This window comes from Chitinophagaceae bacterium, from assembly GCA_016713085.1.
Lineage (GTDB): Bacteria > Bacteroidota > Bacteroidia > Chitinophagales > Chitinophagaceae > Lacibacter.
This window is the reverse complement of the sequence record JADJPV010000002.1, coordinates 288,358-346,028: the sequence shown is the minus strand read 5'-3', so window position 1 is coordinate 346,028 and position 57,671 is coordinate 288,358. Positions and strand designations below refer to the sequence as shown.

Below are 57,671 nucleotides of genomic sequence, written 5' to 3'. Positions count from 1 at the left end.
ACAAATCATGAAAAAAGAAATTTTACTTTCAGTATTAATGATCTTAGCAATCAGCGGAACCTATGCACAGACCGTGAACAGGCCCGGAAAACTCAAAGAAGCAGTATTGCGGCCAATCAAAAATGCTCCGGTCAAAAACACAGCTCCTGCACAATTTCCCGATCTTGTAATTGTTTCTTTTGATGCCAACTATTTAGGTCCCCAAGTGGTGGACGGTGTTACCAAAAATCTTGTCCAAATAACATATACCATAAAAAACGAGGGTACTGCAGGTGTGATGGCAAACTTAGTTGGCTGGCAAGGTTGGGTTGGATATGATTCTGGCAATCCAAAACTCATTCCCGGCGGCGGATCAGCTGTTTCTGTATCTCCAACAGATGTTATTAATCCTGGCGAGACCCGTCAGCGTTCGTTTAGGGTTACTGTAGCGTTTGATAAAAACAACCACCCGCTATATACAATGTATTTAGATGACTTAAATACGGTGAAAGAATCGAATGAACAAAATAATATAATGCAAAAGGCAATTTTATTTTAAAAATAAATATAACTACGTTCATTACCGTTTATATCATCTTTGATTTTGTACGGAAATAAACTTACTGCCAATGAAGTTTCGCTTCCCAAAAACACCAAAACAAATCCTTTAAATCTTGGTGGTTTTGCAGCACCTCCATTTCCAAAATCAGTTTACGATTGTATTGCTATGGAACCTGTAAAGTCAGTTTACGGCCAGCAATTAAAAGAACAGGTTGTCACTTTGGGTGGCAGGTTGAAAGCAGTGGCAGCCAAATTACATTTGAATCAACCCTATTTCTTAACTGAGCAATACGACATATCCTGTTTTTCAGGGATTGTAACCAGCTTAAAATAGAATCATTTTTACCTCAGCATTTAAACTCAAAAAACAACACATGAAAAAGAAATTATTCTTTGCAACATTTTTATTGTTTGCAATTGCTGCAGCACATGCGCAAATCATAACCAAGCCTGAAAAAAAACCGGTAAGAAAAGTATTGACGCCGGCTCCGCCCCCTGCTCCCCCTCCACCATCTACTAATAAAAGCACTACTACCGGCACTCAGAATGCAAGTGTTTATTCTTTAACATCTGTACGGGTGTTGATCAAAACAGGCAGTGATAATAAGGAATTCCCGTCCAAAGTTTATGTAACACTTATGGCAAAAAGCACTCCTGCAAACTGGCGCAATTATCTCCAGTTCAGTTTGGGTAATGAAATGAAAATAAATTCGACTACTGAGTTTGGTCTCGATCTGGAAGGGCGCCCACCTACACCCCTGGAAGACTATCAAAAATCCGGACTGAAGTTGTCAATATCTTATGATCCCAATTTTTTTGCTGATGCATGGAAAATAGAGTCTGTTAGTCTTGTTTTAGAATTTAAAGACCAATTTGGCAGCCTCCATCCAACGCTTGGAAGTAAAACAATAACATTCAGTAATGCATATGGCTTTCTAAATAATGAATATCGTTACATGGAATGTTTTACTGATGCGTCTTTCGCACCTCTTACTTCAGTTATACGTAAATAAACTACCTGAGAAAAGCATTAAAAAGAAGATAATTTTAAAAGCAAAAAAAATCATGAAGAAGCTATTGCAAATTCTGCCACTCATTTTATTTACCATTACCGTAAATGCCCAGCAAACTGAAGACGATATTTATGTTGGCAAAAGCAGAACCTTTGGAAATTACAGGGGAGCTGATATCAAAACGGCTAAACCAATGAAAGGTCAATCAATTATAACGGGCATAGTGTTAAAAGTTGACTGGTGCGAAGAAGACTGCTTCACAGTTTGGGTAAAAAAGGATGATGGAACTACAGTAGCAGTTGGAACAAAAGACTACGGATTTACTGTTCCAAAAAAAATTGTTGGCAAACGGATCATTATCGAAGGAGTAGAACCATCCAAACTCATACCTGAAAAAAAGGCAGTAAAAAAAGAGTATCAGAAAGGTGTTCAGGTTGCAGCAACCGGCATACGAATCTTTACTAACTGACGATGAAAAAGAAGATCCTTCTCCTGTTCATAGCATGGGTAAGTACTGTTTCCGTTGGCTTTTCCCAAACCGACAGCTTTGATATTTTCACCTACCAGACGCCGGAGTTTTTTACAAAAAGTGAATTGCAATCGAGAGTTCAGTTTCAGTTAACCAATAAAGACGGGAGCTTTTGTACAATTACGTTGTACAAAAGCCTTCCTGCGAAAGAGGATCTTTTAAAAGTTGCAATGAGCCAATGGAATGAACAGGTGGTAAAGAGATTAGCTAAAGCAGATAAAAAACCGTCACAAACACTTACAGGCAAGGATTGGGATGGCTGGCCATCTGCCTTATCAATCGGCAACTTCTATCAGAATAAAAAGAAATGCGTAGTGATGTTATATACGTTCAGCAATAGTAAAACATCAGCATGTGCTGTATATGCATTCAGTAACAAAAGTTTCAAAGCGGTTATAGAACTTTTCTCCAAAAATCTTCACCTGAGCTCCCAATAAAACTGCTATCACTTTTCAGGTATTGCTTTATTACATTATTCCGTCTAATTTACAATAGAATCAACTTTACTGCTAAACTGTCAGCAAAGGCAATATCCTGTTTTTAAGGGATAGGTAACCCTGCTGTTTGCCGTTACTTTTAATCTGAAAAATAAATTCACCATGAAAAAGTGTTTCCTTCTTTTCAGCACAATTTCTTTGCTGGCTTTTACAACAAACAGTCTTGCGCAGGTAAAGCCCAAACCAAAGCCAAAAGAAAAGCCTCAAACAGAAATGGAGAAGATGATGAAAGAGGCACAAATGGAAATGGACAATATGGATCCGGAAACATTGCGGATGATGGACAGCATGGGTATCAAGAGGCCATCGTTTAAAAATGTGCCGAAGGTGAGTGATCAGCAACTGAAAGAAGCAACAGAAAATGAAAACAGAATTGTTCCTAAAAAAGATGTGGATAGAATAGCAGCCATACCCAAAACTGTAACCGATGGCCGTATGGGTGCATATATTACTTCCATTCAAAATAAAGCGGCCACACTGCTGAAACCGGAAGTAAAAAACATGGCAGATAAAATTTACACTTATATCAAATCAAAAAGTAAAAACAGTGCTGAAGCAGGCAACATGGCCACAGGATTATGGATAGCCGGCAAGCCCGAAATTGCTTATTATACATTGGGAAAAATTTGTGCAGATGACCCCACTAATACAGATAACCTCAGCAATTATGGTTCCATGCTGTCCATGTTAGGTGTACAACAATTAGCTATTCCCATTCTTAATAATCTCAATACAAAATTTCCCCAAAACAGTACCTTACTCAACAACCTCGGGCAGGCCTGGTTTGGCCTGGGTGACATTGCAAAAGCAGAAAAATATTTAGACAGCGCAATCCGGATATACGCTTATCATCCACAGGCTACTTATACAAAATCATTTATTGAAGAAAGCAAGGGCAATAAAACGGAAGCAGTTACTCTTGTAAAAAAATCAATTCTTCATTCTTATTCTAAAGAGAAAGAAGACCGTTTACGCAAGATGGGACATAAACTTACTGACAAAGAAGTTTCGCTTCCCAAAAACACGAAAGCAGACCCTTTAAATCTTGGTGGTTTTGCAGCGCCTCCTTTTCCAAAATCAGTTGACGAATGTATTGCTATGGAATCTGTATGGGCAGCTTACCGCCAGCAATTAAAAGAACAGGCAGCCGCTTTAAAAACCAGGTTGAAAGCTGCGTGGCAACTGGCGATGGATATGCAGCAGAAAAGATCAAACGAAAATATTGCTATGGTAAAAGCATCTGTAAATGCAGGCAGCCCACAGGGTGTACTTACATTAGTGCCAATGCATGCCAGCGCAGCATATCTTAAACAAAATGAAGTAAAGGATGAATACACACGCAGAATGGCCAGGTTTGTGGAAAAAACAACTGCATTTTTCACCGGAACAGCCGTGCTGTTAAAGAGAGAGTATGATGCTACTATGGAAAAACTGAGGGAAGAAGACCTGGAACAAACCGGTGAAGGTTTACCCAACAAAGATTTTTGTCCCCGGTATAAAGAAACCAGCGATAAATACCTGAGTGCTTATAATGGAACAGTAGAAACCTTCCTCAAAGAATATCTCGAAATACAAAAAAAGTACCTGAATGAAACAACACACTGGCAAATGTATTCTGAGTGGCCTGAAAAATTTGAAGCCCATAAACTGGAAGCTAAAATTGCCTGGTTGGGTGCACTTACTGCCGAATCTCCATTTTCATTTGAATCAATAACTAAATACAAATGCGCAAAGCCGCCAGTGGGAAAAACAGGCAAGCTTTCAAAGTTTGATGATGTGGCATGCCAGTACAATGATACCATGGATTTAAAAATAATAAAGTTTACAAACAACTGCAGCCGCATGACCAGTGAATTTGATTTTTTGTTTCTAAGCTATGTAAGAAAAGATGATTTTGAACGTGCAGAGGGTGATACCTATATCAGCAGCACTTACAAAATAAGCGCCGAAGCTGGAAAAGATTTAAAAGCAGGCCCGTTGAAAGTGGAAGCCAAAGTTGGTGGAGGGATTGAATTTGAATTTGGGCCGCAAGGCATAGAGGATGTAGTGCTAATTGGAGAAGCTAAGGTGGGTGCAGGTACAGGCATAATGGATGAGGACGATAAGTCGGGTTCACCAGGAATTGGTATAGGAGGGAAAGATGCTTTTCCCACTACTGTTGAAGCAGGTGTGGAAGGCCGAATCAGCATCATTAGCGGAAAGGGTTCTGTGAAGGGAAATATTGGCACTTTGAAAGGCATTAAAATAACTGAATGGTAAAACTTCTTTTAAAACAGGTGAAAGTGCATCAGGCAAATTCCTGTGCAAGAGGCAGGTGATTAGTAAAATCAAAAAACAAACGAAGTAAATTTTGATAAAACCGACTAAAATGAATAAAATAATTTTCCTTGCACTCATTGCAGTTGCCGTCACTTCACAGGCACAGCCGGTATATGTTGACCGCATTGGTTTCAAACTCGAAAGTATTGCCGATATAGATATTGGCTGGATGGAAATTCGGAAACATACAACAGCGCCAAAAGGTAAACAACTTGGCGATAGAGTTTACAGTGCCAAACAAATTGGCTACTGCCAGCAATTTGTAGAATGGATGCAGCAATCTTATGTGCCAAGAGGCTGCCTGGGTAATGCGACTTATTATCAAAATGCTATACCCAAATTCAGCGGCACAAACAGTCTGATGGGCAATGCAATTAACATGCATGCACAAGCCCTGCCACTTATGTATGGTGCGCAGACAAAAGTCCACATGTTTTTGAAAAAGATGCAAATGGAAAATTTATACCCCAAACCGGGCATGGAGAATATTGGCAAATTGAGGTCAATCAACTCCAATACATCAGCGAACCGGTATCTTTTATTTCAACTACCAACGAATACTATTTTATTATAACAGATTTTAAGAATCATTCAAAAGGATATAATCCGGATGACAAAATCAAAAGTAATTTATTGGGTTTCGACAACCACAAAAACATTAAAGCATACAGGCATTTTTTAATACCGCCACAATCTGGTATCGAATATCCTCAGTTCGTAGTTATTATGACAAAGGACAAAGAACTGCCTTTTGAAAAAATAACGATTGGTGAGTTTTTTACAGAAGCTGAAAGGCAATTCCCTTTTTGGCAAAACATTGAAAAGGTAACAGCAGAAAATTATTTAAAAGCCCAAAACAACCTTGCCAGGCTGAAAGAAAAGTATAAAAATAAATGGAATGACATTGCTGAATTGAAACTGGGCAAAAACCAAATGAACCTTTATGATTTTATAAATGCAACAGCAGGTTATGTTGATCTGTTCGATAAAAATGAAACACAAACCACCTTTCCCATTTTAAAATTAAAAAGTCAACCAGGGAGCTTTGCAAAACCGACCAGCCACAATGGATTGTTATCAGGTGGAGTTGGGGAATGGAAAACCAATCTTTTCACCTACACTTACACGAATCAATACTGAACAATTTCAATTTTGAATATGTCTATAACTATTTCTTTAACCCGGAAAAAGTAAAGGGGCAAACTTATAAACCACTCCGTTCGCCATTATACAAAGAAGCCGCAGCAGTTACTGAAGCATCGGAAGCAGTTAAAAAAAATAGGGCGGACAAAAACATTCATTTCTTTGAAGATTTTTCAACAACTGCGCCCGGCAAAAAACCAATTGGCTGGCAGGCGAAATTTGCCAATTCGGGAACTACAGCTATTGTAACCAACCCGGTTGGATTAGATGGAAACTGGGTTGAGCTAAGAGGTCATTACATTAACGCTGATTTATTAAAAAAACCATTACCTCAAAATTTCACATTGACTTATGACATTGCTGTACCGCAAAACTTTACGTGGGGCGCAAAGGGATTAACCATGCAACTGTCAAAAGAAACATCACCCGGCAATGCCGAATCATATATTAAGTTAAAACTTCGTCCCGGCTTTGACGGCAGGGATGGTGAAGCAACGCTGGAAACAAAATTTCCTTCACCTCCGGGTTATTCAAATAGTTCCAAATGGTATACAGCACCTGACTTTTCCAATAACAAAAAAAATAACCGCATTACAGTAACCATTAAGAAAACTGATGAAACCCTGCAGGTATTTATCAATAGTAATAAAATTGCTGAGTATGAAAAAGCAATACCACTGATGCATTTATTTAATGCCCTGTCATTTGATTGCGCAGGTAATTCATCAGAGAATGATAAATTTTATATCAGCAATATTAAAATTACAAAAGAGTAAATATTTATTATCTATGAAGTGGGTATTACTATTTGCAGCTTTCTTTTCTTAGTTGGTAATATATCAGCGCAGCTAACACCCGAGCAACGAATACAGGACAGTGTAATTGGATGGTGGAGCAATAATAAATTCGATCACCTGAAACCGCAAACAGACGCAATTGGCAAAAAAAGAGAAGTACATGTAAATAAAATGCTGGAGTGGATGAAGAAAAGCTACACACCGGTGGGCGGCCTCGGAACATCCAGCCGTTATATTGATAAACTGGGTTACGGTGTGCTCTGTTATGTATGGAATGTAAGCCATGATAACCAGTGGACAGAACCTAACGGGAACTTCAGACCAATACCTGAAGAAAATACACCTTTCTGGATTGCAGCAAACAGGATATTTGGCAGTTATACAATTCCTTACCTGCAAAAACCAAATGAGTATTACTTTACCATGCAACCCAACGGCTATGCAGCCAATTCGCAGTTTATGGAGTATGGTAAAAAGGCTGATCCGAGAATTCATCCGAACGCTTATAAATACATTACCTGGATCAACGACTGGCAAAGCGTTTATTTAACTCCCAACAATAAACTTCCATTTATTGCAGTAACCAAAGGGGAACTGTTACAACAGGCAGAGGAGGCACTTGATAAACAATGGACTTATGAAATGAAAGATGTACAGGAAAAATGGCCTGGAAATAAAAAAACGCAGGATGAAGTATTGGTTATCCGCAAAAAAACGATTGAAAAATACAGGAACAATATTCAAAAATTAAGAGAGCGGCATCAAAGCAGTTTGAATGAACCGGCAGTAATAAGAGCCATGCAACCTACCATGTACAGCTTTGAATTGGATCCCGACATTTTCAAAATTGATAAAGCGGAAAAAGCCTTGAACCAGGGCTTCAATGTGTACAGAGTTGACCCTGCCTTATATGCAAAATTACAAAGCGATACACCTCAATGGATTGCTGTAGCCTTCCCTTTTCAAACAAAAGAAAAAGGCAACCAGTTATATGAAATGTACACTGCATTATCTCAGAATTTTAATTACGAATATGCGTACAATTATTTCTTTGATCCTGAAAAAGTAAAAGGCATCCCTTATAAACCGGCGAATGAAGACCAGTTAATTGCAAGATTGAATGGTTACCGTAAAAAAAACACCTCGTCTGTTCATCCTGCAACAAAACCTGTTGGGTTACCGGCGAATACTTTTTTCTTTGATGATTTTTCATCTGGCAGTGAAGGTGCTGATCCGGCCAACTGGTTTTTCAACAAGTATGGTAAACATTCCATTATTACCTCAGTAAAAAATCAACCTGGGATGTGGCTGCAATTGGGTTACAATAATTCTGTAACTCCTTCCCTGCTGAAAAAACCGATCCCTGAAAATTTCACACTTGAATATGATATTCTTACCGATGGCGAATTTTCTTCACGTACAGGTGGTGCGGCCACCCTCGTCTTAAATTCAAGAGTTGCCAATACAAACGGTAATGAATCGAATGGCGGTAATGGCACAAGGGTAAGTATCGATGTTATTTCCGGCAACGAAGCAGCTTACAACAGCAATAACTATATGGGTATATTAAGGATAAATATCAGTTCAGTTCCTACAAACAATAAACAAAATTTTTCTGAAGGCATTTTCTTTGAATACCCGTTGACTGAATTCTCAAATAAGAAAACAAAAGTGCATGTATCAATAAAAGTAACATCAGGAGTACTTGCCGTTTTAATCAACAATAAACAGGTGGCCATTTCAACAGATTTCAAATTAGCTTATGGCGGCAAATGTGTTACCTGCGGATTACCGGAAGGAACAAAATTCAATACCATTTTCTGGAAAAACAGTACCAGTGACGCTGATAATATTAAAATATACATGGGAAATGTAAAAATTGTAAAGAATTAATAGGATACCCGAAAAAATCCCTGTTTTACAGGATTACCGGAGGCAGAAATCAGGATTAGTTTTACTGAATATCAAAAGGCATGAAAAAACTATTTCTTCTTAGCTTCCTGTGCATATGTACTTTGGCATCTTTTGCACAAAAAGAAACCTTTGATCTTGTTACTTACTCTCCGCCCAAAGGCTGGAGCAGGGATGCAACAGAGACTATCATAAGCTTTACTGTCATAAATAAAAAGAATAACAGTTGGTGTCGGATTAACGTTGTAAAAAGTACCGTAAGCAAAGGAAGTATTGAGCAGGACTTTAAAAGTGAATGGCAGAATTTGATTGTAAAAAATTACAACCCTTCCGTAGCACCCCAGCTGAATGAAATACAGGAGGTAAATGGATGGAAGATAAAAAATGGTGCGGCAGAATTCACCTTTAATAACAGTACTGCAACAGCTTTACTTACAACCATGAGTGGATTTGAGCGATGCATGAGTATTGTTGTTACAACCAACAGCCAGGATTATATAAGGGATATTGAAGCTTTCCTGGCATCCGCCACTTTAATAAAACCGGAAGTCGTTCCGCAACAAACATATGGGCCACAGGGAATACTACACACAGAAATACAAAAAGAACCGGCAAAGCAAAAAGTTACCCAGCCCACTCCTTCTGTTACAAATTCCGGCTTTGCTTTTTCTACCACCAACTTTGATGATGGTTGGACAAGTACCGTACAGGAAGACTGGGTGGAAGTAACAAAAGGAACTATGAAAGTATTACTGCATTATCCTAAAGACGGGACAATATTTCCTGCTGACCCGGAACCACTGACGAATGCAGCATGGAATATTTTAGTAGCTCCACGTTACAAAAACCTGACTAACTATAAAACCGCATACATCAGTACATACAACAGGCCTTACCTTGGCATGGGCAATGCAACTGAAAATGCTACAGGAAAAAACGTCTCTATTGTTTTCTTTCGTCAGGATCAGGTTTGGATAGAGTTTATTTCTCCTGACAAGAACACCTTTATCCAGCAATATAAATTTGATCCTGAAACAATACGATGGGACAGTAATTCTGACTTGATGATTCCATTGGCAAACATGACCGTTTACAACAAATTTGCACTAGCAACTTCCGATTTCAAAGGAAAATGGACAAGTGATTTTACCGGCATACAGCAAATGTATAATGTGTATACAGGGCAATATGCAGGCATGAACATGAACCAGTCAAATGAAGAATTTATTTTTAAAGATTGGAGTACTTATAGTTGGAAATTACTGGTAGTTAATGGGATGGTGGGCAATGCAAAGTTTAACGAAGTAAAATCGAACGGCAAACTTACTGTGCCTAATAACTGGCAGGTTCATTTTTCAATGATTGAAACAAGACCAAGAACTTATCATGCATTTTGGTCTTGCATAAAAGGGGCAAGAATATTAAACCTGTTGGATGCTGATTACCCCGGTTCGGGGATATATACAAAATATGGATTAGCTAAATAAAATTAAACGTAATAAAATGCTTAAAAATATTTTCTTCTTATTATTCTTTTTTTTAGTAACAAATTCATTTGCGCAAAAAAAAATGACCCCCATCAGTCAATCATCATTAACAGGTATCAGTTTACCAAACGGAAGTAAACAGGATAGCCGCATGTTAAGTGTGGCCGGAGCAAAGATCTTACTGGAAATGGAAAGTAAGAAAGCCAATGTCTCATTATCTTCTCCTGAAGTGCTGCTGTTACCTCCCGCTGCTGCCGGTGGATTTAATGCAGATTCACTGGTAAAGAATCTTTCTGACCAGGGATGGGCTGTTTCAGTCATAGAAGGAGATAACAAGTATGCCTGGCTGCAAAAAGATAACCGCAATCTCATTATGTATTTCTCAATGAATGCAAAAGAGACAGGGTTGTATTTTGCTGAAGCTGCTTCTGCTCCTGTTCAAAACGGAGGCGGAAACACTACAGGCACAATTCAAACTGCACCAACAGAAACAAATCAAACACAGCAAACAACAAACACAGTTGTTCAAACCAACCAGCCGGAAGTTGTTCAGACTAACCAAACTGAAGTTGTGCAACAGCCAACAACACCCGTTACAAATTCCGGCTTTGCATTTAACACTACCAACTTTGATGATGGATGGACAGCTACAGTACAGGAAAATTGGGTGGAAGTAACAAAAGGAACAACAAGGGTTTTAATTCATTATCCAAACAAACAGGCTGATGCATATAACTCTGTTTTGATGGATGGATTAAAAAATGCCTGGAATATTTTAGTAGCTCCCGGTACAGCAGTGCCTCAAATTTTGAGTTTAAGCCACTTACCGGATGGCAGTCCATTGAATTTGCAGAAGCTGATTTGACAGAAAATGGGACCAGCAGAACGGTGCATGTTGTGTTATTCAAAATGAATTACTCCAATGGAAGTGGAAGATACCTGGAATTTATTACACCTGATAAAAATTCGTTTGAACAGGAATTCGGGGCCTATCATCAAACAACCTATGGCTGGGAGAAGATGGAGAACATGGCATTTCGTAACAGGTTTGCCATTGCAGCTTCTGACCTTACAGGTAAATGGACAAATAATTTCAGCGGATCCGTTCAGTATGTAAATGTCAATACAGGTTTTGATGCAGGTACGGCAACACATGCATCTGCAGAAAATTTTCTGTTTACAGCGGGTAATACATATAAATGGGATTTGGGTGTTGCCAGTGGCATGGTTGGTAATATTAAATTTCAAAGTGTAAAATCAAATGGAAGATTCTCGTTACCCAGTAACTGGCAGATTTCATTTTCTGATATGGAAGGAAAGCCAAGAACATTCAATGCCTATTTCTCCTCTATAAAAGGTTTCCGGATTTTATGGCTTGATGACAAAGCTTATGGAAAGATTGAGTGATAGAAACCAAACCGATTCGCTTTAAAATGAAATGTAACTGAGCAGATGTAAATGTTTAAACTGAAAAAATGAAATACGGCCTTCTACTCTTAATGGTTTTTGCTGCATTCAGTACTGCTGCACAGAATTGCACCGAAGCATCCCTGCTCGAAAAACCGGGTGTATGGAAAGAAAGCAGTGGTGGCTCTTCAGGAATAACCGCAGCTGATTTTGCAAGGGAGAAAAAAAATGTAGCTGCCATACATGCAATGATCAAATCAACATATTCGCCCATGGGTGTGCATGCCAATTTTAATGGCGGCTATAACAGGGCTGAACCATACATGCCCTGTAACAGCTATATCTACAGTATCATCCCATTAAACTATTACTGCGATGGAAACACGATTAAAACAGAGCATGAAACATCCACATATTTTTCCATCAATTCCAACATCTTCGATTCTGAAATATATGATACGGCCCAGGGCGACAGATTATTGATGGAAGGATTTAATGTGATGTATAACATGCCGGTTGAAAAAGATGGATACTGGTATTTTAAAGAAGCAGATGCCCCACTTGGCTTTGGCATGACGGGTAAACGCATTATGTGGCTCATTACCTATGATGGAAAACTTCCTTACACATATGTCACCAAAAAAGAGTTCCTGAAAAAAAGAAGGCTGGCGCTATTCGCTCAGATGAATATAGCTTCAGAAGGATTTAAAGACAATCTTAAGAACATTGAGATTGAAAAAAAGTATAAAGAACAAGAGTATAAAAACGATCCAGCCAAATTAAATAAGTACATGAAAATGGATTACCTGCAGATTAAAGCCAGGTATGAAAAATTGCTGGCAGAAAATGAAAAAAGTTTCAGGCCTGCATTTGATAAAATTGATGCTCAGCTTAAAATGTCTGCTGAGGAATTGAGCCAGCATGCGATTGTAAAGGATGACCCTCAAGATCACTTGTCTTATCTCTTTACAACTGCTGAAGACCCTTTCAGAAAAATACTGATCAAACCAAACCCAGACTATTTCAATAAAAAACTGGCAAGGTCAACAGCACAGTTTTTCTGGGTATATATAAGATGGAACGATCAGAATCCGATTGCAACAAAATTCAGGAATGACATTATAAAAGCCGTTGATTTTACTACGTTGAAAAATATGACAGGGAAAGATGTTGTACAACCAGTAAAAAAATAAATATAGACATGCAAATAGCTTTTATCAAAAAAAATCACAAACAACACTAATAAAACAAATCAACACTTATGCGTACAATTATCTTCCTCCTTTTCTTAATCCCTTTTTTTGCAACTGCTCAAAAACAGGATGTGTACATCAGACTTACTGATGCAAATGGCAAACAGGTTAATGGCGATGCGGTAACAAAAGGTTTTGAAAAATGGATGCAGGGCCTTTCTACAAGTTCAGGAGGTAAAAGCAACACACAGTTTAGTTTCACCATGAACATTACAGGTGCATCCGCCGATTTAAAAAGAGCATTGGCGAATGGGGAGTTTCTGATGAACGGACAGGTAAATGTAATGCAGACGATCAATGGAGCTTATACTCCACAACCTGTATACTTTATTAAAATGGAAAAAATCAGGGTACTGTCCTGTGCAGAAGCAATGGGCTGTAATGGTGTAATGACAACTACTGTAAGTCTGCAGGCAACAAGAATCGGGTGGACTTACTATCAAACAGGTAAAACAGGTGCTCCAAGCGTTTCAAACAAGTTTGGCTATGATGCAGAAACCGGCGGCTCGTGGACAAATTTTTAATCACACAATTAATACTCATCTCATCATTAATAATTCCTCACATGAAAAAAGTAATTGCATTATTCAGTTCCCTGTTAATTTTTGCTGGCGTAAAAGCACAAACCACTCCAACAGTAAAGAAGGAAACAACTGCGCCAACAACACAAACCATAAAACCGGTTGTACAGAATGTGCCTATTAAAGACCCGGGAACAGCAACCATTAAAAAAACAGACAAAATTACCAAGATCGGTTCCATCAAAAAAACGAATGTGGTTCCTTTAAAAGAAACCTCTGTAACAAAACCCGACAAACATTAATGTCAGTCTTTTTCAGGAAGAAAGAAATTTCTCTACCCGATGGTATTGAAATAAAGCAAAGCACCCTGCATCAGCGGGGAGTATTTGCTTCTAAAGCATTTAAGACAGGAACTGTTATAGAAACTGCTCCTGTTATCTTACTAAAAAAAACAGACAAAGAGTTTCTTTACTCCACCTCCCTGTTTCATTATTACTTTCTTGTAAAGGATGAGCAGTCTCCCGTTGTATTAGGATTGGGTTACACTTCTCTTTATAATCATTCATACAAAGCAAATGCAGTGTACAGCATTTCATTAAAAGATGCTACTTTAAAAATTACTGCCTGTAAACCCATTCAGTCAGGTGATGAAATTACCTTGAATTATAATGGCAACCCTGATGATGAAACTCCTGTCTATTTTCCACCTGCATCAACTGTATGAAAAAGCAACTATTCATAAAAGAAATAAAAGGCAAAGACAGGGGTGTTTTTTGCAAACAACTCATCCCGAAAGATGAAGAGTTTGAAATCAGGCCAGTACTTGTGCTTCCTGCAGAAGACTATGATACTGTAAGAGCTTCTCAACTGGTTGACTATTTCTTCAGCTTCAACAAAGAAGAAAATACGCTGGCACTTGCCCTTGGTTTTGGATCATTATATAATCATGCAGTTTATTCCAATGCCACTTATGTACTGGACAGGGAAGCAAAAACAATTACATTTTCTGCATTGGAAGACATTAAACCCGGCACTGAAATCTGCATCAATTATGCTGGCGAACGGGGGCAGGAATTTAAGGAATGGTTTGAATCGAGAAATATTGAGCTGAAACAGTGAACTCATTACTGTAAATCTTGTCAGCAACTGCTTTTACCCGGAAGCAGAGCTTCCTGATTTATTTCGTATTTTTATTGCTGCAAACAGCTTTAATACTACATGACCGACCAATCAACTGTCAATACACTACTCGAACAATATATTCCGGCCCCAAGTTCCTACAACGAATTATTTTCTGATGGAAAAAATATCAGGCCCGACTGGCAAACTTTTTTTCTTCCTTAGGCCAGTTAGGATATAACGAATTGCAAAACCGGAATGCGGATATTCTGCGCCTGCTGAAAGAAAATGGTGTAGCCTATAATATTTACAATGATCCATCAGGTGAAAGTCGCCCCTGGGAACTGGATCCTATTCCACAATTAATTACTGCCAAAGAATGGGAAACAATCAATGCAGGATTAATACAAAGGGCTGAATTATTTAACCTGTTGCTGAAAGATATTTATGGCCCACAAACATTAATAAAAAAAGGAATTATACCGCAGGAATTAATTTACATGCATCCCGGTTTTATCCGTTCCTGTGTAAATGTTCAGTTACCCGGTCTTCAGCACCTTGTTTTATATGCAGCTGATATGGCCCGTGGCAATGACGGACGACTCTGGATCATCAGTGACCGTACACAGGCACCCTCAGGTTCAGGTTATGCACTGGAAAACAGGTTTGCCATGTCAAGTGTGTTGCCTGAACTATTTGCTGATTTGCAGGTAAGAAGATTATCACCCTACTTTGATTCACTGCAGCAGGCATTGAAAGCCATTGCTCCACATAATACCAGCAATCCACGTATTGTTATTCTTACACCCGGCCCGGATAATGAAACGTATTTTGAACATTCCTATCTCGCTGCCTATCTCGGTCTTACATTGGTGCAGGGAAACGACCTGATGGTAAAAGATAATTGTGTATGGGTAAAAACAATCGAGGGTTTAGAAAAAGTAGATGTCATATTACGCAGATTAGATGATGCTTATTGTGATCCGCTGGAATTAAAAAGCGATTCTCTTCTTGGTATACCCGGTTTAATGCAGGCAGTACGAAAAGGAAATGTTGCTATTGCCAATCCACTTGGCAGCAGCATTGTTGAAAATGCCGGGCTTGTTCCTTTTTTACCTGCCATAGCCAAACATTTTTTTGGAAAGGAATTGATCATGCCTACCATTGCTACCTGGTGGTGCGGACAACCCAAAGAAATGGAGTATGTAATTGCCAATTTAAAAAAACTGGTTGTACGGAAAATATTTAGAAATGTGGCAGGCACCCGTTCTGCCATTGATGGGGCTTCTCTGTCGGCAATACAGGCAGAAGAATTGATAAAGCAAATAAAAGCAAATCCCTTTTTGTATGTTGGCCAGGAAAAAATTAATTTTTCATCAGCACCTTCTTTGGTTGATGGAAAGATCGTAGCTGGTCATTCACTCTTCAGAAGTTTTTTAGTGAGCCATAACAACAGTTATGTTGCTATGCCCGGAGGATTGACACGCAACAGCACAGTAGAAAACAGTTTTATTATCTCCAACCAGTTGGGCGGCATCAGTAAAGACACTTGGGTGCTTTCAGCCGAAGACGAACAGGAACAACCTGTATTTCTGCAGCTCAATACTGATATACGTGAAACAAAACAATTAAAACGATCGCTTCCAAGTCATACAGCTGAAAATCTTTTTTGGGTTGGTCGTTATACCGAACGGGTAATTTATAATGCAAGATTACAGCGAACAGTGATGCAGCAGATGCTGAAAAGCAATAAGCCGTTTATTAAGGAAGACAGCAATACAACTGAAACACTTCTGTTACAAACATTAACCCAGTGTACGTTTACTTTCCCGGGTTTCTTTGATGAAGAAAATGACCCCTATAGCAATCCATGGGGCGAGTTAACAGATGTTTTGTACAATGAAAAAAGAAATGGAAGTCTCAGTCAGAATATTTCCATGTTAAAAAGATCGGTGTACAGTGTGCGTAATTTCTGGGCGCTGGATACATGGCGTGTACTGCTGCAAATGGAAGAGGAATGGAACAAAGCAAAAACAGACAAACAGGCAGATCATCTGCGGATGATCCACACCATTGATGCATTAAACACTTCGATGTTTGCTTTTTTAGGAATGAACAGGGAAAGTGTAAGGCGTGAACAGGGATGGAACATACTTGATCTTGGACGAAAAATTGAGCAATCGCTTTACACCATCACTTTATTAAAAGCCTTATTTCAAAAGAAACAGGAAGAACAGGTTGAATACGATTTACTGGAGTCGGTAATGATTGCAAGTCAAAGCCTCATTACTTACCGTTATACGTACAGGGATCATTTGCAACTTCCATTGGCACTTGAATTACTGATGCTCGACAACAACTATCCAAAATCATTAGCCTATCTCGTTAAAAAAATAAAACGGTATGTATCACTCTTACCAAATGAAATAAGAGATATTCAGCTGAGTGAAAAAAAACGAAATATGCAGGAAGCCGACTCTTTATTACAACTGGCCGATGTTGCAACTTTAGTACAATATGATCCATACAGCAAAGAATTTAATGAGCTGAATAAATTCTTAGATAAATTGTATGAACTGATCTCTGACACATCTGTTTTGATTTCTAAGACTTATTTCAGGCACAGCCAGGCGCAAAAACAATTATTTACAACGAACCTTATTTAACAGATCCGCTCACATGCTTTATTCGGTAGAACATACGACAAAATACAAATACAATGAGCAGGTGAGCCTATGTCATAATATTGCTGCATTATCTCCTCGCAGTACGGGTCAGCAAATCTGCAAGTCATCGAACATGATCATATCTCCATTGCCGGATATACTGGAAGAGCACACAGATTTCTTTGGTAATAAATTATTTTATTTTGTAGTAGAGCAGGAACATGAAGAATTAACTGTAACGGTAAAATCGCAGATTGAAAAAATCATTAATGCTGATACAGAACCCGCCATTTCAAATCAAAGCTGGGAAAGTGTAAGAGATATTCTGCATACTTCGACAGGAGAATACATCGATGAAAAACAATTCACTCTTCCTGCAGCAATAACAGCTCCTACTGATGAAATAAAAAACTATGCAGCATTGTCATTCACAACAGGAAAACCATTGTATGAAGCAGTGTATCATTTAATCAACCGCATTTATACCGACTTTCGTTTTACACCCGGCTTTACTACCATCTCCACTCCCTCTTTCTGTTGTAATGAAAGAACGCAAAGGTGTATGCCAGGACTTTGCACACCTTGCTATTTCCTGTGTTCAATCATTAGGATTATCAGCAAGATATGTAAGCGGTTACCTTGAAACACATGCGCCGGAAGGAAAAGAAAAACTCACCGGTGTTGATGCTTCACATGCATGGTTTGCCGTATTTATTCCCGGTATGGGTTGGGTTGATTTTGATCCTACCAATAATCAATTAGCCAAAGAACAATATATCACCATCGGCTGGGGCCGTGATTATTTTGATGTTATTCCATTGAAAGGCGTAATCATGAGCAGCAGCTCGCATGAACTAATGGTGTCGGTAGATGTAAAAAGAATAGAGGGCAATTGATTAGTTTAATGCTGCTTTCATCTATCTGTTTTTTAACTTATTCAACTCCCTTCTTTAACCTCAAATCAAGTGTACACGGAAACTCATTATTAATTTCCGGTGCCGGTGCATCGTACACAAAAGAACCACGGTTATTTTCAATATAATGCTGCGTTACTGAAGACAGCACAGTTATAAAACGTTGTTCCTGTGTATGACTGGTATTTCCAAAGCGGCTGATGCGGCGACTCTCGGCTTCAAAACTATTAACAGGAAAAGTATCATAACTTCTGCCGCCGGGGTGTGATACATAATACGTGCAGCCGCCAACAGAACGACCGTTCCATGTATCAACAATATCAAAAGTGAGCGGTGTGTCAACACCAATAGTAGGATGTAATGCACTCGGTGGTTGCCATGCACGGTAACGGATGCCGCAAACATACTCGCCTTTTACACTTGTTGACGTAAGCGGTACACGAACACCGCCGCAGAGTAAAATGTATCGATTGTCGTTAATGCCGGAAAGTTTTACCTGTACTCTTTCTAATGAACTGTCTACAAAACGTGCAGTACCTGAGCTGCTCATTTCTTCGCCCAGTACATGCCAGGGTTCAATACCCATTCGCAGTTCCATTTTAATATCTTTTACTGTAACCGAACCGTAATGCGGAAAACGGAATTCGAAGAAGGGCTTAAACCAGTTAATATCAAACGCATACCCTGCCAGGTTTAAATATTCAACAACATCAGCGATATCCTGCTGCACATAATGCGGCAGCAAATATTTATCATAGAGACTTGTACCCCATCGTACCAGTTTATGTTTGTAAGGCTTTTTCCAGAATGCGGCTATCAATGCCCGTATGAGCAGCATTTGCAATAAACTCATTTGCTTATGCGGCGGCATATCAAATGCACGGAATTCTAATATGCCTAATCTTCCCGAAGAAGAATCGGGAGAATATAATTTATCAATACAAAATTCGGAGCGGTGAGTATTGCCTGTAATATCAGTTAGTAAATGCCGGAATATTCTGTCGGTTATCCAAAAGGGAATGAATCCTTTTTCAGGCACCTGGCTAAAAGCAATTTCCATTTCATACAGGCGGTCTTCAAAGCCTTCATCAAATCGGGGAGCCTGACTGGTAGGACCAATAAAACTTCCCGAAAATAAATACGATAAACCGGGATGATGCTGCCAGAATGTGATTAAACTCCGTAATAAATCGGGGCGGCGTAATAACGGACTGTCAGCAGGTTTTGCAGCTCCAATGGTAATATGGTTGCCACCGCCGGTTCCTGTATGCCTTCCATCGAGCATAAATTTTTCAGTACCAAGCCGTGATAATCTTGCCTGTTCGTATAATGTATCTGTATTACCTAAAAGTTCTTTCCAGTTTTTTGCGGGATGAATATTTACTTCTATCACGCCGGGATCGGGTGATATAACCATACGCTCAACCCTGGTATCCCTTGGTGGTTCGTAACCTTCAATGCGCACCTGCATTTTTAATTTGGCCGCTGTACTTTCAATAGAAGCCACCATGTCGAAGTAGTGTTCAACATAATCCATCGGCGGCAGAAAAATATAGATCACGCCATCCCTTACTTCCACACTTAATGCCATGCGGATGGTTTCAATTTCATGAGTAATTTCTGCCTCTGGTTCTTTTTCTTCAACTTTCTTTTTTTCTCCAGCTTTTCTATTCTCAAATTTTTCTTTATTCTCCCCTGCTAGTTTTGCTATAGGTTCAGTATTGGTAAATACTTTACCATAACGCCATAATATGGCTTTATGAAAATCTTCCAGCTCGGGCAGTTCTTCAAACAAACTGCGTTCTACTTTATGCGGCACACGGGCTGTGGGTATTACCGGCAGCGACTCTAACGGTAAGCGTAAACCGACAGGAGAATTACCGGGTATTAAAAACAAATGTTCCCTGTTAAACACCCATTTACAGCTCAACCATTTATCATCCCAGTAATTCCAGCGCAGCGGTATTACATAGCCAACAGGTTCATCAAGTCCCTGGTTAAGCAGTTGTGCTAAAGTGCGCCGCTCTAATGGATCTTTTAAATTTGCTTTTAACGGATCAACATTAGCCGGAGTTTTCCCTTCCGTCCATAAAAAATAAAATACATCTTCGTAAGCCGGACTGATATTATCCAAACTTACTGCTAAGTGCCGGGCCAGTTCCTGTGTAAATGCTTCGGCATCTTTGATGGTATATTTCTTTTTGTTTTTTCATGAGCAATCAAATCAAGATTTTTCCAAACTGGAAAACCATCTTTGCGCCAGAACAATCCGTATTGCCATCTTGGTAATGGTTCGCCGGGATACCATTTGCCCTGACCGTAATGAATCAATCCACCCGGGCCAAATTTTTCTCTTAATCTGAAAATAAGATCATGTGATAATTCTCTTTTCTCTTTTCCATCGGCAGCCGTATTCCATTGTGCCGATTCCATATCATCAATAGAAACAAAAGTAGGCTCACCACCCATCGTCATGCGCACATCACCAGCTGTTAAATCTTCATCCACCTGTTCGCCAATTGCATTTATCTGCAGCCACTGCTGTTCAGTAAATGGTTTGGTTACTCTTGGATCTTCATAAATTCTTGTTACTGAATTTTCAAATTCAAAACTTACTTCGCATTTATCAGTAGCGCCAACAACAGGTGCAGCACTTGCATAATCGGGTGTGCATGCCAGTGGTATATGTCCTTCACCGGCAAACAATCCGGAGGTTGCATCCAACCCAATCCATCCAGCACCGGGAATATATACTTCTACCCATGCATGTAAATCGGTAAAATCATTTTCGGGGCCTGATGGACCATCCAGTGATTTTTCATCGGCAGATAGCTGCACCAAATAACCTGATACAAAACGGGATGCCAATCCTAAATGGCGAAGCAGCTGTACAAACAGCCATGCTGTATCACGACAGGAGCCTAATTTTTTTTCTAGGGTTTCTTCGCAGGTTTGCACACCTACTTCCATGCGAATGGAATAGTTAATGAGTTTATTTAATTTTTGATTGAGGTACACCAAAAAATCATTGATGGTCTTTTTGCTTGTATCAATTTCGCTTAACAACTGCATCAGCCTCGGGCCACGCTCTTTTATTTCTAAATAAGGAATAAGTTCTTTAGGCAATTCGCCCTGGTAAGTAAACGGAAAATTTTCTGCATACTCTTCTACAAAAAAATCGAAAGGGTTGATGCTTACCATATTGGCAATTACTTCAACTTCAATTTTTAGCTGGGTAGCTTTTTCAGGAAATACCACACGTGCCTGGTAATTACCAAAGGGATCCTGCTGCCAGTTAATAAAATGATCTTTGGGTTCTACCTTAAAAGAATAAGATTCAATAGGAGTTCTGGAATGTACTGCAGGCCGCAGACGAAATACATGCGGTGACAAAGCAACTAACCTGTCGTAAGAATAAATTGTCTTGTGCCGTATTGCTACCCTTATAGCCATGCTGGTTATTTAGTTTAAATGGTCAGGGCGAGCAATCGTTTGTTTTGTTTCATGGGGTTTGAGCGAAGATAAATTTTATTTGGCAGCTGTGGTTATCAAAGATTTCATGCTAATCATGGCATATTCTCAGCATTTCTTTGCGGCTTTGCATGAAAACTAACTCTTATCAGCCTGTTTACTACCTTCGCAGCAATGGAAAAGAATCAATCGCTGCGGATAATATTTATGGGAACTCCTGAGTTTGCTGTTGCCTCTTTGGATGCTTTGGTGAAAGCAGGTTATAACATCGTTGGAGTTGTAACAGCACCGGATAAACCGGCCGGCCGTGGTATGAAGATGAATGAAAGTGCCGTTAAGAAATATGCCGTTGAACACAAACTGCATATTCTTCAACCGGAGAAATTAAAGAATCCTGAGTTTATAGCAGAATTAAAATCACTAAAAGCCGATCTGCAAATTGTTGTTGCTTTCCGTATGTTACCTGAAGCTGTTTGGAATATGCCCCCGCTTGGAACAGTGAACGTGCATGGAAGCCTGTTGCCGCAGTACCGTGGTGCAGCACCAATTAACTGGGCAGTGATCAATGGAGAAAAAGAAACAGGTGTTACCACGTTCAAACTAAAACACGAAATTGACACGGGTGATATTCTGTTGCAGGAATCATTTCCCATTGGTGAAGATGATACAACCGGTGAAGTACACGACCATATGAAAGAAGTGGGAGCAAAGCTGCTGGTAAAAACAGTTGAAGGTTTGATGAATAAAACACTTGTTGAGAAAATACAATCGTCAGTCGTGAGTAGTGAGTCGGCAGTATTAAAACATGCACCGAAAATATTCACAGAAACTTGCAAAATTGATTTCAGCAAAACAGTGGAGGAAGTACATAATCTTATCCGTGGCCTCTCTCCTTTTCCCGGGGCATTTACGACATTGCATGATAAGATGCTGAAGATCTACAGAAGTAAAAAAGAGATCACCACACAAAGGCTCCCTGCTGAATTTGTAACGGATGGAAAAACATTTTTAAAATTCGCCTGCAGTGATGGCTATGTGCATCTGCTCGAAATTCAACTCGAAGGAAAAAAGAAAATGCTGATTGAAGATTTTTTGAGAGGGTATCGGTTTAGTTAAAAGTAAATTTTATCGAACTCCCGGCTATACTACCTGATTAATTTTAAATCGTTTTCAAATCCTGCAATAACTAATTTCTTTACAATCCTATCGACAACGATTGTTAAACCAAAAAGCAGCAAGCAAATTAGTGGGCTTTTAATATCTGTAATTTTACTTACAGTAAAAATTGTAATAAAAAAGAGTCCGCTCAATATGAATAGAGTGGCTATAAAAGAAAAGTTGGTTTTTGTTGATACCGTAATCCTCGTTTTATTCCCATCCTTATGGAGAGTTGTGATTAGCTTAGTTGAAGCTACTTCTGGAAGCAAAGGCCGCCCAATTGAAAACCACTTTGTCATTAATATAAACTGCGGTGGGTCACTAGAAGAGAAATTTCCAAACATTAAAAACTTGGAATTATTGAAAGGTGCTGAGATTACTTCATCGAAGTGAGAAAAGGTTTCTTCAATAGTTTTATCGACAATATAGTCCTTGCTAAAGTTTAAAGTTTTCTGCATTAATCAACGGTAAAATTGCGAACAAGTCTTTTATCTCTTTACACTTCTTTGAACTCTTAGCTCCTATTTCCCCCAAGCCAACTCTGCATTAAACTTCTCGGCACTGATCCCTAATTGCGAAGCAGCTGCATTACTGATCCTGAACAGCAATCCACTGCCGGGACTTGTTTCTTCCACACCACCCAATACTTTAGCATAGATAGCTTTTCCGTTAGAAGGGTTTTTGATCAGCACAATTGTTCCCTTCTCCACATTGTCCATCAGGATATAATATTTTCCATCGCTCCAGCCACTGGTACTTTTGAAAACTGAACCGGCACCACTGTTGGCACTTACACGTTTTCCATTATTTGTCTGTTTATTGAATTCATCTCTGAAAAACCCATTGCCTGAATAATTCACAGTTGATACTTCCATCTTTGGTTCTTCTCTCTTTACTTCAACAACAGGTTTTTGCACAACCGGTGGTTCAACCTTTGACCCTTCCTTTTTAATCACAGGTTCAGGTTTCACTTCTTCCTTCTTTACAACAGGTTCCTGTTTTTTCGGTTCCTGCTTAACAATGTTTGGTTCGCTGCGTACATTCATTCCCTGCGCTGCAAGTGGTGATAATGTTTTATCTACTTTCAAAAACCCGATGATCACTTTACTTCCAACACTTACTGCATCACTGCCTAAATTATTCCATGATTTTACAGAAGCATTATCAGTTTTAAACAGCTGGCTAATCTTAGTCAATGATTCGCCTTGTTTCACTACATGATAAACAGGAACAACCGTTTCATTTTCTTTTCTTGTTCCGTTTTGCCAGAAATTAATTTCATTCAACGGAATTTTTATCCGCTGCCCGATACTCATCGGCACTGTTAATTCCAATCCATTATAAGGCGCATAAACTCTTGGGCTGATATTGTAGATACGTCCGATGCTGTAATAATTTTCTTTGGCTCCAACGGTATGTGTGAGGTACGGCGTGTTATTATCCAGTTGCACCAGCAAAGGGGTTGTTTGGGCAAATGCACTGAAACAGGTAAATAAAGCAAAAAATAAATAAAAGGCTCTCTTCATGACGAATGTAATTTACTGCGCAAAGATGCATAATTCTCAGAAAGAATCGTACCAAAGAAAACCTTAACGATTCTTTTACTAACATTGCAGCCTCATGAGTAAGGTAAAACCTAAATACTACGTTGTCTGGAAAGGGAAAGAGCCGGGTATTTATACCAGCTGGAACGATTGTAAGCAGCAGGTGGAAGGCTTTGCCGGTGCAGCTTACAAGTCATTTTCCAGTATGATGGAAGCTGAGCTTGCTTATAAAGAACATTTTGCCAAACATATTTACAAAAAAGACAAAGAGGTTTCTGTAAAAGATCATTCTGCTGTTGGTTCGCCTATTCACGACAGCATTATTGTAGATGCAGCCTGGAACAGTGTGCAGAAAGACATGGAGTACCAGGGCATCATGTACAAAACCAATTCACGCATTTTTCATATGGGGCCGCTGGCACATGGCACCAATAATATCGGCGAGTTCTTAGCTATTGTACATGCACTGGGCTATTGCAAAAAACACGCAATGGATACCATGCCCATTTACAGCGACAGCAGAAATGCAATTGGCTGGGTGAAGGCAAAAAAATGTAAAACAAACCTCGAAGAATCTCCAAAGACCAAACACATTTTCGATCTCATCCACCGTGCAGAAAATTGGCTGCAGGAAAATAAATACAAAAACAAAATACTCAAGTGGGAAACAAAAGCATGGGGATGACAGTTGATAAAGCCAGTGCATGTTCAGGAATCAAATCGTTCTTGGCAATAGTACCCAGCTCTACTCCTGCATAGCGCACTTTCAGTTCCTGCATCAGGTATTGAATAGTCTCATTCCATTGAGCGGGAACGACTGCAATATTTTGCCCCTGTAAGATGAATGATAAATCTTCTGTTGACTGTAGCCAGTTGGATGCAATGGCCATATCATTTTTGGATGGCGTCTGTGTTGTTTTGATTTTTATTCTTACCGTATCAGCATCTTCCTTCTTTCTGAATGCAGCAATAAAAAACCTTCGCCTTTTACTTTGTATGGCCAGAAGCGATAACCATAAGCTCCCTGTGATGATTGCGTTTCATCAATACTCCAGCCTTCATCAACGTTCAATCGTAAACTTTCAACATTAAACTCTTTGCTTAACCAATCCAGTATCTCCTCATCTTCTTCTGAGGAATATGAGCAGGTGGAATAGATCAATACCCCATCTTCTTTTAAACAATCCCATACATCTGCAATGATCCTTTGCTGCCGCTGACTGCAGAGCTGCACATTATCTTCGCTCCATTCCTTGATGGCTTCCGGATCACGGCGAAACAAACCACTGCCACTGCAGGGTGCATCAATTACTGCCACATCAAACAAACCTTTCAGTTTTGAAAACTCTTTGGGGTCATTGTTGGTTACAACTACATTGCTGCTACCCCACTTGATTAGATTTTCTTTAAGAATATTTACCCTTGAATGAATCACTTCATTACTCACCAGTAAACTTTCTTTGCTGATGATGGATTGCAGCAAAGTTGATTTACCACCGGGAGCTGCACAAAGATCAAGTACCAGCAATGGCTGCGAAAGATCAACGGATTGTTTCATCGCCTGCTCCAAAAAATACTGCTTGCTTCCTGCACGTAATAAGTGCCTGCATGAAATAATGGATCAAGTGTAAAGGATGGGCGTTCGCTGAGATAAATACCATTTGATGACCAGGGAACCCTGAGCGAACCTGTCCCGATGATAGCGGGAGTCGAAGGGTGTTCCTGTGATACATCGAGCGAAGTCGAGATGTATTGCTTCAACGGATTTTTGCGTACAGAAGTTACCTGTTCACCGCTTGCATGCACTTCTTCAAATGCAGCTTGATCAAAACCCTTTGTATGTTTGATAGAATGTAGTAATGATAAGGGAAGCTGCATGCTGTAAAATTACAAACTATAAACTCTTTATCTCTGTAATTAAATCCTGCAAAACTTTTTTAGCATCACCAAAGAGCATAGAAGTTTTTGGCCTGAAGAATAAATCATTTTCAATACCTGCATAGCCCGGCTTCATACTCCGTTTGTTTACAATCACGGTTTTCGCCAGTTCCACATCCAGTATCGGCATACCATAGATGGGTGAAGCAGGATCGCTTTTTGCGGCGGGGTTAACCACATCATTCGCCCCTAATATCAATACAACATCTGTTGATGAAAATTCTTCATTGGCCTGTTCCATTTCAAGCAGTTTTTCATAAGGAACATCTGCTTCTGCCAACAGCACATTCATATGACCAGGCATACGTCCGGCAACAGGATGAATAGCATATTTTACTTCCACACCTTTGCTTTCAAGAATTTTTTCAAGCTCATGACATACATGCTGTGCCTGTGCAACAGCCAGTCCGTAACCGGGAACAATAAATACTTTACCGGCATAACTCATCACAACCGCCGTATCACTCAATGAAATTTCTTTGTAACTGCCCTGTGATGTTTTACCTGCTGCTGCAGTTTTTCCACCACCGCCAAATGATCCGATCAATACATTGGCAAGAGAACGGTTCATTGCCTTGCACATTAAAATAGTCAGTAATGTACCCGCTGCACCAACAAGAATACCGCCTGTGAGCATTGCTTTATTATCATAGAGGAAACCGCCACATGCTGCGGCAACACCGGTGAATGAGTTCAGCAAAGAAATCACCACTGGCATATCGGCCCCGCCAATGGGAAGTACAAAAGAACTCCGTATATAAATGCAAACAATCCAATTAAAAGAAAGGGGACAAAAATATTTTCAATATCTGAACGGTAAGCAATCACTGCTGATGCCAGAACTAAAACCAGCACGATCATATTAACAATATGCTGTCCCTTAAATGAAAAATCTTTTACCCGTCCATTTAATTTACCCCATGCAATGATACTTCCTGTATAAGAAACCGTACCAATGATTGCGCCTGCCACTATGGTAATGTAAAAACCAACAGGCACAATTTCTGAAAAAGGAGTTGCGCCTGCTTCTTTATGCAGTAAATAACTATGATAAAATTCTGCTGCTGAAATTAATGCTGCTGATGCACCACCCATACCATTGAACAGACTCACCATTTCCGGCATGGCTGTCATCTTTACTTTTTTGCCGCCATTGTACCTACCACAGCACCAATAAGGATACCACTGAAAATCCAGATGTAGTTATGCAGTTTGTTTCCTGTTTCATCGGTATAAAGAAAAATGGTACCGATAATGGCGATGGTCATACCTGCTGCAGCAACAAGATTTCCCGTTCTTGCTTTCGCAGGGTTGGAAAGCATCTTCAGTCCAAGAATAAATGTTACTGATGCAATGAGATAACAAAGCGTAAGTATATTAAGTTCCATAAATTTCATGTGTATTACTTTTTCTTCTTCTTAAACATTTCAAGCATTCTGTCGGTCACAACAAAGCCGCCCACCACATTCAGCGTTCCCAGTATCACGGCAAGGAAACCCAAACTAAGTGCCAGGTAATTATCACTTTCAGCCTTTCCCATAACGATGATTGCTCCAATGATCACCACTCCATGTATGGCATTGGCACCACTCATCAGCGGTGTGTGCAATACGCTGGGCACATGACCAATTACTTCAATGCCCACAAAAATCATGAGGACAACGATATAAATGATTTGCTGATTTTCTGTAATCCAGTTTAAAAATGACTCCATAATATTATTTTAAACGTTCGTTTACAATTTCGTTGTTATGTGTAATGCAGCTTCCTTTCACCAGGTCATCTTCCCAGTTCAAATTCAACTGACCTTCTTTGCTGATGATGAGCTGTAAAAAATTGAGTACGTTCTTTCCATATAATTTACTTGCATCTGAAGGCATGGTTGCCTGCAGGTTTGAATTACCGATTATACTTACTCCATTCATTACAACTGTTTCATTGTTTTTTGTAAAGGGTGTGTTGCCACCGGTAGCAGCAGCAAGATCTATGATGATTGAACCTGCCTGCATCAACTGAAGCATTTCTTCTGTAATCAGGATAGGTGCTTTTTTACCTGGAATCTGTGCAGTTGTAATAATGATATCAGCTTTTGCAACACTCTCTGAAATTCTTTGCTGTTGCTTTTGTTTGTATTCTTCTGTTTGTTCAACCGCATAGCCTCCTGCTTTACTGGCATCTGCAGCGCCTTCCACTTCAACAAATTTTGCACCGAGGCTCATCACTTCTTCTTTCACCGCAGGTCTTGTATCAAATACTTCCACAACAGCACCCAAACGTTTGGCTGTAGCAATGGCCTGCAATCCTGCAACACCTGCACCAAGGATCAAAACCTTTGCAGGTTTAATACTTCCTGCAGCAGTCATAAACATGGGGAAATATCTAGCATAAGAATTCGCAGCCATCAGTACTGCTTTATAGCCCGCAATATTTGCCTGCGAACTCAGTACATCCATTGCCTGTGCACGGGTTGTGCGTGGTAGCATATCCAATGAAAAAGAAGTAACCCCTTTGGCTGCCCAGTCTTTCATTACGTCTGCATAAATCAACGGTTGATAAACACCGATGAGGATTTTCGATGAGATCTGTTCAATTTCTGAAGGAGTTGGTGCATGGATGGTTAAAAGAATATCCGCACTATTGATCACTTCCTGCCGTGTTTTGATTTGTGCACCGGCCTGTTCATAGGCAGCATTACTGCAGAAAGCCTGCTCCCCCGCTCCGCTTTCAATAACCAGGGTGATTCCTTTTTTTGTAAGAGCCGCTACTGATTCTGCAATAAGCGACACTCTTGTTTCATGGGCCGGTTCCTTTAAAACACCAATCGTCATAATAAATCAGGATTAAGAAAAAAAATGATTTGTAATTGCATGAAGATATTGATTTTTTGCAAAGGGCTGATAAGGGGAGTAGTGATTCTCTTCAGTTTTTGGGCTGTTATTCATCAGGTTTAGGACTGATCTGCAAATTCGTTAAGGAAACCGGTAGATTGATCTGTTAGCAAGGGTTTTCTTGACGAATTTGAGCTTTTTACAACTGTAAGAATAAAAAAAATGAAAGCAATTATAAATACGAAACAGAGATGAAATTAATGAGAAAGGGTAAAACAATTACTTTGCCAATTCTGATGGTGTCAGACTCCAGTACCGTTTGGAGTACTAATTTGAAAAACCGGAGAAAGAAAAGGAATTATTATCAAAGAAGTAAAAGTAAGCCAGATGTGAATCCTGGAATACAAAACATTAATATAACGGCGTCGTAAAATAAAATAGATAATCAACGTAACCATTGTAATGAATGTACAAATTAAAATAGCCTTTGTTTGAACAGTAAAGATAAATGGCCTGATTATCTTTTCAGGAATAACTTTCTAAACGCTCTGATCCTGATCCAGGTATAAAAACAAAACAATCCTTATAAAAGGATAATTAAAAACTATAACGCCCAGTTTAATTAAACTTTTTCTATACTTCATTTCAAGATATTAAAATCTTATTACAAAATGCTCTTTCTCCAACTGTTCCTTCCTGAAAAAAACCAGTCCGATAAAAAACAGATCAATGGTTAATGTTACGGAGGAATGTTGCTTGATTACTTCCCATGCTTCTTCCATTTCCTTGCTCCAGTGAATATCATCGAAAACAAATACAGTTGACTCGGTTGATTTTCCAAGCAGTTGCTGAAAATAATTCAGCGTTGGTTCTTTGCGGTGATTGCCGTCAACAAATACAAAGTTGACCGCTGGCAGTTGGTTGATGGCAGACTTTAGTGTATCATCAAAATTACCGGTAACAATCTTTATGTTGTTTAATTGCAGATCCTGGAAATTATTCTGCTGTGAACGTAATCGCAGCGGAGCCCTCCATCGTTATTACCCCGGCATCTTTATTTGCAGAAGCCAAATAAGCAGTGGTGATTCCCAGTGAAGTACCCAGTTCAAGAATTTGCTGTGGTTGAAAGTATTTTACCAGCCGGTATAACAGTTGGGCATATTTTGGTTTCTTTAAGGAACTTTCTGCAATTTGCTGTACAGTTCTTTGTTTGCTTAAACCCTTTGTTGATCCTGCTCCGAAATCTTCAATCCGGAGAACAGTTTTATTCTGCAGTAATTTTTTCCTGAGTAATTCTATTGGTTCGTAATCTGCATATTGATTTTTATCATTCAGCACTTTAGTTACCAGCTCAAATACAAATGGCGAATGAATACCATGCCCTTTCCCGTTGGATGCGGTGAAATAATACCTGAAGTATTTTGTGGCAAGCTGATAAGGAGAATACATTGAAATGAAAAATTAGAAATAAAGAATTAGAAATAAGGAAGTGATGGTAGGGTTCAACTTTTCCATTTTACATTTTCTATTCATCATTTCTCTACTATCTTATCCCATTGCTGAATTGAAAATGAATACGCATGTTTTTCATCAGCAAAATCGTTATTCTGTGTAAGCTTCCATTCTTCCACATTAAATTCAGGGAAAAAGCATCTGCTTCAATATGAGCATGTACCCTTGTTAAATAAATACGGTTGGCAATTGCCATTGCCTGCTGATATATCTGCGAACCTCCTGCAATAAATATTTCTTTCGTCTCTAACTTCTTTGCCTGCTCAACAGCATCTTCCAGTGAAACGGCAAACCATACATTATCATGTTCAGATTTTAAATCAGCCTGTCTTGATACAATAATATTTGTCCGCCCGGTCAATGGTTTGCCACCAACAGATTCAAATGTTTTTCTTCCCATGATCACCGGCATGGCCCAGGTGGTATTTTTAAAAAATTTCAGATCAATGGGCAAATGCCAGAGCAGTTGGTTATTTCTGCCGATGGCGTTGTTGGAGGAAGCTGCTACTATGAGAGATATAATGGCCATAATTAAAAATAAGAAATCAAAAATGAAGAATGAATAAGTGGCTCAGCTGTTTCACTTCCTTCTTCTTTCATCATTTTGCTGAGCTGTTTCAATGCTTTTCAGGAAAATAGCCATCAGCTGATTTACTTCTGTAAATGCAATGTCAACCTTTTCATGAACTAAAACCGGCTTTCTCATGATTATTTTAAGATTGATCCTGGTCTCCTTTATTTCCTTTAAACACATTTTCATTTTATGCAAAAAGTCAGCTCTTGATTCAGCTCCCTGCGCTTCTCCGTAAATAAGGGCTGATGCTGTTCCGCTTTTTGACAACTGATGTTCCAGGTTTTGTCCTGTCCTTGAGCTTGGTAACAAGTCACAAACATTCAGACACATACAGGCAAAATCAACTAGCCTGTCTTCAAGATCAAATTTGTTTTGACTATCCATATGAAGTGTTTTTAGGTTTAGCAGAGTGCTGTCTTTCACTTCTTCATTCCTTATTCTTCATTTTTCATTTGTGATTTCTCACACCGCAACCGGTGCTTTAATTCCCGGATGGCTCTGGTAATTCTCCAACGTGAAATCTTCAAACTTAAATTCAAAAATATCTTTAACAGCAGGATTGATTTTCATTGTTGCCAGCGGAAAGAAATCTCTGCTCAATTGCAGCTTCACCTGTTCCATATGATTGCTGTAAATATGTACATCACCAAACGTATGTACAAAATCACCTAACTGTAAATCACAAACCTGCGCAATCATCATCGTCAGCAATGCATAAGAAGCGATATTAAACGGAACGCCAAGAAATACATCTGCACTGCGCTGGTACAACTGACAACTTAGTTTTCCATCAGCAACATAAAACTGAAAAATTGTATGACAGGGCATCAACGCCATCTTTGGAAGATCGGCTACATTCCATGCACTGATGATTAAACGACGGCTGTCGGGATTCTTTTTGATCTGCTCAATCAAATCTTTCACCTGGTCAACCACAACGCCATTAGCTCCTTCCCAGCTTCTCCATTGTTTACCATACACCGGACCGAGTTCACCATTTTCATCGGCCCATTCGTCCCAAATGCTGACACCATTTTCTTTGAGATAAGCAATATTGGTTTCACCTTTCAGAAACCAGAGCACTTCATGAAGAATACTTGAGATGTACTTTCTTGGTGGTAACCATGGGGAATCCTTTGCTGAGATCAAACCGCATCTGGTAACCAAACACACTTTTTGTACCGGTTCCTGTACGGTCGGTTTTTTCAACGCCTGTATCTAAAATATGCTGAAGTAAAGTATGGTATTGCTGCATGGCTGCAAGTCTTATACATTCGAATATTTCACCAATGAACAAGTGACTGTTTTTAGGGATGCTGTGAGCAAGATGTGGAAGATTACACCCCTAGTTGAGCTTCTCGCTATCTCTTTTTTAATCAACGCCAGCTCCCTTCCCATTTGTCCGTTCATTGAGCTGTTCTCTTCAGCTCTCCGCATCAAATAAGGCACCACATCTTTCATGGGGCCAAACGGAAGATATTTACTCACTGAATAACCATCTTTTGCGAGATTGAAAGTAATATGATCGCTCATGCCATATAGCTGGCTGAAGTGAACATGTTTGTGATTATGCGGCAATCCTTTTGTGTGCAGCAGTTCCGCACCCAGCGCATTGCTCTGTTCGTTATGCGATGCAACAATACATGCAACACGGTCGATATGTTCAATACAGAATTCAACGGAACGGTCATAATCACTGTCGGTGCTCTCCTTATCGGGTTGAATAGGTGATGGATAACCTCTTTCAGCTGCACGTGCCCTTTCCCTTTCCATGTATGCACCACGAACCAGTTTTATACCGAAGATAAAACCACGCTGTTCAGCGGCCTGGTAACAGTCATGAATAAACTGCAAACGGTCGTGCCGGTAAAGCTGGGCGGTATTGTAAATAATCGGTTCTGTTTTATTGTACTGATCCATCATTAAAGTGATCAGCGCATCAATGGGGTCCTGGATATAAGTTTCTTCCGCATCAACCGTAACACTTACTTTTTTTGCAGCAGCAAGTGAACAGATGCGTTCCATACGGTTGCAGATACGCTGCCATTCCTGTCGCTCTTCTGTGCTCAACTTTTCAAGAGTTTGTTCGTAGCGTTTCACTAAAGTGCCTTCCGCTTTTTGCATCAGCTCATCCATTTTTTCCAGCAAAGCAAAACGGGCAATACCGGTTACTTTAATACTGATGAAGGGGATATTCGGCTGTGTGGCTGCATACTCCACCACTTTTATAAACTGATCGCAGGAGCGGTCTTTTTCATCTTCACCATAATCACCACCTTCCACACCATAATCAAGAATTACCTGTACATTTAACTTTGCCAGTTTATTTACTGCTGCAGATGTTTCTTCCAGCGTTTCGCCGCCGATAAACTGTTCAAAAATGGTTTTGCGGATCAATCCTTTTACAGGAAGCCCGGCCCTGATGGCCCATGGAGTAATTTTTGTGCCTATATGAACCAGCCAGCTGTAACCCATCGAGGTGAAAAGGAAATTGGCTTTTTTAACTGCTTATTGTCTTTGTACTCAAACGCATTTGCGGTATTCTCAAACGAAGTCATAGGAATTGGGTTTAAACGATCGTTAGTAAACCGGGCAAAGGTAGTAGAAAATGTGTCCCGTTGTCGCTACTCTTTCCGGTTAAATAATACAAGGGAACTGCTTGCAAAGCCAGGTTGTATTGGTATAGGCATTCAATTCTCCTGGTAAATAATTTCCATTTGAATATTCAGCTTTGGCTGAACCATGGATGCACTCACCACAAGCAAATCATTTGTTCCAGGACCCAATTCCTTTAACCGTAAGCGGAGTGGCTTCCTTGCCAGGTCATGCACTTCAGCAATAAAATTTCCGTTGATATAAACGGAAATGGAATCATGCATGCTGGAGTCAATGGTTGAAAACTCAACAATTACATCCGAACTGTCAACCGGGAGTTCAAGTATTTTTTTGGGGAGACGGTCTTCAACTGCAAGTAAAACTCCCGACGACTCATACTCTTCATACAGGTCATTCACATAACCGGAAATTTCATCCTGGGCCATATCCGAAATTGCATAGCTTACTTTTGTGTCATGGTGGTTTTCACATCGCCTCTTATAATCAGGGTTCCTTCCCAAACGCCCTCAATTTTCTGGGCATGGAGTTGAAGTGAAAACAGCAGTGCAAGAAAGAGTACAGTTTTTTGCAACTTGTTTTTGTTTGAAGATACAACTGCTGTTGTTTAGCAGTTGTTAATTTCTGCGTCTTAATCCAATCCGAATATGCCTTTGTTCAGCACCTGCAATGTTTGTGTTTTGTACGATGCAGGAACCAGTAAGGAAACGTTATGCGGACTGCCGCCATAACTCACCATCCGTACCGGAATATCAGCAATGCTCTCAAATAATTTTTGGAGTATATGTTCTGTCTGTCCGATTTCATTTCCCACAATACTTACAATGGCCTGGTTCTTATCCAGCTCAACAGTGCCAAATGGTTCCAGTTCTTTAATAATGTCCGGTAACGATGAATCATTATCAATCGTTAATGAAACAGCCACTTCAGAAGTTGTGATCATATAAATCGAAGTGCGGTACTTTTCAAACACTTCAAACACTTTGCGCAGGAAACCATAAGCAAGTAACATGCGGCTGCTTTTTATTTTAATAGCAGTGATGCCGTCTTTTGCTGCCACAGCTTTTACACCAACACTTCCTGCCTCTTCGGTGATCAATGTTCCCTTTGCTTCGGGCTGCATGGTATTTAATAAGCGCACAGGAATTTTATACATCTGTGCCGGCCAGATAGAAGCAGGATGCAGAATTTTTGCACCGAAGTAAGCCAGCTCAGCTGCTTCATCAAAACTCAATTGCTCAATGGCAACTGTCTTTTTTACAATACGTGGATCATTGTTGTGCATGCCGTCAATATCTGTCCATATTTCACAAACAGTTGCGTTGATAGCAGCAGCAATCAGTGAAGCACTGTAATCACTTCCGCCACGTTTTAAATTATCAACCTCACCTCTTGCATTGCGGCTGATGTATCCCTGTGTAATAAAGATCTTTTTGTCTTTATGCTGATTCAATATCTGGCTCAGCTTTACTTTAATACTGCCAATCTGCGGTTCTTCATAACTGTCAATGGTCATGAAATCAAGAGCAGGTAATAACAAATGATCAATTCCTTTTTCTTCCAGGTAACAGCTGAACATTTTGGTGCTCATCAGTTCGCCCTGTGCAAGAATATCTTTATTCAATGCTTCATTGAAAGAAATTTTCAGAATGATATTTAAGAATTCAAAATGCTCGGCAATAATGGCACGGCATTTATCCTGCGCTTCCTGTGTACTCAGCAGGTTGCTGATGAAGTGTTGATAATGTGCATTCAGTTTATCAATATGTTCCTTGGCAGAAGCCTTTTACCCATTCGCCAATGCAGAACCAATTTCAACCAGTGTATTGGTTGTTCCGCTCAGTGCACTTAACACAACAATCTTTGCCTCTTCATCACGTGTAACCAATGCTGCCACATCATGCATTCTTTCAGGCTTACCTACCGAGGTGCCGCCAAACTTCATCACTTTCATCTCTTTCTGTTTTTTTTTTGTTATCAACTTACTAATAAATTTTATTGCCACCAAGACACGAAGGCTCTAAGTAACTCTAAAGACTTTGCGTCCTTTCTGTCTTTGAGTCTTTGTGGCAAATCTTATTTACATAGTTGTACAGACGAATCTCCTTCATCTTCCCCCCAGCCATCTTGCATTGTGTAATCGCTGTTTGTCCGTCTCAAAACAAACAGGCTTCATCATTGCTGCAGATACGCAACTGTAAACAGGTCCATCGCAACCGGACGGCGAAATTAAAGATTGAGATTGAATTTCCGTCCAACTTCTGTCAAATCTTGAACAACCGTTTGCAATAAAGGAATTCCTTCCTTCATCCTTATTGCTTCAAACTCCCGTTCAGGGTCGCCGGGGATCAATACTTTTTCATAACCTTCAATCGTCTTTGCAGCCCTGAATCGCTGGATCCATTGATCCATATCTTTCTTAAAATCTTCTGATTTCCGGAACGCATCAATCCGCATGGCTCCTAAAAAATGTCCCAATCCTTTACCCGGCTGATTCTCCGGCATGGGCACATAAGCAGGAAACGGCGGCACCCACGGACCGTAATTGGCACCACTCAACACAGCAGAAAAAATATCTACAATCGAACCCAATGCATATCCTTTATGACTTCCATGTTCTTTATCACTTCCCAAAGGCAGCAAGGCACCTTTGTTTTTTAAAGCATGTGCATCTGTTGTTGAATGACCATCTGCATCCTGGATCCATCCTTCCGGTGCTTTCATATTTTTCCGTTGCAGAATTTCCAGTTTACCATTGGCTGCAGTAGTTGTTGCCATGTCTGCAACAAAAGCAGGTTCAGTTCCTGCAGGCACTGCAACTGCAATAGGGTTTGTTCCCAGCATGCGTTCGTTTGAAAATGTGGGAGCAACCAATGCCGATGCATTCGTCATCGCCATACCAATCATATCATGCTGTAAAGCCATCATAGCATGATAACCGGCAATACCAAAATGATTACTGTTCTGTACACTCACCCATCCGCTGCCAACATTCTTTGCTTTACCAATAGCAACATGCATGGCAAAGGGAGCAACTACCAAACCCAAACCTTTGTCACCATCAACCACGGCAGTTGAAGGCGTTTCATGAATGATATGAATATGCGGTTTTGTATTGATGCGACCTGCCTCCCACAAACGTACATAACCACTGAGTCTTGCAACTCCATGGGAATCTATTCCACGCACATCAGCAGAAAGCAAAGCCTTCGTTGCTGTTTCAGCATCTGTTTCACTGCAACCCATCGCAAGAAATACATTCTGTGTAAACGAAACTAAATGCTGATAAGAAAATACCTGGTCCATTGATTGATGAATTGAATTTTGTACAGAAAGGCAATCAGAGTCTTGAAAGTGCAAACTCTATCTTACTTCTACCTCCTACTTCTTCTTCCTCCTCTAAGCCTGCGCAGTCGGCCCGCCAAAACTCATGGGAATCTGAATATCTTCCAGGTCACGGATAGGGCCATTGGCCTGTTCAAACCGCTGGATATTTTCAGTGAGCGCTTTCATAAAAACGCTTGGCATGCTGCGGCGTAAAAATGATTCTTGATTTTACTTTGCTCTTGGGAGTGCCGGGCATTACGTTTACAAAATCAATTACAAACTCTGCATGACTGTGTGTAATAATGGCCAGGTTGGCGTATGATCCTTCAGCTACTTCTTCTGTTATTTCAATATTGAGCTGGTTGGGGTTTGCCTGTTGCTGTTCGTCCATAAAATTAATTTGAGTAACAAATATACAATCTATGACATTGAAATGGAGAGTAAAGGTTGTTTCTCAGCAACGTCTCCGCCTCGGGACGTTGCGTATTACGAAGCTAAGAATTAACTTCATACCCAATGCCCGTAAAGCAAAACATACCGTTTAGTGATGGAATCTTCTCCATTACTTTCACCTGTACCAATTGGTTACCGCTGATTGAAAAGGTAAACGGATTTGATATTGTATATAACTGGTTTAATCATTTAAAATCAAAAGGACATTATATCACCGGCTATGTAATTATGCCAAACCATGTGCATGCTGTTATTGGTTTTAGAAAGACGTTTCAATCCATTAATACAATCATCGGTAACGGCAAACGTTTCATGGCCTATGAAATTATCCGGAGACTGGAAGAAAGAAATGAAACAGATTTGCTTGATCAACTGAGCAACTCGGTTGAAACAGAACGAAAGAAGAGAAACAAAAAGCATGATGTTTGGGAACTGTCGTTTGACTGGAAGATTTGTGAAACAGCTAAGTTTATTACACAGAAACTTGATTATATTCCTGCTAATCCATGCAAAGGGAAATGGAACTTGTGTGAAACCCCTGCTGATTATGTACACAGTTCTGCAAAGTTTTACTTAGACTGTGAGCAGGGTGTTTATGAAGTAACAGACTATACTGAAGTATTGAACATGGATTTAACGGTAATGATGGGAGATGGTGCTGATGATGACGCAACGTCCCGAGGCGGAGACGTTGCTCAGAAATAGACTCGATATACCAGGACTAGAGATTTAGGAAGCCAGACCCCGAGGCAACAGAAAACTCGCCTTTTGTTTTACTGATAAAACCTAGATGCTTCTTTTATATCATCACTAAGTAAAGGTGATACAGACCATACTGCTTCATTGTTTGTACTAAAATATGCGACCTTGAATAAGGTGTTATTGTATCGAATAGATAGAATTCCTTCTTTGCCTCTCTTGATCTTGTATTTATAAGGTATAGACCCGACCTTGACAGGGAGAACTCTAATAGTATCTCGTACAAAAACAGATCGATTTTCATTGACATATTCGTAATCGATTATATATTTTTTAGCAATTTGATAAAGAACATTTTCTTCTTTCTCAAATTCAACAAGGTAACCTGCTCTTTTAAATTTGGACTTGAAAAGATCATTCTTATCAATCTCTTTTTTGGGAATAAATATTTTTTGTCGGTTAAAAAAAACTAAATATCCCTCCCTTGTATTGTAGACCCTGTCTTTGCTTACCATAAATTTGTAGTTACACGAGCTAAAGACCAGGCACATTAAAACACTAATATTAATATATCGATACATAAGAAAAAAATTATTTCACAGCAAGTCTACACCTTTTTTTCCCAATGTCTCCACCTTGGGACCTTGCGTATTACGAAGCTAAGAATTAACTTCATACCCATGCCGGTTAAGCAATCGTTCGCACTGAAAAAAAATGGTTCTACCGCAGACTTTCTATATTTACAAACGAAACAAACAGCCTGCCGGGCTTCGCCATTAATTCCTCAGTTTATAACCAACCAATAAATACATTTTACAAATGACAGCTAATGAAAGAAAAGTAGCCATCGTTACAGGTGGTGGTTCAGGCCTGGGCTATGCCATCGCTGAAAAATTTCTGCAGAATGGCATTATAACAATCATTGCAGGAAGAGATAAAGAAAAACTGAACAAAGCCAAAGAACAGCTGGGCGAAAACTGCCATGCTGTTACCTGCGATGTAAGTAATTTATCATCCATTCCTGCTTTTGTTGACAGTGTTTTAAAACAGTTTGGCCGGATTGATATCTTGGTAAACAATGCAGGCATCAATCAGAAAAAAAGAATTTACAGAAGTAACCGATGATGAGTTTCAGAATATCATTACTACCAATGTAACAGCTGTATTTTCCATGAGCCGTGAAGTGGTAAAGCATATGCTGGTAAGAGGTTCGGGCAATATCATCAACATCAGTTCAATGGCCGCACAATACGGCCTGCCAAAAGTAATTGCGTACAGTGCAAGCAAAACTGCCATTGATGGAATGACAAGAGCAATGGCGGTTGAATTATCGCCTAAAGGAATTCGTGTAAATGCAATTGCTCCGGGCTTTATTTATTCAGCCATGACAGAAAAAGCGTTAGACAGTGATCCCGAACGTAAAGCAAAAGTGTTTGGAAGAACACCAATGGGACACATGGGGCAGCCGGTTGATATTGGAGAAGCCGCTTTGTTTTTAGCTAGTGATGCTGCCAAATATATTACAGGGGTAATACTACCTGTTGACGGTGGCAACAGCATTGGTTTTTAATGTTCCATTGCTGCTAAGAATTGATGAAGTTTAAATATTGACGATTGAACGAATGTAAAGGCTCTTTATTGAAGAGCCTTTAATATGGCTAAACTTACAGGCACCTGTATGTTTACATCGTTGCTTTCATCTTCAATATAATAATACTGAATAGCTGAATATTTTATTGCCGTTTTTATCACCGCCGCAATATCAATTTGCCCTGATCCTAATGCTACATCATTGTACACAGGAGTACCACCTGTAAAATCATGGGCCACTCCTTTACGTAAATCTTTTACATGCATCAGTTTAAAACGGGTGGGATATTTTTTCAGCAGCTCCACCGGATCTTTCCCCGGATGAAATACCCATAAAATATCCATCTCAAAACTTACATAGTCAGGATTGGTATTTGCCACGATATAATCAAAATAAGTTCCGTTTTCATAAGGCTGAAATTCATAGCCATGATTATGATAGCAGAACGTAAGTCCATACTTCTCTTTTAAGAATTTACCGGCTGTATTAAAATCATCAACTGCTTTTTTAGCAATATCAAGTGTAAAGGGAACTTTATCATGCGGTATCCAGGCCACTCTTACAAAAGAAGCGCCCAGTGTTTTTGCATTTTCAGCAACCTTCTCTGTGTTGCTCATCAAATCAGGATAGCTTACACCAAAAGAAGTGCAGCGCATTCCCCTTGCATCGAGCAGTTGTTTTATTTCGGCTGCTGTTCTTCCAAACAGGTTGGAAAATTCAACATTCACCATGCCCATTGATTTAATACTGTCGAGTGTTGCAGCAACATCTTTTGAAAAACTGTTTCTGAATGTATAGGATACAACACCGGGTATTTCTTTCAGCAATTTTCCGTTGCGAGTATCGGGTACAAACTTTGTTTCTTTGATTTTCACATTTTTAAAAAATACTTTATTGCCATGATCCTGCAACAGAATGCGTCCTTTGGCATTTAAACCAAAGCCGGGTATAGTTGCATACTTGCTGCCTGACACCAATGCTTTGAATGCTTCGCTGCCACGTTCGTATGTAAGAACCATTACACCATTCAGCCAATGCTCAACATGATTTCCGTTTGAAACAATTTTTGCTGTGTTGCATTCACCAATTTCTTTGGAAGGTTTGCTGCTGATGGCTGGAATCAAATCATACAGTGAAGAAATGGTACGGTTACCGTTTTTTCCAAGCTTGGCATCAGGATGTCTAACATCATCCAGTATCTGAAATTCTAACCCAAAAGCAGAACGTGGGCTTGTGGGAGTTGCCTGCTTTGCATCAACAAAATATTTGATGCCGCTGTTGGCACCTGCTGTTAATTTAAAATCAACAGTTAATTCAAAATTATCATACTCCTTCAGTGTTACAATATCTCCACCGTTGGTCGACTCTCCGCCATTGGATGGCTCAACCATTAAAACGCCATCTTCAATTTTCCATCCTTTTGCAGGAAAGTCATTAATGAATGCTCCTTTCCATCCGGCAGTTGTTTTTCCATCAAACAATAATTGCCAGCCTTCTTTCTTTTCTTTTTTTGTTAATTGATTGTCCTGTGCATACACAGTTGTAAAAAGGATACTGAAACTGAAACTGAAGATGAATGCAAAAGCGGTGATGTTACGGAATTTCATACACGTTATTTTAAATATGGAAGAACGATGTTAAATACAATCTTAAAAAAAGCAACAGGCAAATACAACATAGCCGGCCCGGCTGATTTTTAAACGGCACAATTTACTGCATCCGGCTTTACCATTTGCATAAACACGGAGTTGATTTTTTGCGCCATTGATCTGGCTGTGGCAGGTATGCCATACTTATAGCAGAATGATGAAATTGAGAAACGTTTTAATTTGAGAAAAAACCTTTACTATTACCGCAACTGTCTCCGCTCCCTTGTTAATGCCTGGTTGTTTTTATCAAACACTTTTAATTCATGCGGCACCCTGTCGGTATTGATAAAAATGTTTGCTTCGAGATCTTCACCGTATGCTTCTAAGAGAGTTGACCTGTAAGCAGAATAGGCACGGCGGTCGCCGTTTTCTTCAATTTGCTTTTGTTGCTCAGCAGATAACTGTTCAAGGCTGAAATATTCGCCATTGATGATGTAGATATTCTTCAGATTTGTTCCTGGTAAGCCGGTCATGTTAAGGTATTGAGGTTAATGCATGTAAATTAAAGAAAGCAGCAGATTTATAAAACCCGAACTATCCACATTGTATTCAGACTCTTTTGTGCGTAAAAAAAGCCATGCAGCTTTTTCCAAAATTCTTCCACAGGTTTTTGAAAACTTTACTGCCTGTCTTTCATAGATTTGCGCTATGTCAAAACCTGTTGTTTGTATCGGTGCTGCTTTAATAGATGAACTTTTTCACGCTTCGGGGGAAATGCTCCTTGCCACTACCAATGAAGCCAATGTTACCAAAACTGCCGGAGGAGTGGCAAGAAACATTGCACATCAGCTGGCCCTGCTCGATGTTCCTGTTCAACTAATCAGCGTATTTGGCAACGACAGTGATGGCGACTGGCTAAAGCAGGTTTGCACTAATGCAGGTGTGCAGTTAGATGCTTCCATTACAAAAGAAGGTCTTTCGGGAAAATACACCGGCATATTAAGTGTTGACGGATCTTTGTTTTCTGCCTTCTTAACCAACTCTGCCATTCACTTAATTACTCCCGCTCATCTTGAACAGCATAAAAATTTATTAAGCACGGCATCTTATTTACTGGCTGATGCGAATATTAATATCGATACAGTTGAGTGGTTGCTTTCATTCAGCAATGAAACAGGAATTCCATTTGTAATTGAACCGGTTTCTGTTCCTCCTGCAAGAAAATTAAACGGAATCAATTTAAAAGGGCTTCATCTCATTACTCCCAATGAAGATGAATTACCTGTACTCTGTTCTGAAGCTGCAACCTTTGTTGATAAGCAGATAGAAGAGCTGATGCAGAAAGGTGTAGAAAATGTATGGCTGCACAATGGCAAACACGGTTCAGTATTAAATACAAAAGAACACCGCTTACACCTGCATGCACCATCCATTGAAGTAGTTGATTGTACCGGTGCAGGTGATGGTTCATTATCAGGTTACCTGCTGGGTAAACATTTGGGCAAAGATGATATTGAATGTTTAAAACTGGCACATACACTTTCAGCTGAAATATTACAGGTGAATGGTTCAATTGTTACACACCGTACACAGCAGGAAATTTTACAACTCGTTTCGAAATACTATCCTTCTTAAATGAATGCTTTACTGAACATACAGCCCGAAGTGGCAGATGCAATACAGAAAGGATTGCCCATTGTTGCATTGGAATCAACCATTATTTCACATGGCATGCCTTATCCCAAAAATGTGGAAACGGCATTGGCTGTTGAGGAGGCTGTAAGAAAAGAAGGAGCAGTACCTGCAACCATTGCTATTAAAGATGGGAAATGTTGTGTGGGTCTTTCAGCAGATCAACTTCAGTTTTTTGGTAAAGAAAAAATGTATGGAAAGTGAGTCTGCGTGACATGCCTTTTGTACTCAGTAAAAACTTACCCGGTGCAACAACTGTCGCATCAACCATGCGGATTGCATCCATGGCCGGTATCAGCATCTTTGCAACAGGAGGAACAGGTGGTGTACATCGTGGCGCAGAAAACAGCATGGATATTTCAGCGGACTTAACGGAAATGACACAAACCAATGTGGCCGTTGTATCAGCAGGAGTAAAATCAATTTTAGATATTGCCTTAACGCTGGAGTATATGGAAACAAAAGGAATTCCTGTCATTACATATGGCCAGGATGAATTCCCCAGTTTTTATTCACGTAATAGTGGAGTATGTTCACCTCTTCGTTTAGATACAGCCAAAGAAATTGCAGAACTGCTGAAAACAAAATGGCTAGCAGGTTTAAACGGATCTGTGTTGATTGCAAACCCCATCCCTGCTTCAGATGAGGTACCTGCCGATATTATGGAAGTACATATTCAGAAAGCATTGGCTGCAGCTGAACAACAAAAGATCACCGGTAAAGAAGTTACACCGTTCTTATTAAAATACATCGCTGATCATACACATGGCGAAAGTCTCGAAGCAAATATTGCGCTGGTGATTAATAATGCAAGACTGGCAGCGAAGATTGCAGTGGAGATGAAATAGAGCTCTTCTGTTTAACTGAACAAAGTTTTGAAAAAATTATTCTGAAAAAACATTGCGCAGAAATAGGATCTAAAACAAAAAAGCTCCGAATTTCTTCGAAGCCTTTTGCGGACCGGACGGGACTTTCCCATCCACTCTTATTACTTAAAACACAATATGTTATCTTTCACTTTTCGCCTTGCTAACCGAATTGCTCCCTTTCCCCACAGTTTCTTAGCGTTTAAATTCAAATAGCGAAGATGCAGCTATAAATTTACTCGTTTTGCAAATGCTTTACAAGCAGATAGTGCAGTTTATTTTCCTTCACAACTCTCTTTTCATAACCCCTTTCAGATGATCTTCAAATTTTTCAATTGCAAGCCATCTCCCCATCAATGCATCAAACAAACTGCTGTCCTTGCTGCTCGTATGCCTGGTAAACCATTGTGCATTTGCGTACGCATGCTGTTCCTGTACGTACTCATAAAATTCAGGATGCTCTTTCCGCAATTTCTCCTTTCGTTGCAATTGGCGTTTGTAAAAACTCTCAAGCTCAATTTTATCTGCTTCAATTTCTTTTGTCTTAAACAAAATCAGATGATAGTAGTACGTATAAAATTTCACATTTACTGTAAACAGTGGTTTCACTTTCGTAAAGAAAAAGATCTCATCACATTTGCTTGCAAAGGCATAATAACGTACCGCTGTATTAAGTTTTTCCTTATAAACACCGGCAACCTCAAAACAAACCTGTATGCGTTCTTCCTCACTCAGCTTTTCTTTCTTGCAGATTTCAATTTTTTACAAGCATGTCTTAATACAGTTGAATACAATCACCTAAAAAGGTTCGGCTGCGGGTTGTTTTGGTATGTTCTTCATAAACGCTGGTTTGGGTTATTGAATTAAACTACGCACCATTCGTTACCAGTATCGGATATCAACTATCGACCCACCAGTCACCTTAATAGTAATTATTAATAAATGCACCACTTAGATGCATAAGCATATCCTTTGTCATAGCTTTTAAATTGTATGCCGGTTTCCAGCCCCAATCTCTAGTCGCATAATAGTCATCCATGTTTGCCGGCCAGCTATCTGCTATTTGCTGTCGGTAGTCGGGCGCATATTGCATTGTAAACTCTTCAATATTTTCTTTGATTGAAGAAGCGATTTCACCAGGCGTAAAATCCATTGCACTTAAATTATAAGAAGTACGAATGCTCAACTTTGCCGCATCAGCTTCCATTAATTCAAGCGTTGCACGTATCGCATCATCCATATACATCATAGGCAACCTTGTGTTTTCTTTCAGATAGCAGGTATATTTTTTTCAATAACAGCTTTATAATAAATATGAGCAGCATAATCAGTAGTTCCACCACCAGGTAATGTTTTGTAAGAGATCAGCCCGGGGTAACGGATGCTCCTTACATCAACAGCATACTTTTCAAAATAATAATTACACCATAACTCACCAGCACTCTTGCTAATGCCATCAACAGTGGAAGGATGTTGTATATCAAATTGTCCGCACTTTACCTTTTTTGAGCCCTTGCCAAAAACAGCAATGGAGGAAGGCCAGAACACACGCTCTAGGTGTTCTTCTCTTGCTACGTCCAAAACATTCAACAGTGATTGCATATTCAGATCCCAACTGCCAACTGGATATTTTTCATCCGTTGCACTTAAAATCTCACTCAGGTGATAAATACGATTGGCTTTAAAGCCCCTCACCAGCTTTACCAATTTAGCTCTATCCAATGCATCAAGAATTTCAAAAGGCCCATCCAGCACCAAAGCAGCATCCGCAGGCTCTCTGATATCAGTTGCCAGTACATTGTTACTTCCATATTTTGTTCGCAAAGAAATCGTCAATTCAGCACCTATCTGTCCCGCCGCACCAGTAATTAAAATCTTTGTCATTTAATTGTTAGTTTATATTACAAGGTTGATATATTAGTGCAACAATTATTATATTTTCTCTTGCTGACCCTTCAGTATTAAGGTGGTGAGCTTGCCAGTAAAGGCATTACTATCAAAAAAATATACATTCGACGTTTATCAGATTTTTCCTATGGAAAAACCTGTTGAATAAAATATGGCATTCTAAAATCAAATACCACAAAAAAGGCTATTTACCTCCTGTAACTTCCTGTATCAAGTCGAGATTCCTATTGACTTTAGATGAATTAACAGCTAAATACCTTTCTGCATCCAATGCGGCCATACAACCACTTCCTGCAGCAGTTACTGCCTGTCGATAAATTTTATCCTGCACATCTCCACCCGCAAATACAGCTTCCACATTTGTTTTAGATGTACCGGAATAGTTTTAATGTAGCCAGCCTCATCCATATCAATAAAATCTTTGAAGATGGCTGAATTGGGTTCGTGACCAATGGCCACAAAAAAACCTTGAACAGGAATTACTGACTCCTCATTTGTTTTATTGTTCAATACTTTCATACCATCTACTTTGTTATCGCCAAGTATTTCGATGGTTTCAGTGTTCCAGTAAACTTTAATATTTGGCGTATTCATTACACGATCCTGCATTACTTTACTTGCACGCATGGCATCTTTACGAATGAGCATATGCACGGTAGAACAAAGTTTGCTGAGGTATAATGCTTCTTCAGCTGCAGTATCACCTGCACCAACAATGGCAACTTCTTTCCCACGGAAAAAGAAACCATCACACACAGCACATGCACTTACACCGTAACCGTTGAGACGTTGCTCGCTTTCCAATCCAAGCCATTTTGCACTTGCGCCTGTGCAAATGATTACACTATCTGCTTCATGGCTCTTGATGCATAAATAGCGGCGGTGTAACCTGCCGGGCCCGATCCAATAATCAAACAATGTACTTTTTCAATTTGATTTTTACTCATAATCAATTCATGTTGTGTAACAATGTGCCTGATGCACTAAGAAACAAAGTAAGATGCCTATTTGTTGAAAAGGAGGAAGAAGGTAGACACCTTCCTCCGGGTATAATCAACATGAGAAAACTTATCAATTAAACCAAAATCATAAACGATCAATTGCTTTATAATCCATCAGCTCCACACCGGGAGATAGATAACTATTTTTTACAGGTTCTTCTTTCATCAGATCGGTGCTCAGGTATTTTTTGTTACTGTCACTGAATACCGTCACCACTACTTTATCAGCCCCCATTTCATTTTGTAGTTGAATGGCACCTAAGAAATTTGCACCGGAAGAAATGCCGACTGCTAATCCTAATTGCTTTGCCAGCTTTTGTGCCATAATGATAGAATCACCATCAGATGCTTTTACTACTTTATCGAGTTTATCGAGTTTTACAATAGCCGGGATAAATTCATCCGAAATGCCTTGTATGCGATGCGAACCAACTTTGTAACCGGTAGAGAGTAAGTTGGTGATTCTGCAGGTTCCAGTGGATGTATTTTTATGTTTGGATTGCGTTTGCGTAAATATTGTCCCATACCCATCACTGTACCACCAGGTGCCTACACCTGAAATAAATGCATCGGGCGTAATATCTACAGATTGCAACTGCATCCATATCTCTTTAGCAGTTGTTTTTTCATGCGCATCAGCATTGTAAAGATTATCAAATTGCTGTGGTAAAAAAACACTTGCATCTTCTGCCGCCATTTTTTCGCTTAATGCAATACTTCCCAAAAAGCCGCCTTCTTCTTTGCTGATGAGCAATACATCAGCACCTAAACTTTTAATAATGTCAATGCGTTCCTTGCTCAACCAGTTGGGCATAATGATCTTTACTTGATGTCCTAACGCTTTGCCGATTGCACTAAAAGCAATACCGGTGTTACCACTGGTTGCTTCAACAATTATATCGCTTGGTTTGATTTTATTCTGATGATAAGCTTGTTGTAAAATGTATAAGGCCATGCGATCTTTAATGCTGCCGGTGAGATTATAGTTCTCACACTTCACATAGATCTTTCTGCATTCGTCTTTGTATTTGTAAGCGATCTCCAGCATAGGTGTGTTGCCCACCAATCCCCAGAGATGCCTGAACTTTCTTTCCAGTTGATCAGGTAATGATGAAACTGTATTGAAGCAGCCACAGTCAACAGCCACTGTATTCATTGTTAATTCTTTTTCCATCTTTATCTTTTTTCTTAGAGCGTTGCTTTGTGTTTTTCTTTTACAGTATCCAGCAGTTCTTTAAACTTTTGAATATCCGGATCATAACCGTATCCCTCAGTCACCAATCGCTTTTCATTGGCATCGAGGAAGAAATAGTAGGGTTGTGAATTGGCGCCATACGTGGTGACCTGAAGATCAGCATTCTTATCGCCCAATGTTTCAACTTGTTTATTCAATGCTTTGGAAAAGTATTGTTCGTTCTCCTGCAAGTCAATATTCTGCACATCAACATAGAGGGATACAATTACAAAATCTTCCTTTAATCTTTTCATTACTTCTGCATCGCTCCACCTGCCCTTCCATTTTACGACAATTCACACAATTGATACCAGTAAAGTCAAGCATCAAGGGTTTCTTTAGTTTGCGTGCAACTGCTAAGGCTTCGTCATAATCAAAATACGTAACCATACCATACTTTGTTACCACTTCCGGCTCATACATTTTCATTTGCTCATAATACCTTGAAGGGTGCGGTTGTTCGCTTGTTGTTGTATTAGTTGAAGATGTTGAATGAGAGCCAGCACCTATTACAAAATCCTGTGTACCCATTGGCGGAACAAAGGCGCTGATGCTTTTTAATGGCGCACCAAACAAACCGGGGATCATATACACTGCAAATGCAAATGCAGTAATGGCAAACATCAACCTTGTAACAGTGAGATATGGAAGGCCAAAATCGTTCTTTGGCAATTCATCATCATGATGAAACTTCAGTTTACCTAAAAGATAAACACCTAGCAAAACGAAAATGACGACCCATAGTGTTATAAATACTTCTCTATCCAATATTCGCCATCCTTTTACAAGATCGGCGTTTGATAAAAATTTTAATGCAAGTGCAAGCTCTAAAAAACCTAAAGTTACTTTTACAGCATTGAGCCAACCGCCTGCTTTACCTAACACATTTAATTTACTTGGAAAGAATGCAAACAATGCAAAGGGCAATGCCAATGCAGTAGAAAAACCAAGCATACCAACGAGTGGACCAAAATAACTCCCCTTTGATGCAAGCACTAACAGATTTCCAATGATGGGACCAGTGCAGGAAAAAGAAACCAGCACCAATGTTAATGCCATAAAGAAAATACCGAGAAAACTCCCTGCGCTTGCTTTTGCATCACTTTTGTTTGTCCAGCTTGATGGTAGTGTAATTTCAAATGCACCAAGAAAGGAAAACCCAAAGATCAGGAACAATGCAAAAAATATAAGATTAGCGATCCAGTTGGTTGCAAGATTATTCAATGCTGCCGGGCCAAAGATGAGCGTGACTAAAAAACCCAGTAATGTAAAGATCACAACAATGGATGCTGCGTAGTACAATGCATTGCGGATACCTTCAGCTTTTGTTTTGCTGCGTTTGGTAAAAAAGCTAACGGTAACGGGTATCATGGAATACACACAAGGTGTAAGCAGTGCTAATAAACCACCGCCAAAGGCTGCCAAGAAAATCCAGAGCAGTGATCTGTTGGCTACAGAACTGCTGCCATCTGTGCTGTTGTTTGCAACTGTTTGTTCAGGTTTGATGAAAAACTTAAAGGCTTGTTCACCGGGAATATATTCATCGCCTTTTGCAAACAGGTAGCTGACAGTTCCTTTTACTAAAAAACTGTCGGCTTCATTTGCATTGATCTTCTGTTCCCACACAAGTGAATCCGAAAAATACTCTACCTGTACCTGTGTTCTTGCATCAAGCTCTGTTTTCCTTATTCCTTTTTCAGCAATCAGGCCGGATAAATATTTGTTGGCAGACGAATCGAAGCTTACTGTTGAGAACAAGACATCATCTTCTTTCTTCTGCAGAGCAAACAATTTAACACCTGGTTTAATGTTGATCCTCATCGATAACAAAACTTCTCTATCGCCTAATCTTTGTTTACTATAGCTGAAACTTACCGATGTTGTGTCTTCTGCATGTACATATTGTCCTGTTGCAAGAAACCACAGCAACAAGAACAGCTGTACAATTGTTTTACTCCACATAGATTCTTATTGAATGGACAGTGAAAATTTGTTAGAAGTTGGCGGCAAACATTCACGGTCGTTACACACCATAAACTCAACGGTGCCTATTACCGATGTTTTAATTGCAGCTTTTACTTTAATCACTTGAACAAAGTTTACTGAGTTGGAAAACTGCTTTACATCAACACCCCTCAAACAGCTCCTCATGAAGCTTTTCCAGTTTGCCCACTTCTTTTGCTTTACCAACTAAAGTTACCAGAGGGTTCTTTGCAAATCTGATGGTTGTTGGTACCGGCCCACCTTCAGGTGTTGTTTGCGAATAGATATGCCAGCCTTTATCAATTGTAGCTGTGATATGCACTTCGTATGTAGTGGCATTAGTTTTCTTCAGTTTATAATTCCACTTTACGGGGTTTTGTACCTGAGCACTCGCCATAATGCCTGTCATTAGTAACACAAGTAATACTGTTAGGGTTTTCATATGTCTATTTTTTATTATCAAGTGAATTTGTTAATCGGTCTGCAAGATCTTGCAGGTGTAACTTAGTAGATGCATCTTTGGCAGATAAAATACCCACACGAATTTCTGCAAGCAAGTTTCGCATATGCCCTTTCACAATTGATAATCCATCATTCATTTTGCTTACAGCAAGACTTATGTTTTGTGCACCAGGGACTGTTACAGCGGGTGCTTCAGTAGTTAATACAATAAGCCTTTCAACATAAAATTTTTGAAGATTGCGGCGGTAAATATCAATTGCATTTGCAGTTTTCAATTCGCTCCAGATACCTCTTTTCAAATCATCGAGCAGTTCCTTGGCAGTGTAAGCCTGCGCTGGATAAACTGCCTCAAATTGTAATAACTTGCTGATGGTTGCATTGCTGATCAATCGAATGATTATTGCATTCTGAATATTGGCAATTGTATTCATATCACCTGCTCCGGTTAAAGAAAAATATCTTCTTATCAAGTAACCAAAGTGGTGTTGTAAACAACTGCTCCTGTAAGAATGCAATCGCTTCTTTCTGTTTGCTTTCGATACAAACTCGATCACTGCACCATTCTCTTCAACAGTTTTTGGTGTGGTCATTATACCACCTACATTTTTTGCGACATGCCCCATGTAGCGATTGAACTGCCCCGTTACTTCGATGTACATTTTACGTAAGCTGGCATAGCCTTCGCCAGGTTCTTTTGTCCATGTAACAAGATTGGGAACAATGCGTTTCAGGTTTTTAATACCATACACCCCTGCTTTCATCGCATTATCACCAAGATCTTCATTTTGTCCACGTGGATCGTTTGGATCGGTTTCTGTTCCAAACCATAAATGCGTATCGGCCGTTGTTTTAGTGATTATCCAGTTATTCAATGTTTCTTTTTCAGCATCTGCATCAGGCATCCATTTGTATCCCCATTCAATTGCCCATTTATCATACTCACCAATACGTGGAAAAAGATTTGCACGTTCAATATTATCTTCCGGTTGTGCTACATAGTTAAAACGTGCATAATCCATGATTGATGGCGTATGCCCATGTTCTTTTAACCACGCATTATCACGCAACTTTTCTACTGGCACAGTTGATGATGACCCAAAGTTGTGACGCAAACCAAGTGTATGACCTACTTCATGCGATGATACAAAACGGATCAACTGACCCATCAATTCATCGTCAAGCTGCATGCTTCTTGCTTTGGGATCAACAGCTGACGTTTGTACCATATACCAGCTATGCAGAATTTCCATAATGTTATGATACCAACTGATATGAGTTTCCATGATCTCTCCACTTCTTGGATCATGCACGTGAGGCCCCATGGCATTCGCAATATCAGAAGGTTTGTATACGATTACATTATGCCGTGCATCTTCCATGCTCCATTCCGGATCATTCTTCGGTGCCTCTTTTGCAATGATGGCATTTTTAAATCCTGCTTTTTCAAACGCTACCTGCCAATCGTTTACACCTTGTATTAAATACGGCACCCATTTCTTTGGTGTTGCAGGATCGATGTAATAAATAATCGGATTTTTCGGCTCAACCAATTCACCACGTTTATACTTTTCAATGTCTTCCGCTTTTGGTTCCATTCTCCAGCGTGTGATCATGGCCGTTGATTTAACACCTTGTGGATTCGCATCAAAATCAACAAAGCCTGTTGCGAAATAACCAACCCTGCTATCGAAATGGCGTGACTTCATTGGAGTTTTTGGTAACAACACCAGTGAACTGTTAAGTTCATATGTTGCAGGTGCACCTGGTGCCGGGCCAAAACTTTGCTGCCCCTGTTGTTGAGCTGGAGTACGCATGTACGTACGCACTGTTCTTATCTCAATATTTAAAGGGAATGACCGAATGCCACTGATAAATGATTTATCAGGCTGTATGCCACCTAATGAAAGCTGGCGCTTGGTCATTGCTTCAAGTAAAGTATATCATCGTCAGTATTCAGGTAATCGGTAAAGTCAATCACACAACCAGCAGAATCCATTGCCAATGCTTTAATATCAAACACTGCAACGATGGGTTGAAGATTCGAGTTCATCACTGAACGATACAATCCATTTTCACTGCTGTCTTTTGATACTTCCTGGTGCGATACGCTATACAAAAACAATTTACTGTTAGGTCCTTTTTCAAAACGTATCACATTTTCACCAATCATATCACCCGCATATCCCATAAACCCTGTTCTGCTGCCAGCGGCTGATTTAGCAATACGGTTCACCACTAATATTTCTCTGCCAAGTAATGAATCAGGAATCTCCAGCAAGAAACGTTCGCATACTTTATGTACACTGAACATGCCTTTATCTGTTTTGCAGAAGCAGGTACCACTTCCTGATAAGAGCGTATACCACCTGCTGAAGGCGGACGCATGGTTCTGCTTGTTGCGTTATTGCTTGTGTCAGTTGTGGATGCAGGTCTTGCCTGCCCTTTTGCTGAACTGCTTACTAAAAGAAGAGCACATCCAGACGCCACAATCAACAGGCTACTTTTTTACTTTTCGTTTCATTTTTTTAGTATATCTTTTTTCTACAAGAATAAATTCGTTATTTAAACACATAACCGTTTTATAAGAAGATCAAATCACATATCACAATTTCCATTCTGCACAACTACTTTTTATTTGATAACATTTAGTTTTAAATTTACATATCCTCTTTACATTCCCATTTTTTTACAGCTTTACAAAAAAATAGCTGTCAGCAAAAGTGTTGTTTACTTTGCAGCACTTCGCAATACCAACTTTAAGTGTCAGGCAATTCATTAAACCAAACAGATTAAAAAAAGCAGAACAAATAATTTTCAATTTTTCTTAGAAGCCGACTGGTAACAAAAATTGGCCTGCCATTTATTTTAGTGTCGGGAAAACGCTATTACATCTTTTCTACTCAGCAGAATATCTTTAATTTTCGTATAATCTGTTTCGGCAGTTATTTTAAGCACCAAACGCATCGTTATTCCGGATGGGTTGGGTTTGCTGGCAAAAAGAGGGAAATCCTGTAAAACCGGCTCGACGTTTAGTACATCTAACCGAACAATTTCAAGACAGGTGCATGAATTCAACAGACCTTCAATTACACCAGGTTCATTTTTAACAACTACTAACAAGAAACGATCATTATTATCCCTGACATGAACTTGACTGCTTTTACAAGCAGACAGTAACATCGTTGCTGTAAAAAGCACCGCAATGATTAAATTAGCTCGCATTCAACTGATTTAAATAAATGAAAAACTTGTATGTTGGATTTTGATAAGAAATAAATAGAATCAAACTATTCCCAATGAACAAAGTATTTGATTTTACTTATTGTCTATCTCTCTTGATTAATACATGACCTGCATTATATATATAGTTGCAACAGTCGAGATGCAGGTCATGTAATAATCAAAAGATGAGTACCACGCTTTCTTGGTGATCTACAAGTGCATTGAAAAAGAAAGTATTGATCCGTAACTATCTTCTCTGCTAAATTTTACTTCAATGCCTTTTTATACTTTTTGAGGTTTCCTCATAACCTGCGATGGTATCTTCGAATACATATCCTTCAAATTTTGGGTCCTTTACTTCAAGTTTTGCTAGCTCAACCGCCTTTTTTTCTGCTTCTATGGCCAAACTGATATCGCCCGCTTTAAAGTAACAAAGTGCCATATTGTCGTACATAGCTGAATACTTATTTGTTTCCAAAGCTGTTTTAAAAGTTTCTGCTGCAAACAAATACGTTTCTTTTGAAAGATTATCTTTTTCAACAATGGTATGAGCAGCAGCTGTAGCAAACCCAGGATTTTCTTTTATTACTTCTTTTCCATATTTCATCGCCTCAGCTTCGGTAAAATGCTCAAGCAGCAAAGAAAATTTTCGCAATTTAGAAATAAGACCGATCGTTCCCGTCTTTTGAGAACCTTCGTCAAGCAACTGCAAAGCTTTGTTATAGTCTTTTGCATTTTCAGCCAGCTTCACGGCATCAAAAAATTCATTCATCTCGCTATTTGCTTTTGAAGAAGCACTTTTTCTATCTTCATATCTCTTCTTGAATGCTGCAAAATCATATGTTCCGTTCAGAATTGGATCCATTAACGTATCCAGTTCAATGGGATGACCAATCCATACAATCTTACCTTGCTTTACGATAAATGTTGTTGGGATGCCCAATATTCCTGCTGGTTTCAACCAAAGATTGACCATATCCTGTGCATTATTATCAACAGCAACATTATAACGAATTCTTTTGGCGCTGCTTTTTACAAATTTCTCAACGGCAGGAAGTGAAGTTTCATAAGGTTTATCGCCTGTTTTTCCCATACATTCACACCGATAAATGTGGCCTTATCTTTATATTTTTCGGAGAGTTCTGAAAGATGCGGCATAGCTGCAATGCAGGGGCCACACCACGTAGCCCAAAACTCTAACACATAGAGATGGTCATCTTTGTAAGCATCAACCGGAGTACCCTTAAGCCATTTCGAATATTTTATTTCGGGGGCAGGATCACCTGCGCTTAACAAAATTTTGTTCTGTCCAAATACAGAGGTGCCACTACAGAAAAATAAAAAAGTCAACACTGATAAGTTTAAAATATGTTTCATTCCTATGTTTTTAGAAAAATAAATGATATGCAATTATTTAGAATTTAGAATAGCCTGGATTCTGATCCCCAATTGCAGGGTTTTGTTGAAATTCCGTAACAGGAATCGGAAAAATATACTGTACCTGATTTACTATCTTTGGCTTTTGTAGTTTAACTGTTTCAAATGGCAAACGTAATAATGTCAACCATTCAATACCATCTTCACCTGAAAAATTTCGCACTGTTTCGTAGTAATGCTGAAGCAAAAGGTCTTCCGAAGTGTTGGCATTATCCACCGCAGAAAAATCAGTGACACCAGCCTTACCCATAACCGTTTTTATCATGGTTTTTGCAGTAGCAAGACTTCCACCCGAGCGAACCGTAGCCTCAGCAATCATCAGATAAACCTCCGTCAACCGTAATGCATATGAGGTTTCTGACAATTGAGATGTGTTAGTTCCAAAAGGAATGTATTTCGTAAAATAATACGTATTGGGGCTGTATGCCTGGTAAGGTGTTGCAGGTCCCACCATCCAACTGCCTCTCGGATCATTTTGCAACAAATCCTTCAACTTTTTTGTAGAAACAAAAAGTGATGAGGCAATTGGGTAATAAGCACGGCTAAGGATATAATAAAAATTTTCCTGATTTGGCTGCGGCAACACCAAGAATCACTTCTTTACTAGCCAACCCTTTTACATAAAAGATATCTTTTAGATTATTTTCCAAAACATATGGACCAGAGGTAAGAATAGTATTTCCGAGATTGATTACCTCTCCAAAATCTGCTGTTTGCCCACGCATGAGAAGCACTCGCATCTTCAAAGCCATTGCTGCCCATTTGGTTGCATAATGATTAGGGTTAGCTGCGGGGCCATTGGCGATGCTGTAGTCTAAATCATCCAATAAAAATTGATAGCTTTCTGCTACGCTGCTACGGGGCTTGGAAATATTACTTAATGTGGAAAGTTTATCTCTCAGCAACACTCCATGCGGACTGTTTAGTTTATACCATTCGGCGAAATGGCTCAACAACTTAAAATGCGCATATGCTCTGATAAAACGCCCTTCTGCTATGATTTCTTTTTTCCGGTTGCCAGTGAAACCGTTGTCAGCAACTGCATCTGTTCCATTTATAACTCCGTTTGCTGCGTTAAGGATCAGGTAATTTTGATTCCATACGATTCCGGCATAGCTACTGTTCACATTATCATTGCGCTCGTCGCTTAAGGCCCCTAGCCCATATCCTATAGAACCAGCCAACATTCCAGGCCAAACCTGATGGGTTGTCCAGTCTGTTACATTGTTGGCGTCGACATTTGCGAAACGATGATAAGCACCATTCAAAGCTATTTGTGCTGTTTGTTGGTCGGTAATTGCTGTTACTTCTACTTTAGCATTTTTGGGTGGCTCACTCAATTGCTTATTGCAGGAAAATTGCAATAATAATAATGCCGGTAAGAAAGTGTATAATAAAATATGTTTCATTTGTAATAATTTAAACATTTAAAATCCAAGTCTAACACCGAATGTATATTGACGCATACTTGGATACGTTGCCGCATCGCTGTATCCATTAATCAAGCTGTAAGGATCATTACTAATCTCAGGATCAGGGCCAGGATATTTCGTGATCGTTAACAAATTACTACCTGCGACATATACCATTGCAGTACGTAAATGCAATTTGTTGATTAACCTCTCAGGTAAGTTATAGTTCAAGGAAACAGATCTTAGTTTAATAAACGAAGCATCATGAACTGCATAGTTGGCGGATCCTGCTGTGCCAAACATGTTCGACTCGGTAAGCAGCAATGCCGGGCGGTTGGCATTTGTATTGGTAGCACTGTAATGATCCTGTAAAATTCTTGTATTTGTATTCGAACGGGACATTAATCCAAATGATCTGATGTCGGGCAGATACAACAAGTCTCCACCGTATGAAAATGTCAACAAAGCAATTACACTAAATTGTTTGTAACTGAAACTATTGGTAATCCCTCCATAAAATTTAGGTTCAGCTTTACCAATAACATCTCTTGCGAAAAATCCTTTAAAAGCTCCTGTATCTACCAAATCATACATGGGATAACCCAAGCCTAGATTTGATAAAATACCGTACTGGGCATAAATACTTGCAGCTCTATAATCATCCAATTCCTTTTGTGTTTTTATTACACCGGTAAACTTATACCCATAGATTAAACCAATGGGCTGACCCTCACGTAACACTGTATTACCAATGCTTAGTACTGAGTTATAGAATGGATCGGAGTATCCCAACTGGCTAGGATTTTGAATATCCTTGTTGATGCGGGTTACTTTTGATCTGTTCCCGGAAATATTAAATGCTATGTTCCACTTAGTATCCTTATTGCGTATTGCATCCAGTCGCAAATCAATCGCAAATCCTTTATTCGAAATATCTGCGATGTTAACCAGAGCGGATGCAAAGCCTGAACTGGTAGCTACGGGATAAGCCATCAGAAGGCCTGAGCTTTTTTTACTATAATAGCCAAGGGCACCTCTGAA

Annotated in this window: 50 protein-coding genes and 12 pseudogenes (1 of these 62 running past the window's edge); 26 read left to right on the top strand and 36 right to left on the bottom strand. The window is 39.5% G+C overall.

Going from position 1 to position 57,671, the window contains the following annotated elements:
* Window positions 1-7: 7 nt before the first annotated feature.
* From IPK31_14095 to IPK31_14000, 20 genes and pseudogenes are all read left to right on the top strand, one after another.
* The gene (locus IPK31_14095; GenBank protein ID MBK8088970.1) at window positions 8-538 is read left to right on the top strand and encodes a hypothetical protein; all 531 of its coding nucleotides are present in this window, start codon (window positions 8-10) and stop codon (window positions 536-538) included.
* A gap of 45 nt (window positions 539-583) precedes the next feature.
* Window positions 584-874: a hypothetical protein gene (locus tag IPK31_14090; GenBank protein ID MBK8088969.1), complete on the top strand. Its 291-nt coding sequence runs from the start codon at window positions 584-586 to the stop codon at window positions 872-874.
* Between the two features lie 40 nt (window positions 875-914).
* On the top strand, window positions 915-1,553 hold the full coding sequence (locus tag IPK31_14085; GenBank protein MBK8088968.1) for a hypothetical protein: 639 nt from the start codon (window positions 915-917) through the stop codon (window positions 1,551-1,553).
* A 52-nt stretch (window positions 1,554-1,605) separates the two neighbouring features.
* Window positions 1,606-2,022 (top strand): DUF4920 domain-containing protein, encoded by a 417-nt coding sequence (locus IPK31_14080; GenBank protein MBK8088967.1) that lies wholly within the window; start codon window positions 1,606-1,608, stop codon window positions 2,020-2,022.
* 2 nt (window positions 2,023-2,024) lie between these two features.
* Window positions 2,025-2,519, top strand: a complete 495-nt coding sequence (locus tag IPK31_14075; GenBank protein MBK8088966.1) for a hypothetical protein — start codon at window positions 2,025-2,027, stop codon at window positions 2,517-2,519.
* A gap of 162 nt (window positions 2,520-2,681) precedes the next feature.
* The gene (locus IPK31_14070) at window positions 2,682-4,838 is read left to right on the top strand and encodes a hypothetical protein (protein MBK8088965.1); all 2,157 of its coding nucleotides are present in this window, start codon (window positions 2,682-2,684) and stop codon (window positions 4,836-4,838) included.
* A gap of 109 nt (window positions 4,839-4,947) precedes the next feature.
* Complete coding sequence (locus IPK31_14065) at window positions 4,948-5,472, top strand: hypothetical protein (protein MBK8088964.1); 525 nt, start codon at window positions 4,948-4,950, stop codon at window positions 5,470-5,472.
* 152 nt (window positions 5,473-5,624) lie between these two features.
* Window positions 5,625-6,038, top strand: a complete 414-nt coding sequence (locus IPK31_14060) for a hypothetical protein (protein ID MBK8088963.1) — start codon at window positions 5,625-5,627, stop codon at window positions 6,036-6,038.
* Window positions 5,993-6,817: a hypothetical protein gene (locus IPK31_14055; GenBank protein ID MBK8088962.1), complete on the top strand. Its 825-nt coding sequence runs from the start codon at window positions 5,993-5,995 to the stop codon at window positions 6,815-6,817. The genes IPK31_14060 and IPK31_14055 overlap by 46 nt, the downstream gene beginning before the upstream one ends.
* 18 nt (window positions 6,818-6,835) lie before the next feature.
* Entirely contained in the window at window positions 6,836-8,731 is a 1,896-nt protein-coding gene (locus tag IPK31_14050) for a hypothetical protein (protein ID MBK8088961.1), read from the top strand.
* Between the two features lie 122 nt (window positions 8,732-8,853).
* On the top strand, window positions 8,854-10,236 hold the full coding sequence (locus IPK31_14045) for a hypothetical protein (GenBank protein MBK8088960.1): 1,383 nt from the start codon (window positions 8,854-8,856) through the stop codon (window positions 10,234-10,236).
* Window positions 10,237-10,252: 16 nt separating this feature from the next.
* Complete coding sequence (locus IPK31_14040; GenBank protein ID MBK8088959.1) at window positions 10,253-11,101, top strand: hypothetical protein; 849 nt, start codon at window positions 10,253-10,255, stop codon at window positions 11,099-11,101.
* The gene (locus tag IPK31_14035; protein ID MBK8088958.1) at window positions 11,098-11,643 is read left to right on the top strand and encodes a hypothetical protein; all 546 of its coding nucleotides are present in this window, start codon (window positions 11,098-11,100) and stop codon (window positions 11,641-11,643) included. The genes IPK31_14040 and IPK31_14035 overlap by 4 nt, the downstream gene beginning before the upstream one ends.
* Window positions 11,644-11,711: 68 nt before the next feature.
* Window positions 11,712-12,836 (top strand): hypothetical protein, encoded by a 1,125-nt coding sequence (locus IPK31_14030; protein ID MBK8088957.1) that lies wholly within the window; start codon window positions 11,712-11,714, stop codon window positions 12,834-12,836.
* Between the two features lie 68 nt (window positions 12,837-12,904).
* Window positions 12,905-13,420 (top strand): type VI secretion system tube protein Hcp, encoded by a 516-nt coding sequence (locus IPK31_14025; protein MBK8088956.1) that lies wholly within the window; start codon window positions 12,905-12,907, stop codon window positions 13,418-13,420.
* 41 nt (window positions 13,421-13,461) lie between these two features.
* The gene (locus IPK31_14020) at window positions 13,462-13,719 is read left to right on the top strand and encodes a hypothetical protein (protein MBK8088955.1); all 258 of its coding nucleotides are present in this window, start codon (window positions 13,462-13,464) and stop codon (window positions 13,717-13,719) included.
* The gene (locus IPK31_14015; GenBank protein MBK8088954.1) at window positions 13,719-14,141 is read left to right on the top strand and encodes an SET domain-containing protein-lysine N-methyltransferase; all 423 of its coding nucleotides are present in this window, start codon (window positions 13,719-13,721) and stop codon (window positions 14,139-14,141) included. The genes IPK31_14020 and IPK31_14015 overlap by 1 nt, the downstream gene beginning before the upstream one ends.
* Window positions 14,138-14,536 (top strand): SET domain-containing protein-lysine N-methyltransferase, encoded by a 399-nt coding sequence (locus IPK31_14010; protein MBK8088953.1) that lies wholly within the window; start codon window positions 14,138-14,140, stop codon window positions 14,534-14,536. The genes IPK31_14015 and IPK31_14010 overlap by 4 nt, the downstream gene beginning before the upstream one ends.
* Before the next feature lie 245 nt (window positions 14,537-14,781).
* Complete coding sequence (locus IPK31_14005; protein ID MBK8088952.1) at window positions 14,782-17,202, top strand: circularly permuted type 2 ATP-grasp protein; 2,421 nt, start codon at window positions 14,782-14,784, stop codon at window positions 17,200-17,202.
* 13 nt (window positions 17,203-17,215) lie between these two features.
* Window positions 17,216-18,098 (top strand): annotated as a pseudogene (locus tag IPK31_14000) (transglutaminase family protein).
* 37 nt (window positions 18,099-18,135) lie between these two features.
* Here IPK31_14000 and IPK31_13995 read toward each other — a convergent pair.
* Window positions 18,136-21,569: pseudogene (locus tag IPK31_13995) on the bottom strand (transglutaminase family protein).
* Between the two features lie 225 nt (window positions 21,570-21,794).
* Between IPK31_13995 and IPK31_13990 the strand changes: the two are divergent.
* Window positions 21,795-22,703, top strand: coding sequence for a methionyl-tRNA formyltransferase (locus IPK31_13990; protein ID MBK8088951.1), 909 nt, complete (start codon window positions 21,795-21,797; stop codon window positions 22,701-22,703).
* A 29-nt stretch (window positions 22,704-22,732) separates the two neighbouring features.
* On the opposite strand, the gene IPK31_13985 is transcribed toward IPK31_13990, so the two are convergent.
* Window positions 22,733-23,203: a hypothetical protein gene (locus IPK31_13985; GenBank protein MBK8088950.1), complete on the bottom strand. Its 471-nt coding sequence runs from the start codon at window positions 23,201-23,203 to the stop codon at window positions 22,733-22,735.
* A gap of 63 nt (window positions 23,204-23,266) precedes the next feature.
* Window positions 23,267-24,271 (bottom strand): LysM peptidoglycan-binding domain-containing protein, encoded by a 1,005-nt coding sequence (locus IPK31_13980; protein ID MBK8088949.1) that lies wholly within the window; start codon window positions 24,269-24,271, stop codon window positions 23,267-23,269.
* A 94-nt stretch (window positions 24,272-24,365) separates the two neighbouring features.
* Here IPK31_13980 and IPK31_13975 point away from each other — a divergent pair, with 94 nt between their 5' ends.
* Entirely contained in the window at window positions 24,366-24,974 is a 609-nt protein-coding gene (locus IPK31_13975; GenBank protein ID MBK8088948.1) for a ribonuclease H family protein, read from the top strand.
* Here the strand turns inward: IPK31_13975 and IPK31_13970 are convergent.
* From IPK31_13970 to IPK31_13900, 15 genes and pseudogenes are all read right to left on the bottom strand, one after another.
* The gene (locus IPK31_13970; protein MBK8088947.1) at window positions 24,946-25,179 is read right to left on the bottom strand and encodes an RsmF rRNA methyltransferase first C-terminal domain-containing protein; all 234 of its coding nucleotides are present in this window, start codon (window positions 25,177-25,179) and stop codon (window positions 24,946-24,948) included. The two genes, IPK31_13975 and IPK31_13970, sit on opposite strands and share 29 nt — an antisense overlap.
* Before the next feature lie 41 nt (window positions 25,180-25,220).
* Complete coding sequence (locus tag IPK31_13965) at window positions 25,221-25,847, bottom strand: RsmB/NOP family class I SAM-dependent RNA methyltransferase (GenBank protein ID MBK8088946.1); 627 nt, start codon at window positions 25,845-25,847, stop codon at window positions 25,221-25,223.
* Complete coding sequence (locus IPK31_13960; GenBank protein ID MBK8088945.1) at window positions 25,844-26,167, bottom strand: hypothetical protein; 324 nt, start codon at window positions 26,165-26,167, stop codon at window positions 25,844-25,846. The genes IPK31_13965 and IPK31_13960 overlap by 4 nt, the downstream gene beginning before the upstream one ends.
* Before the next feature lie 16 nt (window positions 26,168-26,183).
* Window positions 26,184-27,615: pseudogene (locus tag IPK31_13955) on the bottom strand (NAD(P)(+) transhydrogenase (Re/Si-specific) subunit beta).
* A gap of 14 nt (window positions 27,616-27,629) precedes the next feature.
* Window positions 27,630-27,941, bottom strand: coding sequence for an NAD(P) transhydrogenase subunit alpha (locus IPK31_13950; GenBank protein MBK8088944.1), 312 nt, complete (start codon window positions 27,939-27,941; stop codon window positions 27,630-27,632).
* A 4-nt stretch (window positions 27,942-27,945) separates the two neighbouring features.
* A complete protein-coding gene (locus IPK31_13945; protein ID MBK8088943.1) occupies window positions 27,946-29,055 on the bottom strand; it encodes a Re/Si-specific NAD(P)(+) transhydrogenase subunit alpha in 1,110 nt (369 codons plus the stop codon).
* 653 nt (window positions 29,056-29,708) lie between these two features.
* Window positions 29,709-30,504, bottom strand: a pseudogene (locus IPK31_13940) (class I SAM-dependent methyltransferase).
* Window positions 30,505-30,587: 83 nt separating this feature from the next.
* Window positions 30,588-31,096: pseudogene (locus IPK31_13935) on the bottom strand (dihydrofolate reductase).
* A 51-nt stretch (window positions 31,097-31,147) separates the two neighbouring features.
* Entirely contained in the window at window positions 31,148-31,525 is a 378-nt protein-coding gene (locus IPK31_13930) for a four helix bundle protein (GenBank protein ID MBK8088942.1), read from the bottom strand.
* Between the two features lie 78 nt (window positions 31,526-31,603).
* A pseudogene (locus IPK31_13925) lies at window positions 31,604-32,396 on the bottom strand (thymidylate synthase).
* Between the two features lie 11 nt (window positions 32,397-32,407).
* The gene (locus IPK31_13920) at window positions 32,408-33,616 is read right to left on the bottom strand and encodes a proline dehydrogenase family protein (GenBank protein MBK8088941.1); all 1,209 of its coding nucleotides are present in this window, start codon (window positions 33,614-33,616) and stop codon (window positions 32,408-32,410) included.
* A 215-nt stretch (window positions 33,617-33,831) separates the two neighbouring features.
* Window positions 33,832-34,182 carry a hypothetical protein gene (locus IPK31_13915; GenBank protein MBK8088940.1) on the bottom strand — a complete coding sequence of 117 codons (351 nt, stop codon included), beginning with the start codon at window positions 34,180-34,182 and terminating at the stop codon, window positions 33,832-33,834.
* 203 nt (window positions 34,183-34,385) lie between these two features.
* A pseudogene (locus tag IPK31_13910) lies at window positions 34,386-35,708 on the bottom strand (aspartate kinase).
* Window positions 35,709-35,983: 275 nt separating this feature from the next.
* The gene (locus IPK31_13905; protein MBK8088939.1) at window positions 35,984-37,060 is read right to left on the bottom strand and encodes an Ldh family oxidoreductase; all 1,077 of its coding nucleotides are present in this window, start codon (window positions 37,058-37,060) and stop codon (window positions 35,984-35,986) included.
* A gap of 93 nt (window positions 37,061-37,153) precedes the next feature.
* Window positions 37,154-37,472, bottom strand: a pseudogene (locus IPK31_13900) (DUF3467 domain-containing protein).
* A gap of 125 nt (window positions 37,473-37,597) precedes the next feature.
* On the opposite strand from IPK31_13900, the gene IPK31_13895 reads away from it, so the two are divergent.
* Entirely contained in the window at window positions 37,598-38,239 is a 642-nt protein-coding gene (locus tag IPK31_13895; protein ID MBK8088938.1) for a hypothetical protein, read from the top strand.
* A 68-nt stretch (window positions 38,240-38,307) separates the two neighbouring features.
* Here IPK31_13895 and IPK31_13890 read toward each other — a convergent pair whose 3' ends face one another.
* The gene (locus IPK31_13890; GenBank protein MBK8088937.1) at window positions 38,308-38,748 is read right to left on the bottom strand and encodes a hypothetical protein; all 441 of its coding nucleotides are present in this window, start codon (window positions 38,746-38,748) and stop codon (window positions 38,308-38,310) included.
* A gap of 304 nt (window positions 38,749-39,052) precedes the next feature.
* Between IPK31_13890 and IPK31_13885 the strand changes: the two are divergent.
* Window positions 39,053-39,803 (top strand): annotated as a pseudogene (locus IPK31_13885) (SDR family oxidoreductase).
* Between the two features lie 65 nt (window positions 39,804-39,868).
* Here the strand turns inward: IPK31_13885 and IPK31_13880 are convergent.
* Together IPK31_13880 and IPK31_13875 are read right to left on the bottom strand one after the other, a co-directional pair.
* Window positions 39,869-41,431, bottom strand: coding sequence for a DUF1080 domain-containing protein (locus IPK31_13880; protein MBK8088936.1), 1,563 nt, complete (start codon window positions 41,429-41,431; stop codon window positions 39,869-39,871).
* A gap of 242 nt (window positions 41,432-41,673) precedes the next feature.
* Window positions 41,674-41,946, bottom strand: coding sequence for a hypothetical protein (locus tag IPK31_13875; GenBank protein ID MBK8088935.1), 273 nt, complete (start codon window positions 41,944-41,946; stop codon window positions 41,674-41,676).
* Window positions 41,947-42,121: 175 nt separating this feature from the next.
* Here IPK31_13875 and IPK31_13870 point away from each other — a divergent pair, with 175 nt between their 5' ends.
* Window positions 42,122-43,048, top strand: a complete 927-nt coding sequence (locus IPK31_13870) for a hypothetical protein (GenBank protein ID MBK8088934.1) — start codon at window positions 42,122-42,124, stop codon at window positions 43,046-43,048.
* Window positions 43,049-43,953: pseudogene (locus tag IPK31_13865) on the top strand (pseudouridine-5'-phosphate glycosidase). It begins immediately after the preceding gene.
* 303 nt (window positions 43,954-44,256) lie between these two features.
* On the opposite strand, the gene IPK31_13860 reads toward IPK31_13865, so the two are convergent.
* The 15 genes and pseudogenes from IPK31_13860 to IPK31_13790 form a co-directional block, all read right to left on the bottom strand.
* Window positions 44,257-44,580: a hypothetical protein gene (locus tag IPK31_13860; GenBank protein MBK8088933.1), complete on the bottom strand. Its 324-nt coding sequence runs from the start codon at window positions 44,578-44,580 to the stop codon at window positions 44,257-44,259.
* Window positions 44,581-44,893: 313 nt separating this feature from the next.
* Window positions 44,894-45,855: pseudogene (locus IPK31_13855) on the bottom strand (NAD-dependent epimerase/dehydratase family protein).
* 208 nt (window positions 45,856-46,063) lie between these two features.
* A pseudogene (locus IPK31_13850) lies at window positions 46,064-46,826 on the bottom strand (FAD-dependent oxidoreductase).
* 139 nt (window positions 46,827-46,965) lie between these two features.
* On the bottom strand, window positions 46,966-48,054 hold the full coding sequence (locus IPK31_13845; GenBank protein ID MBK8088932.1) for a cysteine synthase family protein: 1,089 nt from the start codon (window positions 48,052-48,054) through the stop codon (window positions 46,966-46,968).
* A 14-nt stretch (window positions 48,055-48,068) separates the two neighbouring features.
* On the bottom strand, window positions 48,069-48,368 hold the full coding sequence (locus IPK31_13840) for a hypothetical protein (GenBank protein ID MBK8088931.1): 300 nt from the start codon (window positions 48,366-48,368) through the stop codon (window positions 48,069-48,071).
* On the bottom strand, window positions 48,322-50,076 hold the full coding sequence (locus tag IPK31_13835; protein MBK8088930.1) for a thioredoxin family protein: 1,755 nt from the start codon (window positions 50,074-50,076) through the stop codon (window positions 48,322-48,324). The genes IPK31_13840 and IPK31_13835 overlap by 47 nt, the downstream gene beginning before the upstream one ends.
* Before the next feature lie 163 nt (window positions 50,077-50,239).
* Window positions 50,240-50,539 (bottom strand): hypothetical protein, encoded by a 300-nt coding sequence (locus IPK31_13830; protein ID MBK8088929.1) that lies wholly within the window; start codon window positions 50,537-50,539, stop codon window positions 50,240-50,242.
* Window positions 50,540-50,543: 4 nt separating this feature from the next.
* Window positions 50,544-52,481, bottom strand: a complete 1,938-nt coding sequence (locus IPK31_13825) for a zinc-dependent metalloprotease (protein MBK8088928.1) — start codon at window positions 52,479-52,481, stop codon at window positions 50,544-50,546.
* Window positions 52,478-52,870, bottom strand: a complete 393-nt coding sequence (locus tag IPK31_13820) for a DUF5117 domain-containing protein (GenBank protein ID MBK8088927.1) — start codon at window positions 52,868-52,870, stop codon at window positions 52,478-52,480. The genes IPK31_13825 and IPK31_13820 overlap by 4 nt, the downstream gene beginning before the upstream one ends.
* A 554-nt stretch (window positions 52,871-53,424) precedes the next feature.
* A complete protein-coding gene (locus tag IPK31_13815; GenBank protein ID MBK8088926.1) occupies window positions 53,425-53,781 on the bottom strand; it encodes a hypothetical protein in 357 nt (118 codons plus the stop codon).
* Between the two features lie 271 nt (window positions 53,782-54,052).
* Entirely contained in the window at window positions 54,053-54,874 is an 822-nt protein-coding gene (locus tag IPK31_13810; protein ID MBK8088925.1) for a hypothetical protein, read from the bottom strand.
* Entirely contained in the window at window positions 54,814-55,158 is a 345-nt protein-coding gene (locus tag IPK31_13805) for a TlpA family protein disulfide reductase (GenBank protein ID MBK8088924.1), read from the bottom strand. The genes IPK31_13810 and IPK31_13805 overlap by 61 nt, the downstream gene beginning before the upstream one ends.
* A gap of 37 nt (window positions 55,159-55,195) precedes the next feature.
* A complete protein-coding gene (locus tag IPK31_13800) occupies window positions 55,196-55,807 on the bottom strand; it encodes a RagB/SusD family nutrient uptake outer membrane protein (protein MBK8088923.1) in 612 nt (203 codons plus the stop codon).
* Window positions 55,761-56,627 (bottom strand): RagB/SusD family nutrient uptake outer membrane protein, encoded by an 867-nt coding sequence (locus IPK31_13795; GenBank protein MBK8088922.1) that lies wholly within the window; start codon window positions 56,625-56,627, stop codon window positions 55,761-55,763. Before IPK31_13795 ends, IPK31_13800 begins: the two co-directional genes overlap by 47 nt.
* An 18-nt stretch (window positions 56,628-56,645) precedes the next feature.
* Window positions 56,646-57,671 carry the 3' portion of a TonB-dependent receptor gene (locus tag IPK31_13790; protein ID MBK8088921.1) on the bottom strand. It continues 492 nt past the right edge of the window, so only the last 1,026 of its 1,518 coding nucleotides appear in the window; its start codon lies beyond the right edge, outside the window; it ends in the stop codon at window positions 56,646-56,648.

Bases quoted from the DNA above. Each gene is read 5' to 3' on its own strand.
- IPK31_13905 (MBK8088939.1), bottom strand. From the start codon at position 37,060: ATGGACCAGGTATTTTCTTATCAGCATTTAGTTTCGTTTACACAGAAT.
- IPK31_13815 (MBK8088926.1), bottom strand. From the start codon at position 53,781: ATGCGAGCTAATTTAATCATTGCGGTGCTTTTTACAGCAACGATGTTA.
- IPK31_13945 (MBK8088943.1), bottom strand. From the start codon at position 29,055: ATGACGATTGGTGTTTTAAAGGAACCGGCCCATGAAACAAGAGTGTCG.
- IPK31_14040 (MBK8088959.1), top strand. From the start codon at position 10,253: ATGCTTAAAAATATTTTCTTCTTATTATTCTTTTTTTTAGTAACAAAT.
- IPK31_13805 (MBK8088924.1), bottom strand. From the start codon at position 55,158: ATGAAACATATTTTAAACTTATCAGTGTTGACTTTTTTATTTTTCTGT.
- IPK31_13880 (MBK8088936.1), bottom strand. From the start codon at position 41,431: ATGAAATTCCGTAACATCACCGCTTTTGCATTCATCTTCAGTTTCAGT.
- IPK31_13980 (MBK8088949.1), bottom strand. From the start codon at position 24,271: ATGAAGAGAGCCTTTTATTTATTTTTTGCTTTATTTACCTGTTTCAGT.
- IPK31_13875 (MBK8088935.1), bottom strand. From the start codon at position 41,946: ATGACCGGCTTACCAGGAACAAATCTGAAGAATATCTACATCATCAAT.
- IPK31_13965 (MBK8088946.1), bottom strand. From the start codon at position 25,847: ATGAAACAATCCGTTGATCTTTCGCAGCCATTGCTGGTACTTGATCTT.
- IPK31_14055 (MBK8088962.1), top strand. From the start codon at position 5,993: ATGGAAAACCAATCTTTTCACCTACACTTACACGAATCAATACTGAAC.
- IPK31_13975 (MBK8088948.1), top strand. From the start codon at position 24,366: ATGAGTAAGGTAAAACCTAAATACTACGTTGTCTGGAAAGGGAAAGAG.
- IPK31_13970 (MBK8088947.1), bottom strand. From the start codon at position 25,179: ATGGCCATTGCATCCAACTGGCTACAGTCAACAGAAGATTTATCATTC.
- IPK31_13895 (MBK8088938.1), top strand. From the start codon at position 37,598: ATGCCCGTAAAGCAAAACATACCGTTTAGTGATGGAATCTTCTCCATT.
- IPK31_14025 (MBK8088956.1), top strand. From the start codon at position 12,905: ATGCGTACAATTATCTTCCTCCTTTTCTTAATCCCTTTTTTTGCAACT.
- IPK31_13830 (MBK8088929.1), bottom strand. From the start codon at position 50,539: ATGAAAACCCTAACAGTATTACTTGTGTTACTAATGACAGGCATTATG.
- IPK31_14030 (MBK8088957.1), top strand. From the start codon at position 11,712: ATGAAATACGGCCTTCTACTCTTAATGGTTTTTGCTGCATTCAGTACT.
- IPK31_14085 (MBK8088968.1), top strand. From the start codon at position 915: ATGAAAAAGAAATTATTCTTTGCAACATTTTTATTGTTTGCAATTGCT.
- IPK31_14065 (MBK8088964.1), top strand. From the start codon at position 4,948: ATGAATAAAATAATTTTCCTTGCACTCATTGCAGTTGCCGTCACTTCA.
- IPK31_13845 (MBK8088932.1), bottom strand. From the start codon at position 48,054: ATGGAAAAAGAATTAACAATGAATACAGTGGCTGTTGACTGTGGCTGC.
- IPK31_13825 (MBK8088928.1), bottom strand. From the start codon at position 52,481: ATGACCAAGCGCCAGCTTTCATTAGGTGGCATACAGCCTGATAAATCA.
- IPK31_13990 (MBK8088951.1), top strand. From the start codon at position 21,795: ATGGGAACTCCTGAGTTTGCTGTTGCCTCTTTGGATGCTTTGGTGAAA.
- IPK31_13870 (MBK8088934.1), top strand. From the start codon at position 42,122: ATGTCAAAACCTGTTGTTTGTATCGGTGCTGCTTTAATAGATGAACTT.
- IPK31_13920 (MBK8088941.1), bottom strand. From the start codon at position 33,616: ATGGGTTACAGCTGGCTGGTTCATATAGGCACAAAAATTACTCCATGG.
- IPK31_13840 (MBK8088931.1), bottom strand. From the start codon at position 48,368: ATGAAAAGATTAAAGGAAGATTTTGTAATTGTATCCCTCTATGTTGAT.
- IPK31_13915 (MBK8088940.1), bottom strand. From the start codon at position 34,182: ATGGCCCAGGATGAAATTTCCGGTTATGTGAATGACCTGTATGAAGAG.
- IPK31_14075 (MBK8088966.1), top strand. From the start codon at position 2,025: ATGAAAAAGAAGATCCTTCTCCTGTTCATAGCATGGGTAAGTACTGTT.
- IPK31_14015 (MBK8088954.1), top strand. From the start codon at position 13,719: ATGTCAGTCTTTTTCAGGAAGAAAGAAATTTCTCTACCCGATGGTATT.
- IPK31_13960 (MBK8088945.1), bottom strand. From the start codon at position 26,167: ATGCAGCTTCCCTTATCATTACTACATTCTATCAAACATACAAAGGGT.
- IPK31_13810 (MBK8088925.1), bottom strand. From the start codon at position 54,874: ATGGGAAAAACAGGCGATAAACCTTATGAAACTTCACTTCCTGCCGTT.
- IPK31_13820 (MBK8088927.1), bottom strand. From the start codon at position 52,870: ATGTTCAGTGTACATAAAGTATGCGAACGTTTCTTGCTGGAGATTCCT.
- IPK31_13835 (MBK8088930.1), bottom strand. From the start codon at position 50,076: ATGTGGAGTAAAACAATTGTACAGCTGTTCTTGTTGCTGTGGTTTCTT.
- IPK31_14060 (MBK8088963.1), top strand. From the start codon at position 5,625: ATGACAAAGGACAAAGAACTGCCTTTTGAAAAAATAACGATTGGTGAG.
- IPK31_14010 (MBK8088953.1), top strand. From the start codon at position 14,138: ATGAAAAAGCAACTATTCATAAAAGAAATAAAAGGCAAAGACAGGGGT.
- IPK31_14095 (MBK8088970.1), top strand. From the start codon at position 8: ATGAAAAAAGAAATTTTACTTTCAGTATTAATGATCTTAGCAATCAGC.
- IPK31_13795 (MBK8088922.1), bottom strand. From the start codon at position 56,627: ATGAAACATATTTTATTATACACTTTCTTACCGGCATTATTATTATTG.
- IPK31_13890 (MBK8088937.1), bottom strand. From the start codon at position 38,748: ATGGTAAGCAAAGACAGGGTCTACAATACAAGGGAGGGATATTTAGTT.
- IPK31_14070 (MBK8088965.1), top strand. From the start codon at position 2,682: ATGAAAAAGTGTTTCCTTCTTTTCAGCACAATTTCTTTGCTGGCTTTT.
- IPK31_13930 (MBK8088942.1), bottom strand. From the start codon at position 31,525: ATGGATAGTCAAAACAAATTTGATCTTGAAGACAGGCTAGTTGATTTT.
- IPK31_14080 (MBK8088967.1), top strand. From the start codon at position 1,606: ATGAAGAAGCTATTGCAAATTCTGCCACTCATTTTATTTACCATTACC.
- IPK31_13985 (MBK8088950.1), bottom strand. From the start codon at position 23,203: ATGCAGAAAACTTTAAACTTTAGCAAGGACTATATTGTCGATAAAACT.
- IPK31_14020 (MBK8088955.1), top strand. From the start codon at position 13,462: ATGAAAAAAGTAATTGCATTATTCAGTTCCCTGTTAATTTTTGCTGGC.
- IPK31_13950 (MBK8088944.1), bottom strand. From the start codon at position 27,941: ATGGAGTCATTTTTAAACTGGATTACAGAAAATCAGCAAATCATTTAT.